Consider the following 54,526-nt stretch of genomic DNA (forward strand, 5'->3'; position numbering starts at 1 on the left):
CCCGGCCCGGAAGATCTCTGCAAGGTAGGCGGACTCATTGAGGCCAAGCCCCAAGATGGCTGCCACCGTGGCCGTAACCACGGTGCTGGTGTCAACGCTAAACATCTCCGGACCGAACGGGACGCCGGCACTGATCTTGGGGTAAAGGACAGCGATCAGGCCCCAAAAAATCAGCTGGGTGTAGACCGGGGTGCCGCGGAAGAACCAGACCCAGGTCCAGCTGGACCAGCGGAAAACAGGATTCTCTGACTGCCGCATGAAGGCCAGCAGCACGGCCAGGATAATGGCCAGGACCATGGAGGCGACCGTCAGGACCAGGGTCCAGACAACGCCCTGGACCACCTTGACATCCAGGATGTAAGCGCCGACGACGTCCCAGCGGAAGTTGGGATTAGTGACGAGACTCTGCAGGAAAAGAGCCAAAGCGCCAAGAATCACCACGGCGCTGATCCAGCGGCCGGGGTAACGGACCGGTACTGCTTTGTTCAGTTCCGGTGGGACGGGCGCCGGCGCGGGTGGGCGGACGGAGCGTCCGCTCTGGGTCAAAGTGCTCAACTGGCCACCACCGGGTTCACTTCTGACGCGGGCACGGCGCCTTTCGTGTTGTTCCACTTTTCCAGGATTTTGCCGTAGGTTCCGTCTTTGATGAGTTTGTTCATGACTTTGCCGACCAGTTCCGAAAGCCCGGGATCCGACTTCGCGATGGCGATGCCCTGCGGTGCAGAATCGTAGACGTCGCCCAGAACCTCCAGCTGGCCTCCGGTCTGCGACAGTGCGTAGCCGATCGCGGGGGAGTCCGCGGCCATGGCGTCAATGCTGCCGTTGACGAGGCGGGTGGTGACATCCGTCTGGGTCTTCAGGGTGATGATGTCGATCGCCGGTTTGCCGTCGGCTACGCACTTACTCGAACGTTCGGAGACATCCGGGGTCTCCTGGACAGTGCCCGTCTGAACCCCCACCTTCTTGCCGCAGATCTCTTCCAGGGAGAACTTCTTCGGGTTGCCCTTCTGGACCGCCCACAGCGATCCGGCGTTGAAATAGCTGACGAAGTTAACGGCATGGGCCCGCTCAGGGTTGATTGTGAAAGAGGAGATTCCCAGATCGTACTTGGGACCCAGGGCCGGCAGAATTCCGGTGAATTCGGCCGTTTCCACCTTGGTTTCGAGCCCGAGGGTGGCTCCGATCGCCTCGGCGATGTCGACGTCATGCCCCTGGGGCGTCTGGCCATCGGCTGCAAGGAACTCGGCGGGGGCGTAGGACGTGTCGGAGCCGACAGTCAGGACGCCTTTTGCCTTAAGCGCCGGGCTAACCAGCCCGGCCAAGGCTTCATCCTTTTGGATCGATGTGGCGTCCAAACCAGAAGGGCCCGGCTGGGCTGCGGTGGTGCTCTGCGAGGCATTGGTGCAAGCGGTCAGCGCCAGCACCGCGGTTGCGGCAACTACCGAGAGCCTCAACGTCATCGTTGAAGAAGTAGACATCAGAATTATTACCTTTGTGGAGGGAACCGCCAGAGATCCAGCGGGCACGGTAAACCGTCGACGGGTATACGCCAATGGGCAGGACAGGGGTGACAGCGCTCCGAAGTTGGTGGCCGGCTGCCGGACCGTCAGCAGCCGGGGATCACCATCCGCAGCGCGTCGTTGCGCCGAGGATGCTCGTGTGAACGGTTGTCCTTTCGACTCTACGGAGCAGCGATGTGCATCATCAATTGTCGAAAGACACAATTTTTGCTCTTAATCTGAGCATATTAATGACCCTGATGTTACATTATGTTGATGACTGCCCTTACTGACCTTGATCGCAGGCTCCTGTCCGCCCTCCGGGAGGACGGGAGGGCGTCCGTGGCCAGCCTGGCGCGACAGCTGGGGGTGGCGAGGGCGACGGTCAACAGCCGTCTGGATCGGCTCATTGCCACGGGAACCATCGTGGGCTTCAGTGTGAGGGTGAGGAACGAGCTGGATCCTCTTGCCATCCATGCCGTGGCCCTCATCGCAGTGGAAGGGCGGACGACTGACCGCGTCATCGGCCAGTTGCGGGGTTTCCCTGAAATCCGCGCACTCCACACCACCAACGGCGGATGGGACCTCGTCGCCGAAGTGCGCACCGAAAGCCTCATCGAGTTCGACAAGCTGCTGGGGAGGATCCGCGGCGTCGAAGGCATTGTGAACAGCGAAACGAGCCTGCTGCTGAGCTCCGTCCTGCGCTAGTCCTTAGTGCCTGCTGAAAACGAGAAAAGTTACACATTGCAAAATAGGGATCGTCAATGTGCAAACCTTTCGGACTGAGAGCGGGCAATTTATCCGTTGTTATTGCATATCGCCGCCCGATACCTTGTAGACAACAAGTGTTTACAAGCAAAAAAGGAGGCGCAATGACGCGCTTTGTAGATGTTCACAACATGGTTCGCTGGGCTGCCGCCAATGGTCCGGAAAACATCATCGCCGGGATGATCGAATACCTTGAAAGCGATTTCCGGCGCTGGGAGAGCTTCGACAAGTCGCCACGGGTTGCGAGCCACACCCCCTTCGGCGTCATCGAACTGATGCCCACGAGCGATCACGAAACCTACGGGTTCAAGTACGTCAACGGGCACCCCTCAAACCCGGCCCGGGGCTTCCAGACCGTCACCGCCTTCGGGGTCCTCGCCGACGTCCACAACGGCTACCCCACGTTCCTCACCGAGATGACCGTGCTGACCGCGCTGCGGACCGCCGCGACCTCCGCAATGGTGGCAAGGAAGCTTGCCCGCCCCGATTCCAGCGTCATGGCAATGATCGGGACTGGAAGCCAATCCGAATTCCAGGCCTTGGCCTTCAGAAGCGCCCTGGGCATCACCGCCCTGAAGATCTGGGACACGGACCCGGCTGCGCTGGAGAAATTCGTCCGCAACATGACCCCGCTCGGCTTTGACATCACAGTGGCCTCCTCGGCAGCCGGCACGGTGCAGGGCGCAGACATCATCACCACCTGCACCGCCGATAAAGCGAACGCGACAATCCTCACTGCGGACGTCATCGAACCCGGCGTTCACATCAATGCTATCGGCGGGGACTGCCCGGGAAAAACGGAGCTCGACGCCGCCGTCCTGGAACTCGGTGACGTCTTCGTCGAGTTCACCCCACAGACGCGGATTGAAGGCGAGATCCAGCAGATGCCGGCCGACTTCGCGGTTACCGAATTCTGGCAGGTCCTCCGGGGACAGGCTCCTGGGCGGGTCTCCGCCGAGCAGGTCACCATTTTCGACTCGGTCGGGTTCGCCATCGAGGACTTTTCCGCCCTGCGTTACATCCGTGATGCTGTCGTCGGCACGGAGTACTACGAGGAGATTGATCTGGTTGCCAACCCGGAGGACCCGAAGGACCTCTTTGGTCTCGTGGGCGCCCTCTCCCCGGTCGGGACCTGAACGGCTGTGTCCGCCCAGGCACCGTCCGCGGTCATCCTCGTCCGCCCACGCCGCTTCACGCCGAACCCTGCCACGGCCGCCGACAACACCTTCCAGGCCACACAAGCCTCGACGCGCCCGGAGCTACTGGCCGCAGCCGCCTACAAAGAAGTGACCGCCCTTGCCGAGGCACTCGAGGGAGCCGGCATCACCGTCCACATGTTCGACGACCATGAACACACACGTCCGGACAGCGTCTTTCCCAACAACTGGCTCTCCACCCACGCCGGAGGACACGTTGCCGTGTTCCCGATGTACGCCCCGAACCGCCGGCATGAGCGCCGAACCGACGTCCTGGAGCTGCTCAAGAATCGCTACCGCGTACAAGACGTGATCGACTACTCCGGACTGGAACAGGATCAGGTCTTCCTCGAAGGCACCGGCGCCATGGTCCTGGACCATGTCGACAAGGTAGCCTACGCGGCGCGATCCCACCGTGCCGATCCGGTTGCTCTGGAAAGGTTCTGCACAAACTTCGGCTATGAGCCAATGGTGTTCGACGCCGCTGATTCTTCAGGGGCCGCGGTCTACCACACGAACGTCATGATGTCCGTCGCCACCGAATTCGCCCTGGTGGGCTTGGACATGATCAAGTCCACCATCCGCCGCCGCGAGGTGGCGGAACGCCTGGCCACCAGAGGGCGGGACGTGATCACGCTGACGAACCACCAGGTCCATGAGTTCGCCGGAAACGCCATCGAACTGCAGGCGCCGGGCCAGCGGCTGCTTGCACTATCCCGCCGCGCCTTTGCCAGCCTGACAACCTCCCAGAAAGACCTCATCCAGCAGAGCTGCACCCTGCTCCCGGTCGACGTCCCCACCATCGAATTAGCAGGCGGTTCAGTCAGATGCATGATCGCCGGCATCCACCTCAGCCCCCGGCCCGCACCGGTGGCGGTATAACCAACTCCCTCCACTGGCCTGACCCCCGACCCTGGATGTAGGGATACGAATGGCTGGATCGAATCTCAACGAGGGATATCCCTAAGCCCACCCCCGTTAAGGGATCCTTTACCGGGCACTAGGCCGCTGCGGACAGATAAATCGCCGCAAGGTTACGAGTAGGCATCAAGAGGGCCACTGCTAGGCCAGAGTGCCGCATAAGCGGACGACCGCCTTAGCTAGGTCAGGGCGCACCTTTGAAGAGGTCTGCTGTCCGTTTCCGCGGCGGTCGAGTATCTCAGTTCGCCAAATTAGTTTTCGCAGTCACAGAAGTTATCGAAATTCTCGTTACAGTTTGTTGGCTGCCGGACATTAACAGGGCATGAGCTTGCAAACGATCGGGGAACGTGTGGATCTGGAGAGGGAAACCCGGTTCCTGGCCGCTCACGCGTCCGCCCACGACGGTATCTATCGCTATTTTCGGCGCCGGACGCAGGGGGCCGCTACTGCGGAGGACCTCTGCGCGGAGGTTTTCAGGATCGTGTGGGAGAAGTCCGGGCATGGTGATGACCTCTCGGCGGTTGTCCTTTTCGGCGTGGCCAAGAACGTTCTCCGAAACCATGACAGGTCAGTTTCCCGGTCTGCCGGACTCATCGGGGCTTTGCGTTTGGAGCGCAACCATGAAACATCTGCGGAAGAATCCACCGTCCTGGAGGCCATCGACCACTTGGCTCCGAAGGAGCGCGAGGTTCTACTGCTGACGTACTGGGACGGACTGACTTCCGTCGAAGTGTCCCAGCTCCTCAACACATCGGCGACTGCCGTGCGAATGCGCCTGCACCGGGCCCGCAAGGAACTTGGCCGCCTACTTCAGAAACACTCAATGCCAGAAGGAGCAACAGAATGAGTCACGACCAATCTGTCGCCGAGCTGCTCTCAGCCGCCGATCCTGCACTCACCGTAACCGAGGACGAACTGATCCGCAGCCGCCAGCGGTCCCTGTCCTTCGTAAACCCCGAGGTCACGTATCTGACCGTCGGGGGATCCGTCCACGACTTCCATCGCGCACCCGACAAGCGTCACTGGCGTCCTTTCGCCGCTGCCGGGCTTGTGGCCGCTGCAGTCGCGTCCTGCATAGTCATCGCCTCGGACTTAGTCGAGCATCCGGACGAGACGGCGGCAGCCCCGTCGACCACCGCAACCGCGCTGGCGACACCCTCCGGCCCGGGGAAGCCTTCCCTGACGGGCCCGACGGTAACCGATTCATTTGGGAACGTCGACTACTACACCACAGTCCCCGGTGACACGCCAGCGGAAGTCGCAGCATCCTTCCACCTCACCGATAACGAACTCGCCGAATTCAATGGGCTACATCCCGGGAGTGTGCTGGCACCCAACACGAAGCTTCGACTGATCCCCGCTCCAGGTCCCATCAAGGGAGCGGCGGGGACGGCTGCCGTCGACGGGAACGGCATCCCCACGAGTTACACGATCGAACCAGACGACACCCTTGCTGGGATCACCTACCGGTTCGGAATCACCCAGGAACAACTGGCCGAAGCAAACAAAGTCCCGTACGCGTACGAGAAGGGCAACACCTACTTCGTGCGCGCCGGAAACCACATCCCTCTGCAGAAGAACCCCGTCGACAGCAGATCGGGTACAGGAACAACCGTCAACAATTCATCCGGCCAGACCATCTTCTACACCACCGTCGACGGCGACTCATTCGACAGCATCGGTTACAAATTCCGATGCACCACCGAACAATTGCTGCAGTACAACACGTCCCTGGCTGCGGACCGGCCCATCCCCACAGGGACCAAAGTGAGACTGATACCCGGAGAACTGAAGATCTACGGCGCCCAAGGCACTTTCACGGCCGACGCAGACGGCATCCCCCAGACCTACACCACCGCACCCGGAGACACCGAACGCCAGATCTCACTCCGCTTCGGAATGCCCGATCTGGAATGGGCCAACCGCCCACTCACCGGCACAGACCGCGTCTGGTACACCTTTACAGACCTGCCCTCCGGAGAGCTGGCCCCGGGCCAGACCATCAGCCTGAACCTGACCAAACCCCTCCACCAATGAAGCCTCTGGCTGGTAGCGGCGTGTCCCAGTGAAGGTTCCTTCACAGGGATGATTTAAGGTGTCCCGGCGAGTGTCGCCCATACCAGTAGGATGCGCGGCCGGTCGGTGGTTCTGGGACCAAGACCGATTACGTCAATACCATTTCCACAATTAGTTGATAGGAGCGCTGACTTGGCCGGAATCCATGAGCCGAACGTGATCGATCTCGTCACACACGACCCCTCCCGTAACGAGTACAAACTCATCATGACCGAAGGCCGTCCATGGTCGCACGCACCCGAACAACTCACGCAGCTGAGGGAGAAGATCAACAACTACGCAATGTTCATCCTCGATGAGGGAATGCTGCGCGCATACCCAGAGTCGGCCGGGAATCCTCTGTGCATACAACTGGATTGCACGACCCCGCCCACTGCAGAGGCTCAGGAGCTCATTGATGTGGCTTCGGAGCGTCTCCTCGATTACGGCATCCGGTTTATCGTCAATCTCCTCGGTTGACAGCGGAGCCATGGAATGTGTCGCTGTTGCACGTCCTCCTCAGGCGGGTGGACTGAAGAGGGTCCTCCAAAGTCGTCCCGCAAGCCGGTCCCCCAACGCGACACCTTCGATCCGCTCCCCCGTCGCGAAAAATCCCATACAGATGCCGGGATCCTGGATTCGCGTATACCCCGCCCGCAAAACTGTCCCGCTTAGGTCGCTCAACCGCTACAGTTGCACTCATGACTGCGCACATCATCGGCTACGCCCGCGTTTCCACCAACGAACAGGACCTGACCGCGCAGCGCAACGGCCTCGCCGCCCTCGGCGTCCCCGCTGACCGGATCTACGTCGACCACGGACTGACCGGCAGAAACACGGAACGGCCCGGACTCCGCGAAGCCCTCGCCGCCGTCCGGGCCGGCGACACCCTCGTCGTCACCAAACTCGACCGGCTCGCACGCTCCCTGCCCGACGCGAGGGACATCATCGAAGACCTCACCAAACGAAACGTGAAGCTCAGCATCGGCGGATCCATCCATGACCCCACCGACCCTGTCGGACGACTCCTCTTCAACGTCCTGGCCATGGTCGCCGAATTCGAATCAGACCTCATCCGTGCCCGCACCCGCGAAGGCATGCAGGTCGCCAAAGCCAAAGGCCGGCTCCGCGGCAAGCAACCCAAGCTCAGCAAGAGCCAGGAAGCCCACCTCGTCTCCCTATATGAGGGAGGACAACACACCACCGCCGAAATCGCGGAACTGTTCAAAGTCGCTAGAAGTACGGTGTACCGCATCGTCCAGCGCACTACGACAACAGATCAGGGGTTCTCCCATGTCGAGTAAACGAGTGCGACCCAAGGCAAAGCCGGTCAAGGTCAAACTCCCCGACTGGATGATGGGCGGAGACCCTATTGAGGTCGGGCGTGTATGCGGCTGGACCGTAGAGGCCACCGACGAACCGGGCGTTTGGATGATGGGAAGCCAAGAGGGTGTGCACGGAACCAACGGCAACCTTCTCCGCATATACAAAATGGCCGATCGGACGAACGGTCATTCAGAGGGTGCCTACACTCGGATGCATCGACTAAAGCGACACGACGGCATAGGCGGTGAGGACCTCTGGAACATCGCCAGAGGCGCTCACAGCAAGGCTGGTGGAGCTCTTTCCCGAAGAGTCCGCCACGATGTTGATGAGCATGCGAATGCTCATCTCGGCCTCTCGAACAGCCGAAGAAGCTGCACTCATCACCCAAAGGGCCTTCACGGAATATCTTCTGCCCGTTGCCGACAACCCTTCCGTTTACCTGGTGGAAGTATCGGACACATTGGGCTATCGGTATACGGCAGCCCGGACGCTCCTGGCCACGAAAGATAACGTCAGCGCAGAATCGTTCAAAGTTGAGAATCTGATTTCGAGGTCATCAAAGGGCCTCTTCTCAGACACTTCTTTGGGCTTCTCTGCCTACTTCGCCTGCATGTGCGCAAGCCTCAGTCCAGCTGTCTGGGCATACCCTATAGGTCGGCCAGGAGGTGTGGTCCTGCTGCTGTTCGGCGACGCCATGGCAGGCCAGGAATCTTTGGCCCGGGACAAGATCCAGCTTCTCTCCCCGGATCGCAAGCCCGCCGAGGAGGATCTGATTCCGCCCACCAATCCGCGGGTCTACATCCGTGCAGCGCACTGGTGGGTTGAGCGGCTTAGCACTCTCTTTTCGATCATCACGGAGCCAGCAAATTACCTCGACGGTGAAGTGTTCAACCCTGCCGAGGCCACCGAGCGGTTGTTGAGCGTTGAGCAAATGTTCCGAGACTGCCAATCGATTCTCACATTGACACGCGATGACCATGCCAGAACCACGTTGACTTTCACTTTCCTGAAAAGACTCGAAGGACTCATTCCTAACTACCGATGGAAGACCGTAGTCGGCCTTAATTCCCTCGAGGCCATCGTCGAAAGACTTCGATCGACCCTACCGGCAGAGCTTCATGATGTATTTCTCAAACGAGCGGAGAGGGCCGTTCGGGCAGTCAAATCCCTGGAAGACGGTTTCTTCACTGCAGGCGATGACGGTGGGAGCCCCATCCTGCTGCCCGACAAAAACGGATCCCCGATCTCGACAGAACGAAGAAACGCCGCCACAGAGTGGCTTCAACTCGTCCGGAACAGCCTTCACGGCTTCGACCAGCCAAGCGAACGTGACAGGGCACTACTAGCTGCCCATGATGGCGACATCCCAGGCGATTTCGCGGACGTAGCCTGGCTACATATCCTCGACATCGTCGCCCATCCTGAAAAATTGGCCAAGTTCGAGCTGAGACGCAAAATGCATGAGAGCAAAGCTCGGCGCGCGCAACGCAATTAGGGATTAGGCTGTGGCGGGTTCTGATGGCCCTGGCATGACCTCTGGACCCACATCATGACTGGCCGGGACGCTCGCGACGGACCCTGCACAAAGGGTCGTTTTTTACCGACCCCATTCCGGTCAGAACCATGGGAAGGTTAGGGCTACTTCGGCCGTTGGAGGTCCTTATTAGTGTCGACCGCTCAACGAGCCCTCGCAGGTCTCGACGCTCTTCAGGAGAGAGCGTGTCTTTTAGCGTCGCAAAAAGTAGCAGGCACCTAACGTTTTTGGTTTGCAATCTTGCGCGAAGGAACTCCAGGTTTGCGACGTCCTTCGAATCAATTCTGTTCCCGGTCTTCACCTCTCCCAAAACCGCCAGCCACTCCCGATCCCCGAAGTAGGCAGCGATGTCCGCCTCAACCTTCCTTCCTTCCAAGGTGATCTCTAATCCGAGTACCAGTAGGGGAAGTTCCTCGATATGACGCAATTTCTGCAGCAGGGAGGTCGTCGCTAGTGCCGGCAAGAGAGCCTCGACTTGGTCAGGTCGGAGATGTGCTGCCAGACGGTAGCGCCACTCAGGTTGGGACAGGCTATGGGACAGTGCAAGGTTGTAGACCTGTCCGCAGAACTCACAATTCATAGTTGGACCTAGGCCGTCCACGGAGGCATGACTCTCCACCCGACAGTGGCTGCAATGGACTTTCAGCGTGGGGACGAAAAGGCCACTGTGGAATAGGTTGTTCACCGCCCGGATTGCGTAGTCCCGGGGAGATGTATGGTGATCCATCACAGAGTGGGGCCAGTTTCCCCTCGCGTTCTCAACGGTGTTCCGCAGATGAGGGAGTGATACTCCGGTCGGTCTTCCGGCCGCCAGTGTCACAGCTGCCCTCACTCCGGATTGATTGAATGTTCCGCTGTACGGACCTCCGAACTTTTCTGCGGCTCGGGCCTGGAATTTTCCGACGTCTGACTGCCTCACTTCTGCAGATTCGCTATCGAACAGCAGCCTGATTACGTCTTGGTTATATGCAAATGGAACGTGCAGGTCCTCATAAGTAACATCCAGACCGAAAACCATGCCTTCATATCCGGAGCGTACGTGGTCGACAGTCTGGTGCACCTGGCGATGCCTGAGGAGGGCCGAATGCCGGCGGTACGGCGGAATCTGTGCTGTAAACCGGGGATCCTGGCCACGGACCTCCCGCAGCTGCACTTCGGCCGCCACGATGCCGCGGCCGAATGAGCGGCCAGGTTTACTAACCAGCGGCAGCCGAGGAAGGTCGACGTCGATCCCGTGAGACGCAGGTCGAAAGTCCACTCGGACGGTTCGCTTGAACTCGGTCTGCAGTCCCTCAAAGACAAACGGTGACGCGAACTCTGGCGAAAGAGAGTGAACCACTCTGTGCGTGGAGTGGGCAGCATCTTCGATCGCCTTTGCTACCTCAGGTGATGCGTTATCACCTCCGAAGACATACAGTGCTTCTTGCCTAGTGTCGCTGCCTTCGGTTCCCACGTTGTAGCTGGGTAGTGGTTGAGAGAGCAAAAGGTCTATTAGCTCTGGCATCCCTTCCGAAGGAATGCCTATGACAGAGCCGCCCAGCGCCCGCATATTCCAGTAGCTGACGATGTCCTCGGGGCGGTCGGAACGTAGGATGCATATGCCGTCCCGAGTTCCGCGGCCGCCCATGCGATCAGTATTGATGTGAAGCATCGTGGCTGCTAGCACTCCGAGTTCGGCTGCACCTGGATGTGTGTTTGAAAGCAGATCCATGTGGGGCCGTGTCTCACAAGGACTACCAATCCTGTCCGGGAGGCCCCACATGGCGGCAAATGCTAAATCGTCAGGATCGTCGGCGGACCAACCCGGCAGGACAAGCTCGCTCGATGGGTCGAGAAGTTCCCGTAGCGGAAGCAGCCCCTTACGAAACGTGCCATCTTCTTCGCTGCCGAAGGGTCCCCATTGGGCACGTCCTTGCCAAGCCCATCCTGGCTTCCTCAGGAACTCGGCAAGGGGTCCTTCCGTGGTGTCGGCGTACAACGAGTCGACGCCGAACATTTCACCGAGCTTCTCCAGTTCGGTGATGGCGATGTTTTTATCGAAAATTGGCATGGAACGTCCGCCCCATACAGAGCTGAGGTTCATGATGGTTTCTCGGACCTCGGCCGGCGAGTGGGTATCGATCAGCAGGCCAACCCGCCAGGGTCGGACCGTGACCGTACCGCGGGCTTCCGCCATCTCAATCGTCATGCTGTGATCGTACTGACCCAGCCAGACACTCTGCTCAATTGAAGGCTGTGTCCATTTGGGGACAGGCGGAGCCCTCCGGACAGCGCTGGCGTATCCGACAGCCAGCAACCCTCCCACGTTCTCTCAATCCCGAACAATTCGCTGTTGTCAGGCTGCCTGTTGTTGGACGGCATTTCGAGCCAGCGGCGGCCCTTGTGGCGCCGGAAACTCCTGAAGTCCCGGGCGAGCCACCGCCTGTCTCACTAATCGATCGTATTTGAGATGCCAGTACTTGGCCCTCTTTGGTCAGATGGAACGCACCTACTCAACAGAACGATCAGCCGACGCCAACGCCGTGGCTACAGCGTATGGGCGTGGCGGCTGGCCGCCTCCCTAGTGGATCCTGACCGCTAGGGAGGCCCTACTCCGAGACAAAGGACCTCCATGGCACAGATAACAGCCAAGACGGCTTACCCCGTGCCACGCTGTATCGGCAGGCTGAGAGGACCTCTGCGGTCGACCCACTTGCGAATCCTGGGGGAATAGTGGATGCGGCTCCAGCATCCCGGGCTACAGCAGGGGATGAAGGGGACTGACTTTTTTTCCGGACTCGACGGCGGCTTGGGCGTCGATCGCCCGAATTCTTTCGTGCATGGCGAGTGCATAGCGGCGGAGGTGCTCATGCCGCTGAGACAGCACCGCCAATTCGCTGCGCAAGTCGCGGATGGTGGAGTCACGTTCCTGCAGATCGGACAGCAAATTTGCGGCCAAAACGGGGTCCGTGGTGTTCGAGGTCATGTCGGCCACAGCCGCGGGCAGGTCTTCGACAAGTGAAGTCAGAAAGTCTGCATAGTGTTTCTGCGAGCTGCCGTAGGAAAATCCTCCGACTTTGGACATGCCGAGTCGGCTTGGCGCCCCGCCCCGTTCACAGATAAGAATGGCTGCAATGAGCGCGCGGAGGGGCACCGGAAGGGCTTCCCCAGTCCTCAGCACGCTGGTGATGGCCAAAGCCATGTCACGGTTGTTCATGGTCTTCGCCGTGTTCGATTCCGTGCGCGGCGCGGCCGGGCAGATCGGCCAGGATGAGATTACGGAGTTCCCGGTCCTCCACGGCGGCAAATTCTTCGACGAGGCCCGGTACATCCGCCTCGATCTTCAGACGTGCCCTTTCGAACACGCCCGTAAAGTTCTTCCAGCCTCTGCGGCGTAGTTCGAGCCGGGCTCGCTGGACCCGGGTGGTGGCCGAGTTTCGGCACGCGAAAGGGTGGCAGAGCTTGAATTCGGCTTGCTCCGCGTTCCCGCACATGCCTCCGGGCCCAAAAACGCAGATCGTATGTTCGCCCACGAAGATGTTCGGGTTACGTTTGGCGATCTGCATCATTTGACGGTTGGTGACTGGCCCCGTGAGGAGTTCGTGCTCGTCGGCGATGACATTTTCCAGACGGGCCCAGCCGTTGCCCGCGACGTTCGATGGGTCTTGATCGGCGTCCCGGGCGACGTCGACCAAGGCCTGGCCGATCCCGAGGTGTCGCACCTCTTCCACAGATTCGGGATCGGCAATGTAGATGGAGCGGGGAAGGTGTCCCAGGTATCCCTCGGCGACGGTGCGGTTGGACCATTTTCCCTGTGCAGCAGCCAGCGCATCACCCCATGCCTGGCTGGCATACGCCTCGAGCCCGGTGATCCGCAATGTTCGATGCGCAAGCCATCTCGGCAGGGGCGGCAATGGCGCGATTAGACCCCGCCGGGCGAGATATGCTCCGCTGCCTTCAAACTTCTCCAGGTACCGCGCAGAGAGCCGGAGCGTGTCGCCACGCTGTTCTCCCGGCCCGCGCCCCAAGCCAGGGTGGAGCAGGATATTTTGTCCTGTCAGGGGATGTTTTCGGTGCTGGAGCCGCAGGGCCGCCTTCAGTCTGTGGATGATCGTGACGGCCCGGACGACATCGTCGCCAATCACCCAGGATGTTGGCGTCGGCTCGGTCCTGTTCTTAACCAGGTACCCCCGCATCTTGTTCACAGGTACATCAAGGTCGCCGCGGTCGTATGCTGCCTCAAAGAGACAGTCGTGAGGTATTGCGGCGAGCTCGCGTTCCCGCACCGTGGTCAGCATCGTGATGACCATCGCACAGCAGTACGCCAGCATGCCTGCCCAGTAGTCGAGCCCGAGACCGTAGCGTGTCGGAGCGAGGCCCTCGGTCCACGGATGCATGTTGCCGTCGGTCCCCGGAACTTCGGATATTGGCAAGTTGAAGCCGTCCTCTAACACGGAGACTCCCAGGTCCTGACGCAGTCTGTCGAATAGTTTCTTGATGTCTCCGGTGGGATTTTTCAGTTCCTCGGACGAGCAGCCTGCCAGCTTCACAAACGTTGCCCATGCCGGCGTAAGGTTCTTGCCGCGCAGACTGGTCACCCCGGGAAGTGGACGACCGGTCCTCTCCCACTCCAGCAGCACATGTCTGACTGTTTCCACTTGTTCCTCCCGGGGCCGGTCACGCAGGTCGGGCACTGAGGCGAGTTTCTCCAGTCTGGAGACAATGTCTTCGGTACAGTGGTCCATAATCCACAACGACATTCCCAGGAGGGGTCCACAGATGTCGGGCGCTGGGCGCTCCACGTTGAGGTCACGCTGCGGCACCGCGAACACGTCGTCCGGGGTCCGGCCTTCAAAGGGCCTACCGCCGAACATGTCCGGCATGCGGAGCAGGCCCCGGCAAGCCCACAAAGACTGGAGTGGTCGGACATAGCCGGCCAGCGTAACGGCTTGGGCTCTGGGGTTCTCGACTGCGATCGTGCGGGCAAAGGATGCCCAGTCTGCCGGGCCCAGACGCTCGCCGAAATCCCGGTCGATGATCGTTAGCGTGATTGCGAACGAGAGGACATATGCGACAAGACTGGGCAGTTTAAGCGGTTTATCAGCGGCAGCGGCGGCTGCCATGACGTTCGTGGTCAGAAGCCCCGACTTCCCGTTCTCGGCCAGCACGGGGTTGAGCCGCAGCAGTGTCCAGTCTTTGACGACGTTTCTCCAGCGCGGAGGAATCCCGGTGAAATCCAGACTGACGGACTGCTGGTTAACCAGCGGGTAGCCCTTGAAGTTCCACATGGTGTCGCTGTGGCGGATTGGATCCTTGACCCCGGCAGCGCTCGGAATCAGTTCGCGAAGGTCGACCGTATCGGCCAGGGTAGGAGCGTTACCCTTGACCCGAAGGGCCGTGATCTTGGCGTCGAAATCAGTCATTGCTGCGGCCCTCCAGGTAGATGCATGCGATTAACACCCGGCTGTTCGCAACTTCATCGGGCGGGACAGCGGAGACAAGGTGACGGGGAAACTGGTCGAGGGCCTTTTTTGCAAGGGAGTTGAGGACGGGAGCTTCGCCTGAAACCCATTCCTCTGGCTCGTATCGGCGGATGTCCTCGGTAAACTCCACCATGGCGAGAAGGCCGGGTATGATCTCCGGGATACGGTAGCCGTTGGGACACACGAAGCAGGCGACCGGCCCAAGTCCGCACGGCTTGTCGTTGTTTTTGGGAGATCTGCCGTTGCTTGCGCATGCGGCGACGCCGACGTCCATGACCGCTTCCGCACGGAGGAGGGGTTCGAGCTCTTCATGCTTGCTGGCACCGTCGGTCGCTTCTTCGATGGAGGGCTCCGCCTGCCCAATTGACGCGGTTTTCAAACGCCAGTAGTCGGTTACGCTGCCTTGCGTGTTCAGCAGTCCCGGGATGAGGATGACATCGGGAAGGGCATCGGCGAGGTACAGCCTGGCCGTCGCGGGCGTCTGACCGATAACAGGGTGTCCTCGGCGTTGCCCGCGGAGGACCGCGGCCTTCCTTAGCCGTTGGAAGGAAAGCCTCGGAAAAGGGATCCCTGGGAGATCCCACTGGTGGGCGTTCCTTAGCCACCATTTAGCGACGTCGTCCCGATTCATGACCCTTGGAGAGCCGGTCGCCACGAAAAGGAGACGGTTGAAGTCGAGGCTGTGGTTCCGGAACAAGCGGTCGACGCGAGTGGCAGCGGTGAGGAACTCCAGCAGGCCGCCGTAGCTGTAGAGGCCGCCTGCTGGTGCCGGTGTCCTTGGGATCTGTCGGTTGCGCGCCTTAACTCCAGTGACGAAGCTTGCGTCGTTTCCGGCCCGTTCGACGGAATCGCAGGTGTAGGACTGGATGATCGCCAGGTTGGGGCCCTCGTCGTCAACGAGGGCCAGCAGCACCATGGCCGCTGCCAAGTCGGCTTCCTTGACGGCGAATTGTGGCGGGCATCTTTCCTCCGTTGGATCCGGAATCAGGAGTGCGGCGTCGACGTGGAGCCAGTCGTCGGGAAGGCCTGCCAGTGCTGTGCGGACTGCCTCGCGATGCCGGACGTACCAGGCGCCGACGCGCCGCCGGGCCACGCTCTCTATCTTGTCTGCGACCTCAGGGGCGTAGCCTTGCACGTGGTGCTCGTCGACGGGGAGTGTCCGCCCATGCAAGTACCCACGGTACATCTCCCCGTCAGCGCGGACCTCGGGGAGTATGTCGGCGAGGAACGTCCGGAGATTCCGCTGTTCGGCTCCGTTAGAACCTGTACAGATAACGCCCACCCAGACAAGGGCCGGGATGAGCGAGGGATGGCTCAAGTCGAAGATGCTGTGCTCCGTGCCGAGCCAGACCAGAAATTTCCGACTCAAACCATAAACTCTTTTCAGCGTTTCAGCGGATGTCCAGGTTCCTCCTGCAATATGGAGCCGTCGCAGGAGCCCTTGGGTAAGTTGTCCGGCAGCCGCGGTCGTGCCGAGCGACTTGAACACAGTGGGGGTTTTGCTTCCGCGCGTCCGAATGGCGATCTGCCCCGACTCGTAAATTTCAGCGTCGGTGATGAAGTTGATGTGGACGCCGCGGTCGTCCGCTATGCGTCGACGGGGTACGTGGCGATCGTTGCGAGTGGCCATTAGTTCCTTCCCAGGAAATCGTCGACTCCGTAGCGTAGGATCATCATCCCTACCTGCTGGATGTACAGGGTTGTTGTGGCTTCATTTGCGTGGCCAAGGGCCATGCTTGCCATCTGCACGGCGCTCCGGATGTCGACACGGTGCGGCCTGCCGTGCATGTCCCGGCCGGCACTGGTGGGGACTCCGAGAATGAAGAGTGCTGCCAAATGGGTGGAGTACGTATGGCGAAGGTCATGCGTGTGAACGTGGGGGAAAGCACGCCCGTTGGCGAGGGCGTTTGTTTCGGCGATCCGGGACGCGTCACTGGTGATTTCCCTGGCTGTTACGTAGGACAGCGGCGCACCGTCGGTAGTCGAGAGGAACAGAAGGGCCGGTTCGCCGTCCTGGGTCAGAAGGCGCCGGCGTTCATCGGCTGTCATGGAATTAAAGGGCCGTTCAATACCTTTGGTGTCGACGATTCCGCGGAAGCCGGGGGTGGGGGGTTCCGCAACGTAAATCGGATCCTTTGGCTCCCAACCCTGCAGCAGCATGCGACGCGCGCCACGGTTATAGTCGTGGACCCGTTGCAGGTGGTGACGGAAGGCCGGCAGGCGGACTTCCCGGCCCCTCTTCATGATTGCGCCGGGAAGTCTCATTTCGATGAGATCCCCGGGCAGGCTCAGGTCCGGAAGTTCGTAGATCGTCAGATGTGTCAGGGTGTAGGCACGTGCACCGCAGGCCAAACCGAGACTGATAAAGGCTGCGTCCCGGCCCCCGGTCCGGTTGGTCGCTACAGTCCGGCCGTCTGGCCCCGCGCGCCAGGCCGCGGCCAGCAATTCCGCGACCAACGGGGGTTCTAAAGGCGTACCGTCGGCACTCTTGCGGGCGACATTTCGTCCTTCCCGCATTGAGAGCTTCGGCCCGTTGGGGGTATGGACGACGTCCAGGGTGAACGGCAGCTCTATTTCGTGGGTTTCGCGGAGCCACTCATGAAACCCCCTGATCACGTTTCGGTCGCCGTACCAGGTATTGCCGGAGACCCGGGTATCGTCGTCGACCGTACGGTACTTGACGTAGGCGACTATGTGAGCGTTGGTGGCACCGCGGAGTGAACAATTTCGGTCAAGAAGGAACGACGCATATACAGCGAGACTTTCCGCATACGATTTCGCGGTCGTGGTCCCGCCGGTTTTGGCGCAGACATAGGCGAGCCACGCTGTGGCGTCCTCTTCGACCAAGCCGTCAACGGTCAGGACCGGTGACGGAACCGGGCGGAGGTCATGGGGGCGCTCGCCCAGCACGTCTGCTAGGACGTCCGGGTCCCATGGGCCGCCGTATATGACCCTGACCCTCGAAGTCCGGGGTGCCACGCTAGCGGCTTCGGGGCGTATGCTCGCGACGTAGCGCTCCGCACCGGCTGCGACTCCGGCGGATTTTGCCGCGATGAACTGCGCGGGCAGGCGGGACGGCACCCCTGCTATTCAGTTCACAGGCCAGGCTCAGAGGCACGGCCATCTTTGTCATCCTTCCTCCCCCGGCCAGAGACTCCAGAGGGAACTGCGGAAGGGTGTGGTGACAAAATTAGGCTATCTGATGTGTCAAGCAATCGATGCGTCCGGCACTTCGCCGGGGGCTCAAGGCGTCGTTGCTCTAATAGTTGCCAGGTTGTCTTCGCCAAGTCCACCCCACTGACTGTCAGCCTGCGGACCTGTGGGCTCCTGTCGCAGAAAGCCTGCTGTAGGCGTCTGGTACCGTGCGTTCTGTTTCCGGTTTCGTTTGCCCGCCGCACGGCTGGAGCTTCGACGGTCCAAATGCCTGCCTGACTGACGAAGACGCGGCTCACGCAGCAACGGCCCGCCCCGCCAGAGACCCGGGCACCGGTGTCGGCGTTCTCCTCTGCGTCTCCACCCAACAAGCGGCAGCTCGTACGTCGATCCCGGGCCGGGCCCGCAGACATTGCTCCGCAGGCCCGGGCAGGGATACAGGAGACAGCCCGGCTCCGCACTTAAGCAGAGCCTGGGCCACCGGCGGCAGCCATGCAGGAGACAGCCAGTTGTTCCGCAATTTTAGCGCTTGAGCTGGGTCAGTTCCTGGAGGACCTCATCCGAGGTTGTGATGATGCGGGCGTTGGCCTGGAAACCGCGCTGCGCAACGATCAGGTTGGTGAATTCCTGGGACAGGTCCACATTCGACATTTCCAACGAGCCGCCGGTCAGGGTGCCGAGGCCGGGGTCGCCCGCAGCGCCGAGCTGCACGCCGCCGGAGTTGCCGGTTGCGACGTAGGAGGAGCCGCCGGCCTTCTCCAGGCCGGCCGGGTTGGTGAACTTGGCGAGGGCGATCTTGGCGAGGACCTGCTTGATGCCGTTGCTGAACGACCCGACCAGGGAGCCGTCGCTGCCCAGCGTGTAGGACTCGAGCTTGCCCACGGGGGCACCGTTCTGGCCGCTGACGGTCAGCGAGCTCATGGCGGCGTAGCCGGAAACCTTGGAGACATCGATGGTGATGCCGTTGACGGTGACGTTGCCGCCGGCGGTGGGCTTGCCGTTCGTGTAGGTCACAGACCCGGTGGCTGTGGTGCCGTTGTCGTCGGCCGCGATGTTCCAGGAGCTTCCGGCCTTGGTGAAGGTCATTGACACGCTGCGTTCGGTGCCGGCGGCGTCGTAAACCTTGACGAGGCGGTCCAACTTGGTGCCGTCGACGGCGTCGCTGGGCAGGTTTCCGTCCAGCGTCACCGTGTCGGTCTTCTTGGCCACCATGGTGTTGGGGTTCAGCGTAATGTCGCCCACGGGGCCACCCGCGTTGATCACACCGTTGGTGGCGGTCCAGCCCTGGAGGATGCCGCCGTCGGGGCTTACCAGCTGGTTGGCTGCGTCCGGGCTGAACGCGCCGGCGCGGGTGAAGAGCTGGCTGCCGCCCTTGCTGGTAACGAAGAAGCCATCCCCGGAGATCATCAGGTCGGTGGCCCGGCCGGTGCTCTGCGAAGAGCCCTGGGAGAAGTTGGTGGTGACACCGGCAACCCGGACGCCCAGGCCGATCTGCGCGGGGTTGCTGCCGCCGGTCGCGGCCTGCGGGCCGGTGGCGCCCTGCTGCAGCTGGGACAGGGTGTCCTGGAACTGGGTGGAGGAGGCCTTGAAGCCTGCGGTGTTGACGTTGGCGATGTTGTTGCCAGTAACGTCCAGCATGGTCTGGTGGGCGCGGAGGCCCGAGATTCCGGAGTACAGCGAGCGGAGCATGGGAACTGCCTTTCTACGGGTGAAGAACTGGTTAGGAAGCGGCCGGAGCGGTAAGCCCGGTGATGGAGTCGAGGGGAACGGAAAGGTCTCCGATCGTGACGGACGGAACCGATCCCGCATAGCTGACGGAACTGGCGACGCCGGTCCCGGTGGTGCCGTCCGCGAGGGTGTAGCCGACCGAGTGTCCGATCAGCTGGGCCGCCGCCGTCCGCATCTGGAGGGAGAAGCCCTCCTTGCTGCTGGTGGTCAGTTCGGTCATTTTTTCCATCATGGAGAGCTGGAGGGTCTGGCTCATCATCTGGTTGGTGTCCATGGGCGCGCTCGGGTTCTGGTTCTTGAGCTGCGTCACGAGCAGGGACATGAACACGTTGGCATCCATGGTCTGCGAGGGTGTCCGCACGGCAGAGGCCTGGGTGGCCTCCCCCGCCGCCGTTACCGGCTGGGATGCGATCGGCTGAATCGTCATAAGTCGCGTTCCTTCGTGTCAGACAAGAATGTCGAGGGTGGTCTGGGGGCCGTTCAGCAGCCTGGCGGTGCGGATGGCTTGATCATCGGCCAGCGCATCCCAGCGGTTTCCGGGCCGCGGCCCGTTCCGGTCGCCCGGGCCGGAGCCGGTGCCGCCGGGGTCCCGGCCAGCGGCGAACTGGCCGCCGGTCCCGTTCCGGTCCTGGCCCGTGCCGTGCTGGGTCCCGTGCTGTCCGAACCCGGGACCGTTGTGGTCGGAGAGGTCAAGGCTGGCCCCGAATCCGGCGCCCTGGAGTTCCCTGCGGAGTTCGGGCAGGATTCCGCGGACCGCTTCACGTCCCGCGTCGCCCGGGGCGAAGAGCTCAATCCGGACACCGGCGGCGTCGATCTGGGCCCGGACCGTCAGCGGACCGAGATCTTCCGGGCTGACCTTGAGGGTCATGATGTGCTGTCCTTGGGTTGCCCCCACGAGGGTGAAAAGCGGTTTGGCCAGCTGGGACTGGAGGGGCGCCGCGTAATGGGGTGCCTGCGGGGACGCGGACTGGAACGCCGGCTGCGCAGCGGCCTGGGCAGCGGGCTGGGGAACTGGCTGGGCCACGGTTGCCGTCGCCACAGTCGGCTGGACGGGGATTGCGGCCGCCGCCGGGGCGTCGCTTTCCGGATCGGACGCAGCCTGGGCGGCGTTGGGCACCGGTGCCGCGACTGGTTCCGTCAGGACGACGGCGGGGAAAGACACGGGTGCGGGTGCAGATGCGGGTGCGGGTGCAGGTGCAGGTGCGGGTGCAGGTGCGGGTGCAGGTGCAGGTGCGGGTGCAGGTGTGGCTCCAGTAGAGGAGCCGGTGCCAGCCTGGGCGGTGCCGGACGGGACGGTACTGGAGGGCCTGGTGCCGGGCGCGTGGGTCGGCGCCGTCGGCACTTGTCCGGGCGCGGACGGAGCGACGACGGCGATGCCTGACCCGTTGACCGCCCGCGCGGACACGGCCGCGGTGTTGGCCGCCGGCGACGCACTCTGATCGGAACCAAGTCCCGGCGCCGTCTGTGCCGCCGCTCCCCCGCCCGGTACCGCGGCGGCGGCCGAAGCTGTGGTGGCGGCCTGCACGGTGACTGCCGGGGTTTGCCCTGCCGGTGCAGCCTCGGGCGGTCCACCGAGCACCGGGACCGGACCGGTCGCGGGGGTGATCCCCGCGGCGCCGGTGGCAGTCGAGGCCAACGGCGAGGCCGCGACTGTTGCCAACGGCGCGGCAGCGACTGTAGCCGGTGCGGTGGCCACGGCGTTGACGGGGGCAGCCGCCGGGGCAGGAACCGGCCCGATGCCCGGCCGGCCGGCGCCGGCTTTGAGCCCGGCCAGCGGGACCGCACCCGCAGTCTGCGAGGCCGCAACTGCGCTCGGCTTACCGTCCGGCATCGTCCCAGCGGGGACGGCGTCCGCAGTCTGGCGCCGCGTTGCGGCCAATCCCGGGGTCGCGACGGCGGGGGTCGCGACGGCCGCGGCCTGCGCGGCGTCTGCCGGCACTTCGTCGGGAAGACCCGCCGGGGTCGCGGACGCCGTGGCTGCCGGCGCGGCAGTGCGGAAACCATCGATGCTGTTCGACGGCGGGGCAACGGCCTGCGTCGACTGTCCGGGCAGCGCACCCTGACCACCCTGACCACGTTGTGCAAAGGAGACAAACTGGGCCGGCGGGAATTCGGCCGTGCCGTACTGGGCTGGAACGTACGGGGCTGGAACGTACGGGGCCGGAACGTAAGGGGCCGGGCCGAACTGGGCCACGAGGCTGGCGCTGCCTGACGAAGCAGCGTCGGTCCCCGGCGCGGCCCCGGAAGCAGCGTCGGCCGGCGTCGCAGTGTTCGCAGCGGTGCCGCGCAGCGAAGCGGGGTCCGTGCCGCCGTCGGGCTGCGGCAGTTCGGCCGCCGTGTCATCGGCCGCCGGCACGGCCTTAGCGGCGCCCGGCTCTGCCCCGGTGCTGTTGCCCGCTGCGACCTGGACGTCGTTGAGGACCGAGTCGAAGGACGCGGCTGCTGTGTTTCCGTTTTCGGTGCCGGGCCGCGGGTCCGCGCCCTGCCGGGCCGCCCGGATGGGCGCTCCCAGCGCGGCCGGAAGCTCCGTCGATGCCGCCTTCATGATCCCGCCCCTGCGGGCACGATGCGCCGGATGGAGGTCAGGTTGGACTGCTGCTCCCAGGCATCGCGGATCTGGATGGTCTTGCCCGGCACGGGTGCGTCGATCGCCTTGCCGTTGCCCAGGTAGATGGAAATGTGGTTGCCACCGAAGCTCACCAGGAGGTCTCCGGGTTTCGCTTCGGCGAGGGACGCCACCGGGGTGCCCTGCCGCATCTGGTCGCTCACCACGCGGGGAAGCTCCACGCCGAGGTCCTTGAAGACCCGCTGGGTGAAGCCGGAGCAGTCCATGCCGGAGGCCGGATTGGTGCCGCCCCACACATAGGGAACACCGATGTACTTCTTCGCCACTGCCACCACGTCGTTGCCCGTCGCGGCCCCACCGGTGTGTACGGCTCCGGCTGCCTGGGCGCCGGTGAGCACGGCGGGCCCGGCCGCCGTTGTGCCGCCCAGACCAAGTGACGTACCCAGTGAGGTGCCCAGGCCCAGGCTGTCCGTCAGGGAGGCGGCATCCGTTGCGCCGTTGCCGCCCAGTGCCGCGGCAAGTGCCTGGGTGAATGTGGCGGAGTCGCCGGTGCCGGTCGCGGTCGCGAGCGAGGTCGCAGCTGCGGCCTTGGCAGCGGCTGCGCTGGTTTCCGCGGCCGCAGGCCGGCTCAATTCCGCGATCATCGACTGGATGCCCTGCATCCGGCCGATCGCCTCAGTCATGCTCATGGCTTCACCTGCTGCTCATCGCGGTGCCAGAGGGTCGAGGCGATCTCATCGAGGGCCGACTGTTCGGCGCGCAGGTCCGCGGAGTTGACCTCGGCGTCGTGCCGGGCTTGCAGTTTTTCCAGCCCCACGGACCTTGTGCGGGCAGCGATGAACTCGGCGCGGGCATTGGCTTCCTCGGCCTCGGCAAGGTGGGTGAGGTTTTGCAGGTCCGCGAGCATGCTGTGCGCGGATGACCGGGCGGCGGCGACGGCGCGCAGGGAGGCCGAGCTGGAGATGGGGTCATCCGTGGCGGCAAGTTCGCGGCGGGCGGCGGCTTCGCGGACCCGGACGGAGCTGGAACGTGAGCGGGCGCGCGCCAGCCCGGTTGCCGCCTGATCCTGCTGGAGCTGGCGGAGGCGCAGGAGGCCAGCCAGTGAGAATTCGCGGTTCATGCTGCTGCTCCCAGGATCGAAGTGAGGTGGCCGAGCCGTTGCCAGGACTCGGGGTGGGCCGTGGATTCGTCCATCGGCTGCTGGAGGAAACCGCTGACGTCCTGCTCGTGGTTCAGCGCAGCGTCCACCAGCGGGTTGGTCCCGGCCTGGTAGGCGCCGACATCGATCAGGTCCTGCGCTGCCTTGCGGGCTGCGAGGACCCGGCGGAGCGTGGCGGCGGCGTCGAGGTGTGGCCGGGAATTGACCTTGCTGGCCACCCGGGATACGGATCCGAGCACGTCCACGGACGGGAAGTGCCCGGTGACGGCGAGTTTGCGGTCCAGCACCACGTGGCCGTCCAGGATGGAGCGGGCGGCGTCGGCGATGGGCTCGTTATGGTCATCGCCGTCCACCAGCACGGTGTAGATGCCGGTAACGGAGCCGGTTTCGGCCGTGCCGGCGCGCTCCAGCAGCCGGGCCAGGATGGAAAAGGTCGACGGCGGGTAGCCGCGGGTGGCAGGGGGCTCGCCGGCCGAGAGGCCAATTTCGCGCTGCGCCATGGCCACCCGGGTCAGGGAGTCCATCATGAGAACCACATCCTGGCCCTGGTCGCGGAACGACTCGGCGATGCGGGTGGCGGTGAAGGCGGCGCGCATGCGCATGAGGGCGGGTTCGTCGGAGGTGGCGACGACCACCACGGAGCGCGCCAGGCCGGCGGCGCCGAGGTCGTCTTCGAGGAACTCGCGGACTTCGCGGCCGCGTTCGCCTACGAGGGCGATCACCGAGACTTCGGCATCGGTTCCGCGGGCGATCATCGAGAGCAGGGAGGATTTGCCGACTCCGGAGCCGGCAAACAGGCCCATGCGCTGGCCCTTGCCGAGCGTCGTCATGGTGTCCAGGACGCGCACGCCGGTCTGCAGCGCGGTGTCTATGCGGGCGCGTTTCATGGCGTTCGGTGCCTCGTTGTCGATCGGCACGCGCGGTCCGCTGAGCAGCGGACCCTTGCCATCGATCGGGCGCCCGAGGCCGTCAAGGACCCGGCCGAACAGGCCCGGCCCGGTGGGGACCAATACCGCGCTGCCTTTGGCGCGCACCGGGTCACCGGCAGCTACCCCGGCCAGCCGGCCCAGAGGCATGCAGCGCACGGAGCCGTCCAGCGCCGCGACGACTTCGGCGTCAAGGCCAGGGTTCTCGCCTACGGTCACGAGGTCACCAAGGGCGCAGTCCAGACCCGACACTTCCAGGCCCAGCCCGATGACCGAGGTGACGACGCCGACGCGTTGCGGGGCGGCCGCGGCCAGCGCGGCGGCATAGTCGGCGCCCATCGGCCGCCACTCGGCGATCATGCCTGGCCCCGGTAGGCGCCGGCATCGAATTCGGCCTGGCCGGAGTCTCCCGGCATGGCGCCTCCCAGCAGTGCATCTCCCAGCGGGCCCTCTGCCGACGCTGCCTCTCCCAGCAGCGCCGCGCGGGCACGCCCCAGGGCGGTGCGGAGGCTGGCGTCGAACCAGCCCTGCTGGTATTCGACCTTCGCGTCGCCGCGGCCCAGGGAGGGGTCCGCGATCAGAGGCAGCCCGGCGGGCAGTTCCTGGCCTTCCCGGCTGAGGACGTCGATGTCCGCCGGGTGCAGCCGGATTGCCAGTACCGTGGCGGAGTCATTCCCGGAGAGGGCGCGGGCCAGGGCGGCCCGGGCGGTTCGGGTGCCTTCGGCCAGTTCATAGCCGAGGATGGCCTCGGCCAGTTCCAGCGCCGTGCGGGCCAGGATTTCCTCGGCGTCCTGCAGCGCCTGGACGTTGCGGTGCGCAAAGTCTGTCCTGGCGACGGCGAGGGCGCGCACGGCGCGGTCCAGGTCCTGCTGTCCGGCGGCCAGGGAGGCAGCCTGCTCGGCGGCCATCCGGTCCCGCCAACGGCGCTGTTCTTTCGCTGCCGCGCGCACACCGGCGGCGTAGCCCGCGGCGTGGCCTTCGGTATAGCCGGCCTGTTCGGCGGCCGGGCCGTTGGCCCGCAGCGACGGGAAGACGACGCGCGCCGGGGCGTTGAGGCCCGCGCCGTTGTCAGTAGACATAGTCTTCTTCGTCCCCGCGCTGGATGGTGATCTGGCCTTCGGCCTCGAGCTCGCGGATCGACCGGACGACGGCGGCACGGGCCTCTTCGATCTGCGAGGCACGCAGGGGTCCCAGAGCGGCGATCTCGGATTCGAGGATTTCCAGGTTGCGTCCGGAGACGTTCGTGGTGATGGTTTCCAGGACCGGCTCGGAGGCGCCCTTCATCGCCATCGCCAGGACGGCCGCGTCGAGTCCGCGCAGCACCAGCTGCACGTCGCGGCGTTCCAGCTTCACGATGTCGTCGAACGTCACCATCTGGGCCCGGATCTCCACCGCGAGGTCGGGATCGAGCAGGTCCAGGCCGTCCAGCACGGACCGTTCCGTGCCGGCGTCGGTCCGGTTGATGATCTCCAGCAGCGGCTGGATGCCGCCCACCACCTTCGAGGCCTGCTGGGACACGGCTGCGCCGCCGCGGAGTTTGAGGGTGTCGGCGACGATCCCGATCGCCTCGGGCGCACCGGATCCCATGGTGGCGATGCTGAGCGCGACGTCGGCGCGCAGCGAGCCGGGCAGCCCGGACATCACGGCCGAGGCCTTGCGCGGGCTGAGGTGGGCGAGGACCAGGGCGATGGTCTGCGGCAGTTCGCCGTCGATCAGGGCCAGGATCTGCACGGGTTCGATGTCTTCGAGGAACTCGAAGGACTTGCCGGCCATATTGACAGTCAGGCGGTTGATGAGCCCGGCGGCCTTCTCCGAGCCGAAGGAGGCCTCCAGCAGGCCTTCGGCGAGTTCCCGCCCGCCGCGGGCCTGGCGCGTGGCTGTCTGCGCGGCCTGGTGGAAGTCCTTCATGATCTGCTCAGTGACGTCCGAGTCCACCTTCCGGAGCTTGACGATCTCCCCGGCAATCTCCTCCGCCTCGGTATCCGTGAACTGGGCCATGACCTTGGCGGCGTTCTCGGGGCTCATCTGCATCAGGACGACGGCGGCGCGCTGGGTTCCGGTCAGGGGCGTATCGGTTGTTTTCATGCCGGTTGCCTGTCATCCATGAGGCTGCGCAGGTAGTCAGCGGCCCGTTCCGGGTTGGCGGCGACCATGCTGTCGATTTCAAACCGGCGGCGCTCGGATTCCAGCTGTTCGGTGCTCGGGCCCGGAAGCGGGGGCAGGGCGGTGATCGGGATCGCCGACGTCGCCGGCGGAAGGGCCACCACAGGCGGGGCCACCGGCATGATCTCCAGGTCCAGGCGTTCGCCGAGGTCCACGGGCTCGCGCTTCTGGCGGCGCCGCAGGATGATCGTGACCACGAGGGCCAGGATCAGCAGGCCCAGCAGGATGCTGCCTGCGGTGACGAGGGTTCCGAAGAACGCGGCCTGCTTCTCGGCTTCGGCGTTGGCCTGGGCCTCGGCGAGCGCCCTGGCGGCGTCGTCGGCGGCTGCGGTGCTGAACGGCACAACCTCGACCGTGACAATATCGCCGCGCGCGGTGTCGGCCCCGGCTGCGGAGGTGACGAGGTTCTTCAGCGACGCCAGGTTCAGGCCGCCGGCGGCGGCCTGGCTGACGGCGACGGAAATGGTCTGCCGCTTGATGGCACCGGCCGGGATGGTCCGGTCCTCGGTGACCTTGTTGACCGCGTTGTTCTTGGTTTCGGTGGAGGAATCGAAGTTGCCGTTGCCGCTCGTGCCGCCGGGAACAGCGATGTTGTCCGGGCCGAGGACGCCCGCGGCGCCTCCCCCGGTTCCGGTGTATTTCTCGGTCTTCGACGACTCACTGAGCGGCAGGGCGCCCTTGGCATTGGAGAAGGTCTCGCTCTTCTGCTGCGCCGATTCGCCGGTCACGTCGGCGGCGACGGCGACGGTGGAGTTGCCCGGGCCCACCACGCGGTCCATGACGGCGCGGACGGCGTCGGAGGTGCGCTGCTGGTAGTCGCTGGCCTGCTTGGTGGACGATCCTGCGGTCCCGCCGCCGACGGTGGAGAGCACGTTGCCCTGCGAATCGACCACGGAGACGTTGGAGGGCTTGAGGTTTTCGATGGCGGCGGAGGTCAGGTGGACGATCGCCTGCACCTTGTCACCGGTCAGCGCGGCGCCGGCGTCGGTCTCGATGAACACCGACGCGGTGGTGTCCGGGGCCTTGGACACAAACACTGTTTTCTCGGGGATGGCGAGCCGGACGGCGGCGGTCTTCACGCCGTCCATGGCGGAGATGGTGCTGGCAAGTTCGCCCTCGAGGGCGCGCTTGTACGTGACGGACTGCTGGAATTCCGAGGACGTCACGCCCATCTTGTCCAGCAGGGAGTAGCCGGTGGCGGCGGCAGTCGGCAGGCCCGCGGCCGCTGCCTTGAGGCGTTCGTCGTAGACCTTGTCCTGCGGCACCAGGATGGTGGATCCGCCGTCGCTGAGCTCGTACGGAACGTTGTCCTTGCGGAGCTGTTCGACGATGCCGTTGGCGTCGGTGGTCTGCAGGCCGGAGAACAGCGGGGTCAGCACCGGGCGGGTAAGCCAGGCGGACAGGGCAACGATGCCCACCACCAGCAGGGCAGCGCCGATCACGGCGATGGTGCGCTGGCCGGCGGTGAAGCTCTTCAGGCCCGCGCCGAAGCGCTGGAAGAAAGCGGTAATCTGCGGAGGCATCAGGCCTGCATCCTCATGATCTCGTTGAACGCGTCAACGCCCTTGTTGCGCATGGTGGCCATGAGCTCCAGCGTCACCTGGGCCCGGGTCGCGGCAAGCGTGGCGTTGTGGATGTCATCCAGGTTGCCGGTCACGGCGGACACAGCCAGCTGGTTCGACGTCGACTGCAGCTGCTGGAGGTTATCCACCGCCCCGGTGAGGGAGGTGGCGAAGGCGGAGCCGTCGGTGCCGGCAACGGGGGACGCGGCTGGGTCCACGCCTGCGACGTAGCTTGTGGGAAGGACGCCCTGGACGGGGGCGATGGGGCCGACAGTCATTAGGAGCGTCCAATCTCGAGGGCGGCCATGTAGGTTTCGCGGGCGCGGTCCACTACCTGCGCGTTGGCCTGGTAGCCGCGCTGGGCGATGATGAGCGCGCCCATCTGTTCGGCCATGTCGATGTCCGGGTACTTCACGTTGCCGTTGGCGTCCGCCAGCGGGTGGTCCGGCTGGTAGACGATCCTGCCCTCGGCGTTGCCGAGCTGGGTGCTTTTGACGTACACGCCCGAGCCCTGCGAGCCTTCTGCGGCCTCGACGTACCGGGCCTGGAAGGCCGGGCCGGACGTGGCAGAGGCGTTGTTCATGTTGGCGAGGTTGTCCGAGACGGCATCGAGCCACTTGCGGTGGACAGTCAGGGCGGAGCCGGCGATGCCGATCATGTCGAAGGTCATCAGCTGGTCCTCAGGGCGGAGCGGACGGCGGTGAACTCGGTGTTGACGGCGCGGGCGGCGAACTGGAACCGCAGCACGGTGTCGATGTTGGACAGGGTCTCGGTGTCCAGGTTGACGTTGTTGCCGTTCAGTTGGGTGGGCTCCAGGGATTCCGCCGTGGTTGCCTGGACGCGGCCGTTCCCGGACTGCACCGACGCTGCGAGGGCGTCCTCGAAGCTGACGCGCTTCGCATGGTAATTCGGCGTGTTGACGTTCGCGATGTTGTTCGCGATGGTCCGCTGGCGCAGTGCCAGCCCGTCCATGGCGCTGGCCAGGGCGGCGGAAGTCACGGATTCGAGCACAGAGTCCTGCCTGGGAAAGGTGGGGGGTGGCCGATCCGTGGCCGGTAATCGAGCGATCCGTGCTCTTACAGTGGTTATCGGCACTGCTCAGCGCCGCGTTAGGTGAAATCAGGAGAGGATTTCAGATGTTTTGGAACCCGGGATTCCTAGCCGTTGACATCCAGGTACAGGGCTCCGGCGGACTCCCCCACGCCGGGCACTGACGATACCGCCTGCAGCTGCCGGGCGACTCCCAGCCGCGCCTCTTCCAGCCGAAGGGCAACGCGTTCCTGGGCGGCGGCCAGTGCGACGGCGCGACGCCGGGCGGTCGCCGGCAACGGCCCGGTCATCGACGGCGGAGACCAGCGCTTTTCCGGCCGGGGTTCCGCCGCCGATCCCGCGGGGGCGGCGAGCGGGCCCAGCGGATCCTTCAGGGTCCGCTCGGCGGCCTGCACCGCCATTTCAAGCACATCCAGGACGGCCATCCAGGCGGCCAGGGTGGTGTCTTCAGGGATCTTGCCGGGAAGGGACGAATCGGCGTCGTTGGGTCCGGCTCTCCCTGGGCCGATATCCGAGTAAGCCTGTTCAGCCAAAGCCGAGACTCCCGCCGCCTGTTCCGGGCCCGGTGTTCCAGGCCCCTGCTGCCGGGAAACCGGCTGGAGCTGCGGCGGGAAACGCCGCGGGGGTTGCGGGCACGGGTACCGCGGCGGCGGCCTCGTGCCAGGTCTGCCGCAGGGGCTCCAGGAGTTCGATCGCTTCCCGGGTCAGCGCCGCGTCCCGCTGGATGTTCGCGTTGGTCAGTGCCGTGGAGACGTAGTTGTAGACCCCCAGCAGCCCGTTGGCTCCGTCCCACGCGTCGACCTTCAGCGAGGAGGACAGCTCGGACACGATGGCCTGGGCGTGCAGCAGGTTTTCCGACGCGGCGGTCCAGTCGGCAGCGTGCTGCGCCGTTTCCGCCCGGCCCAGGTCCAGCAGGAGACGGTCGTAGAGCATGGTGAGGAGGCGTGCCGGCGGAGCCGACAGGACCGAGTCCGCGAGGTACTGGTTCCGCTGGCCGGCATTGCCGTAGCCGCCGCCGAAGGAGGTCAGAGTCATGATGAAGAGCTTCCTGAAGAGAGTCCTGCGAGTTGGGAGGACAGCCAGGACGACTGCGCTTTCATGCCGCTGAGAGCGACCTCCAGCGCGGAGTAGGTCCGCTGCAGCGTGGTCCGGCGCATTTCCAGGCGGTCGTCCCAATCGGCGATCTGGTCGGTGTAGTCCTTCGCGGTGGACTGCTGTCCCTTGATCTTGGTGCTGAGCAGCCCAGTGGAGGGATCGGAGGCCTGCTTGGCGGCGTCCGCCACGCGGCCCGCGATGGTGGCCACGGCCGCCATTGTCCCGGCCGGGTCCTTCGCCAGGGCGTCGCCGAATTTGGTGGCGTCGAATTCCATCGTCCCGGTCTTGGTGACGCTGATGCCAAGCTCGGACGGCGATTTTCCGTTCAGGGGCTGGGACGCAGCGGCCAGGATCGCGGCGTTGACGGTACGGACGGTACTGTCCCCGGTGAACACGCCGCCTGAAGTCACCGGGTTGCCGGAGGCGTCGGTGCTGCTGACCACGGCGCTCTTGGTCGCGATCTGCGCCAGGACTCCGTTGACGGAGTTGATCAGGTCAGAGGCGGCCTTGCTGATCTGGGCGTTGTCACGGGCAACGGTGACGCGTGTGGGAGCGGCAGAGACCTCGGAGACGGTGATCGAGACTCCGTTCAGGACATCCGCGAAGGTGTTGGTGGCGGAGTTGAGCGTCGCTTCCGCAGCTGTTCCCGCCCACAGCTTGATCTGCGCATCCTGCGCAGGCTGCACTTCTGTCAGTCCAGCGGTGCCGTCCGGATCGGCGATGCTGAACCCGCCCGCGACGCCGGTCTTGGACGAGGCAAATTGCAGCCTGTATTCACCGCCGCCCACGGAAACTTTCGATGCGACAATGCCGGCGCCGGAGAGGTTCACGGCGGAAACGACGTCGTCCAGGGAGGACGTGAGCGGAGTGACGGTGACGGCCTGGCCGCCTTCACCGGTGACCGTCATGGTGGTGTACGGCCACGCGGCGAGGTTCTTGCTAACGGAGACCTGGGTCTGGGCCAGCTGGGAGACGGTGAAATCAACCGCCCCGGGTTTCGCCCCGGTACTGACCGTGGTGGAGACCTTGGTGGAGCTGCTCGAGGCCGAATACAGTTCCATGCTCATGGGGTCGGAGAGCTTGCCGGCCTTCGTTGCGAGGTCCGCGACGGCGGTATTGAGTCCCTGCAGGGCCGAGATGCCGGTTTGGACAGTCGCGGCCTTGTTCTTGATGAGGCTTTGCGGGATGGCTTCCACGGCCATCAGGGAGTTGATCAGGGCAGTGGTGTCCAAACCGCTGGAAAGTCCGTCGATAGAAAGTCCCATGCCTACAACTCCTTAGAACAATGGCCGGCTGAATCAGTAATGGCTGGTGGTACTGCGCAGCGCCCGGGGAGAAGAATTCTCTCCCCGGGCGCCACGTGCGGCTGAACTACTTAGCGGAAGTCACCGGAGTGATCGCTTCCCGCCGTGGTTTAGCGCAGGAGCTGCAGAACACCCTGGTTGGACTGGTTTGCCTGGGCCAGCATTGCGGTGCCGGCCTGGGACAGGATGTTGTTGCGGGTGAACTTGACCATTTCCTCAGCCATATCCGTGTCGCGGATACGGGAGTTGGAAGCCGTCAGGTTTTCCTTGGCAACGTTGATCGTCTGCACAGCCGACTCGAGGCGGTTCTGGGTAGCACCCAGGTCTGCTCGGGCCGTGGAGACCGCGATGATCTGCTGGTCGATCAACTTGATGGAAGCCTGGGCCTTGGTGGCACTGGTGAAGTCGAGGCCCGTACCGACGGAAGCCGTCTCGGCTCCAGCGGCGAGGCCGGTACCTGCGGTGCCGTTGTCGGCGTCGAGCAGCGTTCCGCCGTCTTTGGCCTGAACGACGATGCCGGTGCCGGCGCCATTGGCATCCTTTTCAACGGAAACGGTGAACTTGGCGGAGAAGTCGGCGTCACCGCGCAGTGCATCGGCGTAACCCTCGACACTCGTGAACGAGCTGCCCAAGTCAGCGGTCGTAACTGTCGTAACGACGCCGTCCTTCGTTGACGTGAAGGTTGCTGCGCCTGCAAGGGCAGTCGCATCCGCGATGTCGAAGGTGCTGCCCCCGCTTGCCAACGCGCCAAGGTTCAGCGTGGTAGCAATCGCCTTGACATTCGCACCAGACAGGTCAACGGCGATCTGGCTATCAGCGTCGCCGTTGGCACCGACCTGGATGCTCAGCTTCGTGTTGTCACCGTTGAGCAGCTTGGTGCCGTTGAAGTCGGTCCCGCCAGAGATACGGCCAAGTTCGTTCACGAGGCTGGTGGCTTCAGTCTTGATAGCCGCGCGGGATTCGTTGTTATTCGTGTCGTTAGCGGCCTGGACACCCAGGTCGCGCAGACGCTGCAGGATGGAGTGAGCCTGGTTCAGGCCGCCTTCAGCGGTCTGGACAAGGCCGATGCCGTCCTGGGCGTTGCGGGAAGCAACCGTGAGGCCGCCGATCTGGGACTTCAGGCCTTCGGAGATTGCCAGGCCGGCCGCGTCGTCACCGGCGCGGTTGATGCGCAGGCCGCTGGAAAGCTTCTCCAGCGACTTGGACAGGTCGGTCTGTGTGTTGCTGAGGCTGCGGTAAGCGTTGTTCGCAGCCATGTTGGTGTTGATCTGCATTCCCATGATGTTTCCTCCATGATTGGGACGATGTGCGATGGCCCATCCGTGGGCCTTCAGAAGTAGTTATCGCCATTTGGCCAGCACACGTAAGGAAGATTCCAAAAAGAGTTTTCAGTTCAACGCCCCGCCTGGCCCCGCCTGTTATCAGCCATATTGCCGCTAACGAATCCTGCGCCCCTGCCGATAGTTTCTACGAACCCTGCTGGAGGCTTAATCGTCCGCACGATGAAACCGAAGCCCCGGCACCACCGCACCAGTCATTTGCACCATTCACACATGAGGGAGCCGTCCGGACCATGGCCATCCACGAACTTTCAGCCCTGCTGTGGCGGGAGCGTGAACTCCTGGACGTTCTCACCTTCAAGCTGGAGGAAGAGCAACTGCTGCTTACCGCCGGCAAATCGCGCTGGCTTCCCCACGGCACCAAGGAAGTCGAGCAGGTGCTGGAACACCTCTCCAAGGCGAGCCTCGCCCGCACCATCGAAGCCGCCGTCGTGGCCGAAACCTGGGGGCTGCCCACTGACGCGTCCCTGGGTGAACTCGCCGCTGCCGCGCCGGAAGGCGCCTGGTCCGAAATCCTCACGGCTCATCTGACGGCGTTAACCCACCAGACGACACTGATCAAGGAACTGCGCGACTCGAACGAGCAGTACCTGCGCTCCGCGGTCCGTTCCACCCAGGAATCCCTCGCGGATCTGGGGCCCACCGCTGCGGCCGGCACCTATGACGCCCAGGGCAAGACCGGGGAAACTGCAGCCTCGCGTATTTTCGACAAGCAATTCTAAGGAAGCGACCATGAGTACCTTCGGCGCCCTGAACACCGCCTACCGTGGCTTGACCGCCGCCCAGCAGGGCATGAACGTGGCCGGGCAGAACATTGCCAACGCCGCCACCGAGGGTTACACCCGGCAGCGCGTCCAGCAGTCTTCGATCGCGGCTCCCGCGCAGGGCCTGTTCGGCTCGGGCCGTCCCGAGGCCGGGAACGGCGTCTCCGTGGACGGCATCGCACGCCTGGGCAGCAGCTTCCTTGACGGAAGCGTCCGCTCGACGGCGGCCCAGTCCGGCTACGCCAGCGCCCGGTCCTCGGCACTCCAAGGGATAGAAGGCATCCTTCAGGAACCCGGCGAAAACGGCATCTCCACCGCGCTCCAGGGCTTCTGGTCGGCCTGGCAAGGCGCCGCCAACCAGCCCGACGACTCCGCCGCCAAGGGACTGGTCCTGCAGGCCGGCAACGAGCTCGCCACCAAGGTCTCCTCGTCCTACCGCTCCCTTGAGGGCCAGTGGAGCAGCGTCCGCGGCCAGGCCCAAGGCGCCGTGGACGCCGTCAATGCCGCCGCCACGCAGGTGGCCGCCTTCAACACCAGCATCCGCTCCACCCTCGCCGCGGGAGGATCGGCCAACGAGCTGATCGATGCGCGGGCCAAGCTCACCGAGACCATCTCCCGGCTGACTGGCGGCACGGTCAGGGAACAGGCCGACGGCACTGTGGATGTCCACGTCGGCGGAAACGCCCTCGTGATGGGCAGCTCCGTCCGGGCACTCGCCCTCTCCGGAAGCCAGACTGCGGACAAACTCGGCACAGCCGTGCAGCTTGAGTGGGCGGACCGGCCGGGTGCGGCAATCGCCGTCGCCGACGGGGAAATCGCCGGCGCGTTGTCCGTCCTGGCCCCTGCCGCGAACGGCGGCGCCATCGACTCGGCCGCACAGTCCCTGAACAAGTTCGCCGGCGACCTGCGGGACGCGGTCAATGCCCTTCACTTCGGCGGACGGACCTCTGACGGCACCTCGTCCGGCAACTTCTTCGACCCGCCGGCCGCGGGCCCCGCCGCCCTCGCTCTCGCCGTTGTGCCCAAGGCCGCCGCGGAGATCGCGGTCGGCGTGGCGGGTGCGGGGAACCTGGACGGCAGCCTCGCCGACAAAATCTCACAGCTTGGCACTGGGCCGGGGTCTCCGGACAGCGCCTGGGCAAACATCGTCACCGGGATCGGGGTGCAGTCACGCGGTGCCCAGCAGCATGAAGCGTTGAGCTCGGCAGCGGAGATCTCCGCCCAGTCCAACCGCGCCTCGCAGGCGTCTGTCAGCCTGGACGAAGAAAACGTCAGCCTGCTCACCAACCAGCACGCTTACCAGGCCGCGGCCCGTGTCATGACGGCTGTGGACGAAGCCCTGGACGTCCTGATCAACCGCACCGGACTGGTAGGAAGGTAGACATGCTGAACCGGGTAACCAATCTGACCATGACCGCGGCCGCCCAGCGGACCCTGCAGGCCCAGCAGTCCAAGCTGGCCCAGCTGCAGGAAAAGGCCACCACGCTGGACAAGATCTCACGCCCGTCCGATGATCCTGCCGCCACGGCGCAGGCTCTCGATACGCGCGCGCGGCTCGCCGCCAACGCACAGTACGGCAGGAACATCGACGACGGCGCCAGCTGGCTCAACGCGGCCGACTCCGCCCTCAGCCAGGCCACCAACGTCATGAACCGCATCCTCGACCTCACGGTCCAGGCCGGCAACGGCGCGCTCAACCAGGCGGGCAAGGACGCGATCGCCGTCGAGCTCGAAGGGCTGAACAAGGATCTGCTCTCAACCGCCAACAGCAAGCACCTTGGCCGGAACATTTTTGCTGGAAGTTCGGACGCGGCGACAGCCTTCAGCCCGGCCATCCCGGCTGACCCGAGCATCCCCGGAGACACCGGAACTCCCCCGGTTTTCAACGGCGTCACGGGTGGTTCAGTGGAACGGCGCATCAGTGCCGACAGAACCGTCCGGGTCGACGCGGACGGCGCCGCGATCTTCGGCAGCGGCTCCGGCTCCGTCTTCGACGCCGTCACCAAGACCATCGAATCCCTGCGCAAAGGCGAGGATGCCACCGTGAACCTCACCAACCTGCAGGCGTCTTTCAAGAACATCGTCAGCGGGCGTGCTGAAATAGGAACACGGCAGGTGCAGCTGGAACGCGCCGGCAACGTCAACACCGAACTGGAGGCCACCTTGGATGCACAGAAGATGGGCATTGAAAAGGCAGATCTCGGCAGCGTCATCATGGACCTGAAGCTTCAGGAAACCAACTACCAGGTGGCCCTCGCGGCGACGGCCCGGGTGCTTCAGCCCACCCTGATGGACTTCCTGCGGTGAGCACCCCGGTCATGGACACTCCGGTCGCCAGCCTGCCCCTCACATTCACCACACCCATGCCTGGCTTCGAGGAGCTGCACGATTTCGCGCTGCGGAGCGTCGAGGGCGCGGCCGGACTGTACGCCCTGGAGGCAAGTTCCAGTCCGGTGCGGCTATTCCTGGCCGATGCGGCCGTGTTTGCACCGAGCTACGCTCCGCCGGTCCCGGCAGCTTCGTTGGAGGCCCTGGAACTCGACGAGCAGGCGGCCCCCCAGGTACTGGTCGTGGTCAACCACTCCCCCGGCTCCACGACCGTCAACCTCATGGCCCCGATCGTTCTGAACCGCGCCACGGGACGCTGCACCCAGCTGGTGCTCGACGGCCGGGACTACCCGCTCCGGGCCGAACTCAACTCCCTCTAGCCGACCCGCCCGGCAAGGCGCGCACTGCGTTGCGCCTGACCAGCCCTGCCTTGCGCCTCACCAGCCTGCCCTGCGCTTCACCAGAAATGCGCCACGTCCACCACGAGGCGGGATCCGGAGTCCGGACCTGGCAGTGCCAGGACCCGGAACGGCAGCCGGGCGCGGACCCCCAGGCCCATGGTCGAATAGCCCTCGAAGCTGCCCGCCCACGCCACCTGCCGGAAGGTCTGGTAGCCGGCCAGGTCAGCCAGTTCATTCTTGTTCGGCGGGTTGTAGGTGGGATTGCCGGCGTCGTCATATGCGGGCGCATTGACCGTAAGCTGAATGAAGGCCTGGCCCCGCAGCGGAACCGGCAGGCCGGACCCGTCCTGCACCACCGCGGGTACGTAGCGGACGGTGTAGCCGGCCACGGGGCCGTTGAGGTCAATGACCAGCCGGTCAAAGCAGTAGTGCTGACCGGTCCGAACGTTCACCACCTTGGCCTGGCTCATGGCCGGATCCGTTTTGACCAGCGACCCCCAGGCCTGTCCGCAGTACGGGTCTGCGGCAGCAGGCGCCGGCGCAAGAATCCCGAGACCTGCGGCCATCAGCACAGCCGCGAGCAACGCGTTGACCTTCAACTGGATCTTCTTCAACTGGGTCTTCTTCAAGCCCGCCACCCCCTGGTGCTGCCTGACCCTTGGGCTGGCGGAACAGTCAGCGCAGGTCAGACGCTTTCAGCGTAGGCGGGCCAAGGCCGGCGGGCGAGGTCCTCCGCAGTTTCGGCGCCCAACCGTTAGCGTGGCCCGCTGCTGGTCACGGACGGATTGCACGGACACCTCTCGTGAAGATCGTTCACGAACAGATAACACTGTCAGCCGCAGGCGTGGCCGGGAACGGCGAAGCGCCGGCACCCTCGCGGGTCCGGCGCTTCGTACGGCCTGGCTGTTGCCGGAAGGTTTTAGCCTTCGCAGTCGCGGCAGTACTTCATGCCGTTCTTCTCAAGGGCCACCTGGGACCTGTGACGGACCAGGAAGCAGGAGGAGCAGGTAAATTCATCGGACTGCTCCGGAACAACAATGACCGTCAGCTCTTCGCCGGACAGATCCGCACCGGGAAGATCAATGCCTTCAGCGGTGTCGTTCTCATCGACGTCGATCACAGCGGTCTGCGCGCCGCCGCCGCGGGACGCCTGAAGGGCCTCCAGCGACTCAGCGGGAGATTCTTCTTCTGTCTTGCGTGGGGCGTCGTAATCGGTAGCCATATCGGGGTTCACTTTCGTTGCTGCGCAGCGCCATTTCAGGCACCTCAGTGAAGCAGTTTAGGACATTATGCAGGGAGTTGAGCAATAGTGTGGCCTATCAGACAGAATGAGTCGGACGGGCCCTGGAAACCCGGGCAGCGGCCCCCGGACGGGAGCCCTCCGCGCGGCGGCCGGGCAGTTCAGGTGCGGCATTTCAGTCGACCGGCCAGACCACCAGCGTCTGCCACTTCGCTGGATCGGGTTCGACGCCGGGGTCGGTGAGGTAGTACTCCCACATCGCTCCCCCCGGGCTCGCGCCGTCCTGCCGCATCCGCGCCATGATCGCGCCGTAAGTACGCTGCAGTGATTCGTAGGGACCGGTGTGCATCGCCTCGTAGGCCGGGCCTGCCGGGAGGGTGCCGGCCACAACCGCCGTGTCCGCGCCACTGGGGTTCGTGAAAGGCGCGGCGAGGGGGAACCCCGCTTCCACGTCGACGACGTCCGTCGGCGTGCCGCGGTACAGCGCAAACGGGGGCCCGGCCAACTGGACATGCTGCTCCTGCACCGCACCCATGACGGCGGCGAAGGCACGGCCGAAAAAATCCCGCAACGCATTCATCGGAACTGTCTCATGCACCACCGCCGTGGGCTGTTCTTTGAGCTGGGCGGCCCTAATGTCCGGGGCCGGCCCCGGGTTCGTTTGAGTCATACCCCAGACTCTGCCGGGACTAATCCACGGTCTAGGGCCTTACGGCCCGCGCCCCGAGGGGAGGTCCGCGCCGTAGTCCAGTAGCGGTCCGGCTGCCGGCACGGGGAGGGCGCGGGTTTCGCCCCGAATAAATAAATGAACTTTATTCATATTAGGTCTTGCCCCACGAGGCTATCGCCCTCAAACTAAATGAACCACGTTCATTAATGTGACGCCCGTCTCACTGGAGTAGCCATGATCGAAATCACGTCCCTCGACACCCCGCCCTCCCTGGCCCGCACCACGCCGTCCAGCCCCGCATCGTCCAGCACCGCGCCGTCCAGCACAACACAGTCCAGCCGGCCGGCGCTGCGGATCGGCGTCGTGCAGCACCGCTGGCATCCGGACGCCGCGGCCCTGCACGCCGAACTGGACGAAGGCATCGGGCGCGCCGCCAGGCTGGGAGCCGCCGTCGTCTTCCTCCCCGAGCTCACGCTGTCCCGCTACCCCGCGGACACTCTTCCCGAAAATGACGCCGCCCGCGGCGGGACCAGCCGCCCGCGGCCCTCGGACATCGCCGAGGACCTGTTCACCGGCCCCACGTTCCGGTTCGCGGCGGACGCGGCCCGGAGGCACGGCATCTGCGTCCACGCTTCGCTGTACCAGAAGGCGGAGAACCCGGACGGCACAGACGACGGCCTGGGCCTGAACACCGCCATCCTGGTGTCCCCCGGGGGCGAACTCCTGGCCCGCACCCACAAGCTCCACATTCCCGTCACGGCCGGCTACTACGAGGACAAATTCTTCCGCCAGGGTCCGGACGGCGACGATGCCTACGAGGTCCACTCCCCCGCCGAACTCGGCGGCGCACGGTTGGGCATGCCCACCTGCTGGGACGAGTGGTTCCCGGAGCTGGCGCGGATCTACTCCCTCGGCGGCGCGGAACTCCTGGTCTACCCCACAGCCATCGGCTCCGAGCCGGACCACCCGGACTTCGACACCCAGCCGTTGTGGCAGCAGGTCATCGTGGGCAACGGCATCGCCAACGGGCTGTTCATGGTGGTCCCCAACCGGTGCGGCAGCGAAGGCACACTGAACTTCTACGGTTCCTCCTTCATCTCCGATCCCTACGGCCGGATCCTCGCCCAGGCGCCGCGGGACGAATCCGCGGTGCTCGTCGCGGACCTCGACCTCGACCAGCGCCGGGACTGGCTCACGCTCTTCCCATTCCTGGCGACCCGGCGCCCGGACACGTACGGGCGGCTGACCGAACCGGTACGCCCCGACGCCCCGCTCGGCGCCGACACCAGCAAGGCCACCGCATGAGCGCGTGGCGGATGCCGTCCGAAACGGCGCCCCAGGACCGTGTCTGGATGGCGTTCCCCACCGGCGGCTACACCCTGGGCGAAACAGCGGCAGAAGCCCACGCCGCCCGCTCCGTCTGGGCCGCCGTCGCGAACGCCGTCGTGGAATTCGAACCGGTCACCATGCTGGTGGCGCCGGCGGATGTGCGGACCGCTGCGGACTACCTCCACCCGGATATCGAGGTGGTCCCCGCCGCGCTGAACGACGCCTGGATGCGGGACATCGGCCCCACGTTCGTCCTCGACGACCGCGGCCGGCTCGGCGCCGTCGACTGGGTCTTCAACGGCTGGGGCGGCCAGGACTGGGCCGCCTGGGACAAGGACGCGCTCGTGGCGTCGGCCGTTGCGGCCCGCTCGGGGGCCAGCCATCTCGTCTCGCCGCTGGTGAACGAAGGCGGCGGCATCCACGTCGACGGCGAAGGCACGGTCCTCGTCACCGAGACGGTCCAGCTCGATCCGGGCCGCAATCCCGGGCTCAGCAGGGCCGACGTTGAGGCCGAGCTGGGCCGGACCCTGGGCGTGAGCCACGTCGTCTGGCTTCCCCGCGGCCTGACCCGGGATTCGGAACGGTTCGGCACGCGCGGCCACGTCGACATCGTCGCGGCCATCCCGTCCCCGGGCACCGTGCTGGTCCATTCCCAGCAGAACCCGGCACACCCCGACTTCGAAGTCTGCCGGGACATCATCAGCCACCTCGCCACCACCCGGGACGCGGCCGGCCGCGAATGGAACATCATCGAGGTCCCCGCCCCGGAAACCCTGACGGATGAGGAGGGCTTCGTCGACTACAGCTACATCAACCACCTGGTGGTCAACGGCGGCGTCATCGCCTGCACCTTCAACGACCCGATGGACGAAAAAGCCTTGCGCATCCTTAGCGACGCCTACCCCGGCCGCAGGGTAGTCGGCATCGACGCCCGCGAGCTTTTCGCCCGCGGCGGCGGCATCCACTGCATCACCCAACAGCAACCGTCCACCCCCCAGAAAAAAGGTCAGCAATGAGTCAGACTATCGGCCGCGAAGACGGCACCATCACGCACGACGTCGTCGATCCGGCCGGTTCCAAGCACGGCATCTCCGGCAAGGGCCTTAAAGGCGGCCAGCTGGGCCTGCTCGCCGTCGTCGTCCTCGGCATCTCCTCCGTGGCACCCGCCTACAGCCTGACCAGTTCGCTGGGACCCGCCGTCGGCGCCGTGGGCCTGCAGCTGCCGGCGATCTTCATCGTCGCGTTCATCCCGATGATCCTGGTGGCGTTCGCCTACCGGGAGCTCAACGCGGATTCACCGGACAGCGGCACCACCTTCACGTGGGCCACGAAGGCGTTCGGCCCGTTCGTCGGGTGGATGGGCGGCTGGGGTCTGCTGGCCGCCAACATCATTGTCCTGTCCAACCTGGCCGGCGTCGCGGTGGACTTCTTCTACCTCTTCCTGGCCCAGGTGTTCAACAACCCGGACCTCGCGGACCTGACCTCCAACACGGCCATAAACATCGTGACGTGCCTGGTGTTCGTGGCACTGGCCGTCTGGGTCAGCTACCGCGGGCTGCATGCCACCAAGCTGGTGCAGTACACCATGGTCGGATTCCAGGTCCTCGTCCTGGGCATCTTCGTCGTCATGGCACTCACCCACGCCGCCTCGGGCGAGTCGGGCACCGCGATCGCCTTCAGCTGGGACTGGTTCAACCCGATGAAGATCGGCAGCTTCGAGCAGTTCGCCGCCGGCATGTCGCTGGCCGTCTTCGTCTACTGGGGCTGGGACGTCTGCCTCACCGTGAACGAGGAAACCAAGGGCGGCAAGGGTACCGCCGGCCGGGCAGGAACCACGACGGCGGTCGCCGTCCTGGCCCTTTACCTCGTCGCGATCGTGGCCACCATGATGGTCGCCGGCACCGGAACCGACGGCATCGGCCTGAACAACCCGGACAACCAGTCGAATATCTTTGCGGCACTGGCTTCGCCCGTCATGGGTCCGCTGGCCATCCTGATGTCCCTGGCCGTGCTCTCCGGCACCGCGTCGTCCCTGCAGTCCACCATGGCCTCCCCCGCCCGCAGCCTGCTGGCGATGGGCCACTACGGGGCGCTGCCGCCGCGCTTCGCATCCGTCAGCAAGCGGTTCGGGTCCCCCGGTTTCGCCACGGTGATTGCCGGTGTGATCTCCGGCGGCTTCTATGCCGTCATGAAGGTGGTCAGCGAGAACGTCCTCAATGACACCATCATGGCCCTGGGCCTGATGATCTGCTTCTACTACGCCCTCACGGCCTTCGCCTGCACCTGGTATTTCCGGCACAGCCTGTTCTCCAGCGTCCGCAACTTCTTCATGCGGCTGCTGTTCCCGGTCCTGGGCGGCCTGGTCCTCACCGTGGTCTTCTTCCAGACGGCCGTGGACAGCTGGGCACCGGAATTCGGCAGCGGCTCGGAGGTCTTCGGCGTGGGCCTGGTGTTCATTCTGGGGATCGGCATCCTCGCCCTCGGCGTCGTGATCATGCTGGTCGCCGCGAAACTGCACCCGGGCTTCTTCCGGGGCGAGACCATCCGGAAGGACACCCCCGCCCTGGTGGTTCCGGAGTAGCCTCCCAGCAAGGACCCGCTGGCCCGGATGAGCTCTGGGCCGGCGGGTTTTTGCGTGCCTCCGTCGCCCGCAACGCTGCCATTGCATGTTGAGGAACACCTCCCCGTGCTAGATTCACGCTGTCTGCATCTCCGCAGGCTCTAGCGCAGCCTGTTCCGGGCGCGGCAACTTGGGGGAAATTTTTATGCTGCTATTCAACCGCGTCCGGGCTCTATCAATTCCGTTGTTCCTGGTTGGGGTCATGATGCTCTCCCTGGCGCAGCTTGCCCCCGCATCCGCTGCGCCGGCTCCGGCGACGGCGGTACTTGCAACGTCCGCCGCGCCGCTGAAGACAGCCCCGGTGCCGACGATCACGGGCACAACAAAGGTCGGCTACACCCTGACCGCGGTCCCGGGCACCTGGGGTCCGGCACCCGTCACCCTGCAGTATCAGTGGAAGGCCAACGGTGTCGTCGTCATCGGCGCGACTGCCGCCACCTACAAACTGACCGCGGCGCAGGCCGGCAAGGCCCTCACCGTCACCGGAACCAAGACCGGCTACACCACCGCCTCCAAAACCTCGGCCCCCACCGCAGCCATCGCCGCCGGCTCGCTCGGACCGGCCCCTGTGCCGACAATCACCGGCATGACAAAAGTCGGCTACACCCTGACCGCGGTCCCGGGCACGTGGGGTCCCGCGCCCGTCACCCTGAAGTATCAGTGGAAGGCGAACGGCGTCGTCATCGTCGGCGCCAACGCCGCTACCTACAAACCCGCCGCAGCGCAGGCCGGCAAGGCCCTCACCGTCACAGTCACCGCAACGAAGACCGGCTACACCACCGCCGCCAAGACGTCGGCCGGCACAGCAGCAATCACGCCCGCGGGACCCGGCGTCGACGTGTCCTGGCCGCAGTGCGGCAAACCCCTGCCCAAGGGCCAGAGCTTCGCGATCATCGGTGTGAACAACGGCCTGGCGAACAACACCAACCCGTGCCTGGCCACCCAGCTGTCCTGGGCCGCCACGTCCACCGGCGGGACCGGCCAGCCCCTCGTGGCCCTGTACGTAAACACCGGAAACCCTGGGACCGCCGGCTCCTGGTGGCCCACCAGCAACACCTACGCCGGGAAGACCGTGGCCAACCCGTACGGCCAGTGCACCAAGGGCTCGGTCGGCTCGGCGTGTTCCTTCATGTACGGGTACGCAAAGGCCTACGACGACGCCACCATCCGCGGGGTCAAGAACCCGGCCTCCTACACCTGGTGGCTGGACGTCGAGACCGAAAACTCCTGGTCAACGAACAAGGCCGCCAACAGAGCCGATCTGGAGGGCATGGCCGCCTACTTTGCCAGCATCGGCGCCAAAACAGGGCTCTACTCGACCGGCTACCAATGGGCACAAATCGTCGGCGCGGTGCCCTCGACAAGCAACCTTTACGCCCAGCGAAGCTGGCTCGCCGGCGGGAGCTCCCTCCAAAGCGCCAGCACCATGTGTTCGGCGGCACCGCTGACGGGCGGCGGGAAAGTCACCATGGCCCAGTACATCTCGGGCGGCCTCGACTACAACAAGTCCTGCATCTGAGTTCCAGGCGCCGGCCAGCCGCGCCCTAACGTTTATGCCGGGCAGCGCGCACGGCACGACGTTCAGCAGTGCCGGGTCTGACGCTGTCGCCTGTTGTGTTCTGGGATCATCATTGTTCGCCGTGTCGCACAGCTGAGTAGTCCGGGTTCAGTAGTCCGGATAGAGCTCCGCGGACGCTGTAACTGGATTGAGGGGCTCGGCAATCAATGCCGGGTCACCGAGTGCCGCTTCCGCGAGCGCTTCGCACGTCGAGAAGCGGACATCTCCTCGTTCCAGCGCCGTTTCGATAACGGTCCGCAGCGCCTCCAGCCGTCCTGCCCGTCCGGTGAGGAACGGGTGGCAAGTGAGCATGAACAGAGCACCATGACGTCGCATCGCGTCGATCTCATGAATCCACATGTCCGCCACGACAAGTGGCGACTGGATGATTTCACCGATCTTGGGTTCCGGAAGGAAGGCATACTGCTCCCAGTCATCCAGACTCCAATGTGGGGGCAGCTCCGCAACTGTGCCTGCCGGGGTTTCAATGAGATAGGGGACGTCCGCGTCCATCAGGCTGGAATCGTATTTCAGCCCGTATTCAGCCACCAACGACGGCGTCTGCCACGAGGGCTCCCACAGTGCGGCGCGATGCCCCTTTGGAGAAATGCCGAAACGCCCAAGCGCGGCAAGCGCCAGATCGAAGTCGGCGCGTTCGTCGTCGAAACTCATGTTCACCGCGGTGCGGTGAGTGTGTGAGTGGTGTGCGATCTCATGACCCGACTCCAGGACCTGTTCAACCATGCGGGGATATCGCTCCGCGGTTACCCCTGGAATGAAGAATGTCGCCGGCTGCTGCACATCCTTCAACATCTGGAGAATCCGGGGAACACCCACCTTAGGTCCGAACGCCTGGTGAGTCATCGCCATCGCATTGTCGGCGTAGCGCCGGCCGGCGGCCAGGACGGGGGACTCGGCGTCGACGTCGAACGTCAACGCGGCGACGCAGGCCGCCCCCTGCCTCCAGCCGCTTCTATCGAATGTCATGTTCGTTCCTATTAGAAGAAATGCAGAAGAAGGGGTCAGAAGTCATGGGTGGAGAGCCAGTCGGCGTAGTCGCCGAGGGCCCGCTGCAGCGGCCAGGCCGATTCGTAGCCGAGATCCGCGGCTGCGGAAGCGATGCTGAAGTGGCCCTGCAAATCCAGGGTTGGATCCGTCCCGGGCCCGATCTCCACGGTGGCGTCCGGGAATGCGATGCGGACTTCTTTGACGACGTCGCTAAGTGTCCAGTACTCGGTGCCGGAGATGTTGTAGGCCAGGGGCCTGGCCGAGGCCGTTTCTGGTGCCTGGACTGCCGCCAGGATGGCAAGAGCGACGTCGCGGACGTAGACAAGGTTGTAGCGGTGGTCGGCTCCGTGGTCCTGTGAGAATGAACCGTCGCGGACTACGCCGCGCATAATGTCCCGCATGACTTCATCCATGCGGTTTCCGGGTCCGTAAACCTGGCCGATGCGCAGGGAAATGACGTCGATTCCATACCTGTCGCCGTAGACCTGTCCGAGCCATTCCCCGGTAACCTTCGTCACGGCGTAAGGCGTCATCGGATTTACTGGCTCCGATTCGAGAACCACCGGCGCTGAGGTCTTTCCGTACACGCACTCCGACGAGAAGTTGATGATCCGTTTGACGCCGTGGAGTCGTGCCGCCTCGAAAACCGCCACCGTTCCCTCGACGTTGGCGGCAAAGGTTGCCAGGGGAAAGCTCAGGGAATAGGTCGGGTGGGATATGGCGGCGGTATGGACGATGGTGTCGACGTCGTGCGCCTTGAATACTTCGAGGAGACGAGGGATATCGAACAGTTCGCCCTGGACGGAAACGACGTCGGGGCGTGGAGCCTCGATGAAGTCCCGGTTGTAGCTGACCGTTTGATGGCCGGCGTCGGCGAGTTCGTTGACGATGTGGCGTCCGGTGAATCCGGCACCACCTGTGACCAGAACAGAGCTCATGTGATGTTGCCTTTTTTGTAGGTGCGTTGGATGTGGGATTCAATGTCCAAGGGGGAACGTCGTGGTCCGGCCACCGTCGACAACAAGGTTTGTTCCCGTGACATACGAGGATTCAGGACCCAACAGCCACAGCGCAGCAGCTGCAATCTCCTCCGGCAGGGCGAATCGGCCAAGCGGCACGGACGCTTCGTCCCTGGCGCGTTCTTCTTCGTTCGCGAACTCGGCCGCAAGCATCGGAGTATCAGTCGTCCCTGGCGACAGTGCGTTGACCCGGACGCCGGCAGGTGCGAGTTCGGCGGCCAGTGACCGCATCATCGACAGGACGCCGCCCTTGGTCGCGGTGTATGCGGTGTAGCCTGCTTGGCCGACGAGTGCCAGCTCACTGGCAGTGCAGACCAGCGATCCACCGCCGTTGGCCGAGAGCGTTCGCGCCGCTGCCCTGGCGAAGTGGAAAGTGCCGGTCAAGTTCACCCGGATCAGTCCCTGCCACAGCTCGTCGGACGTTTCGGCGATGGGCGCAACACTGGAGATTCCTGCAGCGTTGAAGGCTCCGCTCAGTGGTCCGAGTTCAGCTTCCGCCCGGGCGAAGGCGCTATCGACCTGTTGGGACTCAGATACGTCGGCTTCGAGGAAGATCACAGCGCCCGAGAGTTGGCCTTTTGCGTCTTCAAGCAGACGGTCCGGGAGACCGACAGCTGCAACCTTTGCCCCTTGCGCCAGAAGGGCCCGGGTGGTCGCGAGACCGATGCCGGAGCTGGCTCCGGTGACAAGGTAGGCCCTGTCCTGAAAATGGCTCATGTCTTCTCTTCCCCGTTGGATGTGGAAAGGCGGGCAGCATGCCCCCGGTCACGATTCGGGGGCATACGCCGGATTTACCGATTAAACTTTGATGGCTGATTTAGCCAACGAGCGCACGAGTGTGGTCGTTGAGGAACATGCCGCGGGGGTCGAACTCCCGGCGTATCTGGATGAAGGTGTCAAGCTCCGGGTAGAGACGCTCCAATCGGCTCCTCGTCATGAAATGGATCTTTCCCCAGTGCGCGCGGGGCTCGAATTCCTGCAGCACCGCATCCGCATCCCGGAAGAAGGGCCAGTAGTCGGTCCCGGGTTCGGTGGTCAGGGTGATGACGGTGGTGTCGCGTCCTTGGAACTGGGACATATAGCCTTCGTCGGCTTTCACCCAGCGGACCTCAACGGGGTACTTCTGGTCGGAATGCTTGGTGCGGATCAGGTCCTGGACGGCTTGGACGGCCGCCAGACCGTGTTCGCTGGGAACGAAGTACTCGAGTTCATGGAACGGTGTGGTGAATCCGCCCGGGTAGATGCGGTACGACCGGTCCAGCCGGGCACCTTCCGTGCGGGAAATTTCGCGCTCGTCCTGGACCTGGGCGATGTTGTACCGCTTGGTGTAGCTGCGGTTTGCCATGCTCTGGCCCGGCGAACCGGGCAGGTCCAGGAGCTCACAGGAATCGTCGTCCGGGCACCAGAGGAACGAGTAGTGCCGGTTCCCGTCGATGTCGGCCTGCCAGGTTGCCGCGGTCTCCGCCCAGGTGGGGTACGTGATCTGCTCCTGCAGGTAATAGCGGTCCTCGACCGCCATTTCGACCTCCAGGAAGATTCCGAGCGTCCCCAAGGCGACCTGGGCGGCCCTGAGTTCGCGGAGTTGCCCTTCGCCGATTTCGACGATTTCGCCGTAACCGTTGATCAGCCGGACCCAGCGCAGTGCTGATGAGAAGCTGCCCAGATTCCTTCCGGAGCCATGGGTGCTGGTCGCCAGTGCCCCGGCGATCTGCTGCTTGTCAATGTCGCCCTGGTTGCCCAGTGCCAGCCCCTGCTCCCACAGCGGATCGCCAAAGGCGTTGATTGTGGTGCCGGCCAGGGCCCGTGCGCGGCGCCGTATGAGGTCGGTTCCGGTGATTGCCGAGAGTGCGGACATGTCCATCAGGACGCCGCCCGTCTGAACCAGCGGAGAGGACGAATGCCCTGAGCCGACCGCGCGTACGGGCAAACCTTCCCGGATGGCGAACCGGACGGCGTCGAGCGCCTCCTGTTCATTCCGCGGCCGGACGGTGAAGGCTGGCGTCGCGCTCTGGTTTCCGCCCCAATTGGTCCACGTTACGTCTGTTCCGAAAGGAGCGGACGGCGTCGCGGCACGGGCGGACGACGCGGCGTGGTGATGATTCGTGGTGGTCATTGCTGCGCTCCGATGCTGGTCTTAAGGCTCATGCGCCGTGGTTGATCATGACGTGCTTGGTCCGGGAGTAATCGTCCAAGGCATACAGCGAGAGGTCGCGGCCATAGCCGGATCCCTTGAATCCGCCCCACGGAACCTCGCAGGCCAACACCAGGTGTGAATTGACCCAGACGGTGCCGAAATCGAGCTGCTTCGGAACCCTGAGCGAGAGGCTCGAATCCCGGGTCCATACCGAGGCGGAAAGCCCGTAAGGACTCTCGTTGGCCCGGATGATGGCCTCTTCAGTGGAGCTGAAGGACTCGACGGTGACGACTGGGCCAAAGATTTCGTGGGTAGCAATATGCGCCCCGGCCGGGACGTTGCTGATTACGGTGGGTTCAATGAAGTAGCCGGGGCCTTCCAAGGCCGAGCCGCCGATGGCCACCTGCAGGCCAGCAGCTTCTGCCTCGGCAAGGGCTTCCTTCACGCGTTCGAAGTGCGGGCGCGAAATCATGGGACCGATTTCCACGTCTTCCCCTGCGCCCGGAGCGCCGACGACGAGCGTGCTGACTTCGCGTACCAGGTGTTCGGTGAACTCCTCGGCCACGGACTCGTGCACGAGCACACGGCAAGCGGCGCCGCAGTCCTGGCCGGCATTCCAGAAGCCGGCGTTTCGCACGCCGGCGGCGGCGGCGCGGAGGTCGGCGTCGGGGAAGACAACAACCGGGGCCTTGCCGCCGAGCTCCAGATGGACGCGCTTGACAGACCTGGCCGCGGTCTCCGCGACTGCCTGTCCGCTGACGACGCTCCCCGTCAGCGCAATGAGCGCCACATCAGGGTGTTCGGAGAGTCGCTGCCCGACGGTTCGGCCCTTTCCCGTCACGACGTTGAGGATGCCATCGGGGATGCGCCCGGCGACAAGTTCTGCCAGCTTCAGCGTAGAGAGCGGCGTCTGTTCCGAGGGTTTGAGGACGATGCTGTTTCCGGCGGCGAGGATGGGCGCGATCTTCCAGGCAGCCATCAGCAGCGGGTAGTTCCAAGGGGTGATGACGCCGACGACGCCGACGGGTTCCCTGAGGATGACCGAGGTGTGTCCGGTGGCGTAGTCTCCGCCCGCCATGGAGGTCAGTGTGCGGGAAGCTCCGGCCATGAACCGGAAGGTGTCGATGGTGCTGGAGACATCGTCCTCCGCGACGGTTCGCGGTTTGCCGGTGTTGGCGGACTCGATGATTTCGAAGGCTTCACGGTTGGCTTCAATGATGTTGGCGATCAGGGAGAGCACCTCGGAGCGTTCCTTCGGTGTCGTGGTGCCCCAGGACTTCTGGGCCGCCACGGCTGCTTCAACCGCAGCGTCCACATCCGCGGCCGTGCCGGCCCGAACCGATGCGATGACCTGTTCCGTGGTGGGGTCGACGACGTCGATCAGCCGGGTCGCGGAACCGGAGACAAACGTTCCGCCGATGAAGTGCCCCGCCGGAGGCAAAACGGGTGGCAGGAGTCCGGCGCTGCTTTGCTCCGTTGCAGAGCGTCGGACTGTGAACCGCTCGAGGTCAGTGAGTGTCATGATATTTCGCCTTTGTTTTCTGCGCCGATCGCGGCGCCGGGAGTTTGGTGTAGGGGGTGTGGGCGGTATGTGCGCGGTGTGCCGGAGCGGGCGTTACGCCCGCGGCGCCTCAATCAGGTCACTTGCGAATGCGGGCGACTGAAAGGGGGCGGCTTCCGGCGTTTTCCGGAACAGGCGTGCCGCGAAGTAGTACAGGGGTGCAACAACCACCAGGCCGACAATCCACGAGAGGTCCACGCCGTTCATCGCTGCGGCAGCGGGGCCCGTGAACATCGCTGTCGCCGAGAACGGAACCTGGATCAGTGCGCCGGCAACATAGGCTCCGATCGCCACCCAGTTGAACCTTCCGTACACTCCACCGTCGCGCTTGAAGAAGTCTTCAACCCGGTAGTCGCCGTGCCGCAGGAGGTAGTAATCGACCAGGTTGATGGCCGTCCAGGGAACCAGGACGTACATCAGGAAGGAGAGGAAGTTCGTGTAGAAGAAGATGAAATTGTCACGGGCGAACAGCGCGATCATAAGGGCGAGGGTGAAGAGGAGGATTGACGCAATGGTCCGGGTCTTGGCGTGGGGCAACCAGGCCGGCCTGAACGTCTGCCCAATGGTGAGGGTGCATAGGACCCCGCAGTAGAGGTTCATGGCGTTCGACGCCGCAACGCCGAGGCAGAAGATTCCGATGATCACCATGGTCCATGGCCCGAGCAGGGCTCCCAGGCTACCTACTATTTCGACGCTGCTGCCATCGTTGATCAGTGCCAGTGCGAGCGTTCCCACCAGGGCACCCAGGACCATCGGGAAGAGAGTTCCCAAGACGCAGCCCGAGTAGGACGCCCAGAACGCCGGGGCCGAGCCGGTGCCCTGAGGCATGTAGCGGGAGTAGTCCGAGACGTAGGGAGCGTAGGCGAGCTGCCAGAGGGCGGAGACGGAGATAGTGGCCATGAAGCCGACCCAGTTGAAGTTTCCCTGGTCCAGGAAGCTGGCCGGCAATCCGTGGACGGCCAGGATCCAGACGAAGGCCAGCACCAGCGCCAGACCGGCCACGACGCTCAAGATGCGTGCATAGGCGTGGATGAGCCGGTAGCCGAAGATGGTGGCCACGACGCTCACGACGCCAATGACAATGATGCCTGCATCGACACTGATGCCCGGGGTGACTGCGGCCAGCGCTTGGCCGCCAAAGACGAGGTTCGCCGCAAAGAACCCGACGTACATGACCACCACGATGACCACGATCAGCAGTGCCCCGTACGAACCGAACTGCCCGCGGGTCTGAATCATCTGCGCCACGCCCAGCTGCGGGCCCTGGGCCGAATGCAGTGCCATGAAGATGCCACCGACAACGTTCCCAATGATGATTCCGACGATTGCCGGCACAAAGCTGAGCCCGAACACCGTCGTCGCGAGTCCCCCGGTCACGATGGTCATGATCATGATGTTGGAACCGAACCAGATGGTGAAGAGGTCCCGGGCCTTGCCATGGCGTTCGTGGGCCGGGATGGGTTGAATGGTCTTGTCCTCGAGCCGGGGTACTTCGGCTGTGACGGCGTGGGTGGGTCGAGCGTTCATGATGCGTTCCGGGAGTTCATGGGAACCTCTTTGTTCTGTCCCGGCACTTCGTCGAGCACGGGATCTGATGTATCAATCATTCGTGACTTTTGTCACAGTGGTAATCCGGCGATTGAATAGTTGCCGTAGACCTATTCATACATATGTATAAATCAGGTGCGATAGCCCAGGAGTTGTGGTCAGACAGTGGCCGCTTGCAGCTCCTCAGTGAGGTTGGCGGCCTTGCTGCGGTTCACCATCAGGGCGAGGAGGTCGAAGACCAGCGTCGCCGCGGCGACTGTGGTGATGTCTGCATGGTCGTAGGCCGGAGCGACCTCGACGACGTCGGCGCCCACAATGTTGATGCCGTTCAATCCGCGGAGCAGCGCGAGGAGTTCGCGGGAGTGGAGCCCGCCCATTTCCGGAGTGCCGGTGCCCGGGGCGTAGGCCGGGTCCAGGACGTCGATGTCGATGGAGACATAGACCGGGGTGTCACCCAGCCGCTCCTTGACGCGCTGGATCGCGGCCGGCACCCCGATGACGTCCAGGTCCGAGCAGCGGATGATCTGGAAGCCGAACTCGTGGTCGCGAAGGAAATCGTTGCGGTCATAAACCGGGCCGCGGATGCCAACGTGCATCGACTTGTCCTCGACCAGAAGGCCTTCCTCGAAGGCCCGGCGGAAGATGGTTCCGTGCGTGACCGGCTGATCGAAATAGGTGTCCCAGGTATCAAGGTGTGCGTCGAAGTGGAGCAGGGCCACGGGGCCGTGGACCTTATTCAGGGCCCGCAGCATCGGGAGCGCGATGGTGTGGTCGCCGCCAATGGAGATGAGCCTCTTGCCGGAGCCGGCGTCGCCAAGGAGCGGGAGGGCCTGCTCCTCGATCTCGCGGACTGCGCGGGCGATGTCGTAGGGGGTACAGGCGATGTCGCCGGCGTCCACAACCTGGGCTTCGTATACGGGCTCAACGTCGAGCTCCGGGTGGTAGCCGGGGCGCAGGAGCCGCGACGCTTCACGGACAGCGGCCGGACCGAAGCGGGCGCCGGGGCGGTAGGACGTACCGCCGTCGAACGGGACACCGACGATCGCAATGTCGTAGTCCGGGACCCGGTCAATCTGAGGAAGCCGGGCAAAGGTGCCCAGGCCCGCGTAGCGGGGAACTTTTGTTGCGTCGACAGGGCCGATTGGCTTGTGCATGGTCATGACTGGGGTCCTCCGGTTGCTGTGGTTTCAGTCGGCCTGGCAATTTCTTCCTGCGCCGGTCGAGGTCTATGCCTTAACTATTAGTGATCGGCGTCACGCGGTACATCCGCCGATTGACTACAAACAGCCGAGAGGCTTATACATATGTATAAGCGGCCCGGGGACGGCCTCCGGACTCATGAACAGGAACCGCGCATGGCGATCACCGTGGCCGAACTGCTAGCCGAACCCCAGCTGGGACTGAGCCTTCTGGCGGGCTCCGCCGGCCTGGACAACCGGGTCACCTGGGCCCATACCTCCGACCTGCCACGCCTGTGGGAATGGGTCACCGGCGGCGAGCTCATGATGACTAACGGGCTCTCCATTCCGGCCGATCCCGAGGGGCAGGTTGAGCTAGCCGAGGCACTGGTCAACGCAGGTGCCAGTGCACTGGCGATCGGCGAGCAGATGCATGCCCCTGAACTCTGTCCCGAGTTCCTCGAAGCCTGTGACCGCTTGCCGTTGCCGGTCATCAGCATCCCCTACCCGCTTCCGTTCATCGCCATCGCACGTTCGGTCGCTGAGTCTTCGTTGCTCGAAGAGTCCCGCAGGCTGCGCCAAACGGCCCGTATTTATGACCTGCTGCGGCTGGCGGGACCATCTGAGGACAACTGGCTGGGACTGATCCTGGGTATCGAAGCCGAACTCGATGCCCGCCTCTTCGTCATTGATCGACGGTGCCTGCACGCCTGGCATCCCGGAGGCCAGCCGCTGCCACCAGGCCTCAAACGGCAACTTGAACCGCTGACCAGCAAGTCACCGGTGGCCAGCAAGAAGTTCCAGTGGCATCGGTTGGGGGAAGGCCACCTTCTGATGATGGATATTCCGACCCACGCCAACGCGCTTCTGGTGGTGCTGCCGAAATCCGAACCGCTCCCGGACGCGGTAGTGCTGCTCCACGCAGCCACAGTCCTGGGACTCGAGCTGTCGCGGACGGTGCTGTCTCTCGAGAACCAGCGCCGGCTGGGTGCGGAGTTCCTTTTGCAGGCTTTTGACGGGCGCCTGGGCATAGCCGATATTGAAAGCCGACTGCCTGAGTTCGGGATTTCGTCACGGGAATTCCTCATCATCTCTATGTCCAGCGACGACGGTGAGCGCCTGGCAGGGATCCACGTTGATCTCTGGCGACACGGCTACCCGACGGCGTGCCAGCGCAGATTCGACACAATCCATTTGGCTGTCGCAGCAGACTGCACCGATGATCTGCTGCGACACACGGTCCCCTTGGACGTCATGATCGGGATCAGCCGGCCTTCCGCGGCCGCTGGTGTGCAGAGAGCTCTTCAGGAATCGATGTGGGCACTTGGGACGGCGTCAAGCACCGGCGAGCGGTTGGTCCGCTATGCCGAGGGACCCTCGTGGCTCGGGCTCACCAGCTTCGAGGAAGGCCACGCCCTGGTCCAGCGGCTCCTCGGACCCATTTTCGAGTACGAACAGCGGGAAAACGGGGACCTCATCGTCACGCTCAAGACGTTCCTCGACACGCAACGGTCCTGGCAGAAAACGGCAGCCGCCCTGTTCGCGCATCGGCAGACCATCATCTATCGCATCCGAAAGATCAGCGAGCTGACGGGCCTCGATATGACCGAAACCTCCACTCTGGCGCAACTGTGGTTTGCCCTGCAGATCCATGAAGCCATGGACCTCCACGACAATCCGCGGCGCCTGCCGTCGGCTGAGGTCAGCACTCCACGACGTTGACGGCGAGGCCGCCCATCGCGGTTTCCTTGTATTTCGAGCTCATGTCCTTGCCGGTTTCGCGCATGGTCACAATGACTTCGTCCAGGGAGACCCGGTGCGTGCCGTCGCCCCACAGCGCCATCTTGGCGGCGTTGATGGCCTTGGCGGCGGCGATCGCATTGCGTTCGATGCACGGGACCTGCACGAGCCCGCCGATCGGATCGCAGGTCAGGCCCAGGTTGTGCTCCATCGCGATTTCCGCGGCGTTCTCCACCTGCTGGGGCGTGCCGCCCATGACTTCGGCCAGGCCGGCGGCCGCCATCGACGACGCCGAGCCCACCTCGCCCTGGCAGCCGACTTCCGCCCCGGAAATCGAGGCCTGCTCCTTGTACAGCACCCCGATCGCGCCCGCGGTCAGCAGGAACTTAACCACGACGTCGTCGCGGTCGGCCTGGGTGGCCTTGTCCATGCCGGGGGCGAAGTGCAGCGCGTAATAGAGCACGGCCGGGATGATGCCGGCGGCGCCGTTCGTGGGGGCGGTGACGACGCGGCCGCCGGAGGCGTTTTCCTCGTTCACGGCCAGTGCGATCAGGTTGACCCATTCCTGCCAGTACTTCGGGTCCCGGAAGTCGGGGTCCTGATCCAGGGTTTCCTTCATCA

General features: G+C 64.4%; 52 protein-coding genes. 17 read left to right on the forward strand and 35 right to left on the reverse strand.

Annotated features, from left to right (window positions below):
- Together B5X90_RS19275 and B5X90_RS19280 are read right to left on the reverse strand one after the other, a co-directional pair.
- Window positions 1-555 (reverse strand): ABC transporter permease subunit (locus tag B5X90_RS19275; RefSeq protein WP_372702902.1); only part of this gene is annotated, 555 nt, incomplete at its 3' end.
- Window positions 552-1,478, reverse strand: coding sequence for an ABC transporter substrate-binding protein (locus B5X90_RS19280; RefSeq protein ID WP_079555524.1), 927 nt, complete (start codon window positions 1,476-1,478; stop codon window positions 552-554). The genes B5X90_RS19280 and B5X90_RS19275, both read right to left, overlap by 4 nt.
- Before the next feature lie 297 nt (window positions 1,479-1,775).
- Between B5X90_RS19280 and B5X90_RS19285 the strand changes: the two genes are divergently transcribed.
- The 7 genes from B5X90_RS19285 to B5X90_RS19315 all read left to right on the forward strand — a co-directional run bounded on the left by B5X90_RS19285 (window position 1,776) and on the right by B5X90_RS19315 (window position 7,743).
- The gene (locus tag B5X90_RS19285; protein WP_079555571.1) at window positions 1,776-2,207 is read left to right on the forward strand and encodes an Lrp/AsnC family transcriptional regulator; all 432 of its coding nucleotides are present in this window, start codon (window positions 1,776-1,778) and stop codon (window positions 2,205-2,207) included.
- 164 nt (window positions 2,208-2,371) lie between these two features.
- Entirely contained in the window at window positions 2,372-3,403 is a 1,032-nt protein-coding gene (locus B5X90_RS19290; RefSeq protein WP_079555525.1) for an ornithine cyclodeaminase, read from the forward strand.
- A 6-nt stretch (window positions 3,404-3,409) separates the two neighbouring features.
- Window positions 3,410-4,345: a citrulline utilization hydrolase CtlX gene (gene ctlX / locus B5X90_RS19295; RefSeq protein WP_079555526.1), complete on the forward strand. Its 936-nt coding sequence runs from the start codon at window positions 3,410-3,412 to the stop codon at window positions 4,343-4,345.
- 361 nt (window positions 4,346-4,706) lie between these two features.
- Complete coding sequence (locus B5X90_RS19300; protein ID WP_079555527.1) at window positions 4,707-5,231, forward strand: RNA polymerase sigma factor; 525 nt, start codon at window positions 4,707-4,709, stop codon at window positions 5,229-5,231.
- Window positions 5,228-6,421: a LysM peptidoglycan-binding domain-containing protein gene (locus B5X90_RS19305; protein WP_079555528.1), complete on the forward strand. Its 1,194-nt coding sequence runs from the start codon at window positions 5,228-5,230 to the stop codon at window positions 6,419-6,421. The genes B5X90_RS19300 and B5X90_RS19305 overlap by 4 nt, the downstream gene beginning before the upstream one ends.
- Before the next feature lie 171 nt (window positions 6,422-6,592).
- Window positions 6,593-6,919 carry a DUF6572 domain-containing protein gene (locus tag B5X90_RS19310; RefSeq protein ID WP_079555529.1) on the forward strand — a complete coding sequence of 109 codons (327 nt, stop codon included), beginning with the start codon at window positions 6,593-6,595 and terminating at the stop codon, window positions 6,917-6,919.
- Window positions 6,920-7,140: 221 nt separating this feature from the next.
- On the forward strand, window positions 7,141-7,743 hold the full coding sequence (locus B5X90_RS19315) for a recombinase family protein (RefSeq protein ID WP_079555530.1): 603 nt from the start codon (window positions 7,141-7,143) through the stop codon (window positions 7,741-7,743).
- A 241-nt stretch (window positions 7,744-7,984) separates the two neighbouring features.
- On the opposite strand, the gene B5X90_RS21745 is transcribed toward B5X90_RS19315, so the two are convergent.
- On the reverse strand, window positions 7,985-8,110 hold the full coding sequence (locus tag B5X90_RS21745; RefSeq protein WP_256860342.1) for a hypothetical protein: 126 nt from the start codon (window positions 8,108-8,110) through the stop codon (window positions 7,985-7,987).
- On the opposite strand from B5X90_RS21745, the gene B5X90_RS19320 reads away from it, so the two are divergent.
- Window positions 8,103-9,260 carry a hypothetical protein gene (locus tag B5X90_RS19320; RefSeq protein WP_143264826.1) on the forward strand — a complete coding sequence of 386 codons (1,158 nt, stop codon included), beginning with the start codon at window positions 8,103-8,105 and terminating at the stop codon, window positions 9,258-9,260. The genes B5X90_RS21745 and B5X90_RS19320 overlap by 8 nt on opposite strands.
- A gap of 52 nt (window positions 9,261-9,312) precedes the next feature.
- On the opposite strand, the gene B5X90_RS21075 is transcribed toward B5X90_RS19320, so the two are convergent.
- The 21 genes from B5X90_RS21075 to B5X90_RS19435 form a co-directional block, all read right to left on the reverse strand.
- Window positions 9,313-11,487 carry a hypothetical protein gene (locus B5X90_RS21075; RefSeq protein ID WP_143264827.1) on the reverse strand — a complete coding sequence of 725 codons (2,175 nt, stop codon included), beginning with the start codon at window positions 11,485-11,487 and terminating at the stop codon, window positions 9,313-9,315.
- Window positions 11,488-12,036: 549 nt separating this feature from the next.
- Window positions 12,037-12,495: a hypothetical protein gene (locus B5X90_RS19335; protein ID WP_143264828.1), complete on the reverse strand. Its 459-nt coding sequence runs from the start codon at window positions 12,493-12,495 to the stop codon at window positions 12,037-12,039.
- Complete coding sequence (locus B5X90_RS19340; RefSeq protein ID WP_079555535.1) at window positions 12,482-14,701, reverse strand: hypothetical protein; 2,220 nt, start codon at window positions 14,699-14,701, stop codon at window positions 12,482-12,484. Before B5X90_RS19340 ends, B5X90_RS19335 begins: the two co-directional genes overlap by 14 nt.
- On the reverse strand, window positions 14,694-16,391 hold the full coding sequence (locus B5X90_RS19345) for a hypothetical protein (protein ID WP_079555536.1): 1,698 nt from the start codon (window positions 16,389-16,391) through the stop codon (window positions 14,694-14,696). Before B5X90_RS19345 ends, B5X90_RS19340 begins: the two co-directional genes overlap by 8 nt.
- Window positions 16,391-17,608: a tyrosine-type recombinase/integrase gene (locus B5X90_RS19350; protein WP_143264829.1), complete on the reverse strand. Its 1,218-nt coding sequence runs from the start codon at window positions 17,606-17,608 to the stop codon at window positions 16,391-16,393. The genes B5X90_RS19345 and B5X90_RS19350 overlap by 1 nt, the downstream gene beginning before the upstream one ends.
- Window positions 17,609-18,436: 828 nt before the next feature.
- Complete coding sequence (locus tag B5X90_RS19355) at window positions 18,437-19,603, reverse strand: flagellar hook protein FlgE (protein WP_079555538.1); 1,167 nt, start codon at window positions 19,601-19,603, stop codon at window positions 18,437-18,439.
- A gap of 31 nt (window positions 19,604-19,634) precedes the next feature.
- Window positions 19,635-20,069, reverse strand: a complete 435-nt coding sequence (locus tag B5X90_RS19360) for a flagellar hook assembly protein FlgD (protein ID WP_079555539.1) — start codon at window positions 20,067-20,069, stop codon at window positions 19,635-19,637.
- An 18-nt stretch (window positions 20,070-20,087) separates the two neighbouring features.
- Window positions 20,088-22,187, reverse strand: a complete 2,100-nt coding sequence (locus B5X90_RS21325; protein ID WP_179129230.1) for a flagellar hook-length control protein FliK — start codon at window positions 22,185-22,187, stop codon at window positions 20,088-20,090.
- A complete protein-coding gene (locus B5X90_RS19375) occupies window positions 22,184-22,897 on the reverse strand; it encodes a C40 family peptidase (RefSeq protein WP_079555542.1) in 714 nt (237 codons plus the stop codon). Before B5X90_RS19375 ends, B5X90_RS21325 begins: the two co-directional genes overlap by 4 nt.
- On the reverse strand, window positions 22,894-23,328 hold the full coding sequence (locus tag B5X90_RS19380) for a flagellar FliJ family protein (RefSeq protein WP_079555543.1): 435 nt from the start codon (window positions 23,326-23,328) through the stop codon (window positions 22,894-22,896). Before B5X90_RS19380 ends, B5X90_RS19375 begins: the two co-directional genes overlap by 4 nt.
- Complete coding sequence (locus B5X90_RS19385; protein WP_079555544.1) at window positions 23,325-24,653, reverse strand: FliI/YscN family ATPase; 1,329 nt, start codon at window positions 24,651-24,653, stop codon at window positions 23,325-23,327. The genes B5X90_RS19380 and B5X90_RS19385 overlap by 4 nt, the downstream gene beginning before the upstream one ends.
- The gene (locus tag B5X90_RS19390; RefSeq protein WP_079555545.1) at window positions 24,650-25,372 is read right to left on the reverse strand and encodes a FliH/SctL family protein; all 723 of its coding nucleotides are present in this window, start codon (window positions 25,370-25,372) and stop codon (window positions 24,650-24,652) included. The genes B5X90_RS19385 and B5X90_RS19390 overlap by 4 nt, the downstream gene beginning before the upstream one ends.
- Window positions 25,362-26,378 carry a flagellar motor switch protein FliG gene (fliG, locus tag B5X90_RS19395; RefSeq protein ID WP_079555546.1) on the reverse strand — a complete coding sequence of 339 codons (1,017 nt, stop codon included), beginning with the start codon at window positions 26,376-26,378 and terminating at the stop codon, window positions 25,362-25,364. Before fliG ends, B5X90_RS19390 begins: the two co-directional genes overlap by 11 nt.
- Complete coding sequence (gene fliF, locus B5X90_RS19400; protein ID WP_079555547.1) at window positions 26,375-27,979, reverse strand: flagellar basal-body MS-ring/collar protein FliF; 1,605 nt, start codon at window positions 27,977-27,979, stop codon at window positions 26,375-26,377. Before fliF ends, fliG begins: the two co-directional genes overlap by 4 nt.
- The gene (gene fliE / locus B5X90_RS19405) at window positions 27,979-28,296 is read right to left on the reverse strand and encodes a flagellar hook-basal body complex protein FliE (RefSeq protein ID WP_079555548.1); all 318 of its coding nucleotides are present in this window, start codon (window positions 28,294-28,296) and stop codon (window positions 27,979-27,981) included. Before fliE ends, fliF begins: the two co-directional genes overlap by 1 nt.
- Entirely contained in the window at window positions 28,296-28,688 is a 393-nt protein-coding gene (locus B5X90_RS19410; protein WP_079555549.1) for a flagellar basal body rod protein FlgC, read from the reverse strand. Before B5X90_RS19410 ends, fliE begins: the two co-directional genes overlap by 1 nt.
- Entirely contained in the window at window positions 28,688-29,029 is a 342-nt protein-coding gene (gene flgB, locus B5X90_RS19415) for a flagellar basal body rod protein FlgB (RefSeq protein WP_028277071.1), read from the reverse strand. The genes B5X90_RS19410 and flgB overlap by 1 nt, the downstream gene beginning before the upstream one ends.
- A gap of 146 nt (window positions 29,030-29,175) precedes the next feature.
- A complete protein-coding gene (locus B5X90_RS19420; protein WP_079555550.1) occupies window positions 29,176-29,601 on the reverse strand; it encodes a hypothetical protein in 426 nt (141 codons plus the stop codon).
- Window positions 29,594-30,103 carry a flagellar export chaperone FliS gene (gene fliS, locus B5X90_RS19425; protein ID WP_079555551.1) on the reverse strand — a complete coding sequence of 170 codons (510 nt, stop codon included), beginning with the start codon at window positions 30,101-30,103 and terminating at the stop codon, window positions 29,594-29,596. Before fliS ends, B5X90_RS19420 begins: the two co-directional genes overlap by 8 nt.
- Entirely contained in the window at window positions 30,100-31,428 is a 1,329-nt protein-coding gene (gene fliD / locus B5X90_RS19430; RefSeq protein WP_079555552.1) for a flagellar filament capping protein FliD, read from the reverse strand. The genes fliS and fliD overlap by 4 nt, the downstream gene beginning before the upstream one ends.
- 149 nt (window positions 31,429-31,577) lie before the next feature.
- A complete protein-coding gene (locus tag B5X90_RS19435; RefSeq protein ID WP_079555553.1) occupies window positions 31,578-32,747 on the reverse strand; it encodes a flagellin N-terminal helical domain-containing protein in 1,170 nt (389 codons plus the stop codon).
- A gap of 293 nt (window positions 32,748-33,040) precedes the next feature.
- On the opposite strand from B5X90_RS19435, the gene B5X90_RS19440 reads away from it, so the two are divergent.
- The 4 genes from B5X90_RS19440 to fliW are packed head-to-tail and all read left to right on the forward strand — an operon-like array spanning window position 33,041 to window position 36,279.
- Window positions 33,041-33,529: a flagellar protein FlgN gene (locus tag B5X90_RS19440; RefSeq protein ID WP_079555554.1), complete on the forward strand. Its 489-nt coding sequence runs from the start codon at window positions 33,041-33,043 to the stop codon at window positions 33,527-33,529.
- 10 nt (window positions 33,530-33,539) lie between these two features.
- A complete protein-coding gene (gene flgK / locus B5X90_RS19445) occupies window positions 33,540-34,952 on the forward strand; it encodes a flagellar hook-associated protein FlgK (RefSeq protein WP_079555555.1) in 1,413 nt (470 codons plus the stop codon).
- A 2-nt stretch (window positions 34,953-34,954) separates the two neighbouring features.
- Window positions 34,955-35,878, forward strand: coding sequence for a flagellar hook-associated protein FlgL (flgL, locus tag B5X90_RS19450; protein ID WP_079555556.1), 924 nt, complete (start codon window positions 34,955-34,957; stop codon window positions 35,876-35,878).
- Window positions 35,875-36,279, forward strand: a complete 405-nt coding sequence (gene fliW, locus B5X90_RS19455) for a flagellar assembly protein FliW (RefSeq protein WP_079555557.1) — start codon at window positions 35,875-35,877, stop codon at window positions 36,277-36,279. Before flgL ends, fliW begins: the two co-directional genes overlap by 4 nt.
- Window positions 36,280-36,356: 77 nt before the next feature.
- On the opposite strand, the gene B5X90_RS19460 is transcribed toward fliW, so the two are convergent.
- The 3 genes from B5X90_RS19460 to B5X90_RS19470 form a co-directional block, all read right to left on the reverse strand.
- Window positions 36,357-36,929, reverse strand: coding sequence for an AMIN-like domain-containing (lipo)protein (locus B5X90_RS19460; RefSeq protein WP_079555572.1), 573 nt, complete (start codon window positions 36,927-36,929; stop codon window positions 36,357-36,359).
- 290 nt (window positions 36,930-37,219) lie between these two features.
- Window positions 37,220-37,522: a DUF4193 domain-containing protein gene (locus B5X90_RS19465; RefSeq protein WP_018775830.1), complete on the reverse strand. Its 303-nt coding sequence runs from the start codon at window positions 37,520-37,522 to the stop codon at window positions 37,220-37,222.
- 193 nt (window positions 37,523-37,715) lie between these two features.
- Entirely contained in the window at window positions 37,716-38,210 is a 495-nt protein-coding gene (locus tag B5X90_RS19470; RefSeq protein ID WP_179129232.1) for a GyrI-like domain-containing protein, read from the reverse strand.
- 234 nt (window positions 38,211-38,444) lie between these two features.
- Between B5X90_RS19470 and B5X90_RS19475 the strand changes: the two genes are divergently transcribed.
- The 4 genes from B5X90_RS19475 to B5X90_RS21805 all read left to right on the forward strand — a co-directional run bounded on the left by B5X90_RS19475 (window position 38,445) and on the right by B5X90_RS21805 (window position 43,678).
- Entirely contained in the window at window positions 38,445-39,515 is a 1,071-nt protein-coding gene (locus B5X90_RS19475; protein ID WP_079555558.1) for a nitrilase-related carbon-nitrogen hydrolase, read from the forward strand.
- Window positions 39,512-40,555 carry an agmatine deiminase family protein gene (locus B5X90_RS19480; protein ID WP_079555559.1) on the forward strand — a complete coding sequence of 348 codons (1,044 nt, stop codon included), beginning with the start codon at window positions 39,512-39,514 and terminating at the stop codon, window positions 40,553-40,555. Before B5X90_RS19475 ends, B5X90_RS19480 begins: the two co-directional genes overlap by 4 nt.
- Window positions 40,552-42,120, forward strand: coding sequence for an APC family permease (locus B5X90_RS19485; RefSeq protein ID WP_079555560.1), 1,569 nt, complete (start codon window positions 40,552-40,554; stop codon window positions 42,118-42,120). The genes B5X90_RS19480 and B5X90_RS19485 overlap by 4 nt, the downstream gene beginning before the upstream one ends.
- 184 nt (window positions 42,121-42,304) lie before the next feature.
- Complete coding sequence (locus B5X90_RS21805; RefSeq protein ID WP_179129234.1) at window positions 42,305-43,678, forward strand: hypothetical protein; 1,374 nt, start codon at window positions 42,305-42,307, stop codon at window positions 43,676-43,678.
- Between the two features lie 147 nt (window positions 43,679-43,825).
- Here B5X90_RS21805 and B5X90_RS19495 read toward each other — a convergent pair whose 3' ends face one another.
- From B5X90_RS19495 to speB, 7 genes are all read right to left on the reverse strand, one after another.
- Window positions 43,826-44,704, reverse strand: coding sequence for a polysaccharide deacetylase family protein (locus tag B5X90_RS19495; RefSeq protein WP_079555562.1), 879 nt, complete (start codon window positions 44,702-44,704; stop codon window positions 43,826-43,828).
- A 35-nt stretch (window positions 44,705-44,739) separates the two neighbouring features.
- Entirely contained in the window at window positions 44,740-45,663 is a 924-nt protein-coding gene (locus B5X90_RS19500) for an NAD-dependent epimerase/dehydratase family protein (protein WP_079555563.1), read from the reverse strand.
- Between the two features lie 39 nt (window positions 45,664-45,702).
- The gene (locus tag B5X90_RS19505) at window positions 45,703-46,461 is read right to left on the reverse strand and encodes an SDR family NAD(P)-dependent oxidoreductase (protein WP_079555564.1); all 759 of its coding nucleotides are present in this window, start codon (window positions 46,459-46,461) and stop codon (window positions 45,703-45,705) included.
- Between the two features lie 100 nt (window positions 46,462-46,561).
- Entirely contained in the window at window positions 46,562-47,857 is a 1,296-nt protein-coding gene (locus B5X90_RS19510) for a D-arabinono-1,4-lactone oxidase (protein WP_079555565.1), read from the reverse strand.
- Between the two features lie 28 nt (window positions 47,858-47,885).
- The gene (locus tag B5X90_RS19515; RefSeq protein ID WP_179129236.1) at window positions 47,886-49,400 is read right to left on the reverse strand and encodes an aminobutyraldehyde dehydrogenase; all 1,515 of its coding nucleotides are present in this window, start codon (window positions 49,398-49,400) and stop codon (window positions 47,886-47,888) included.
- Window positions 49,401-49,493: 93 nt separating this feature from the next.
- Window positions 49,494-50,966 carry a purine-cytosine permease family protein gene (locus B5X90_RS19520; protein ID WP_079555567.1) on the reverse strand — a complete coding sequence of 491 codons (1,473 nt, stop codon included), beginning with the start codon at window positions 50,964-50,966 and terminating at the stop codon, window positions 49,494-49,496.
- Window positions 50,967-51,145: 179 nt separating this feature from the next.
- Entirely contained in the window at window positions 51,146-52,147 is a 1,002-nt protein-coding gene (gene speB, locus B5X90_RS19525; protein WP_079555568.1) for an agmatinase, read from the reverse strand.
- A gap of 195 nt (window positions 52,148-52,342) precedes the next feature.
- On the opposite strand from speB, the gene B5X90_RS19530 reads away from it, so the two are divergent.
- Window positions 52,343-53,887, forward strand: coding sequence for a PucR family transcriptional regulator (locus B5X90_RS19530; RefSeq protein ID WP_079555569.1), 1,545 nt, complete (start codon window positions 52,343-52,345; stop codon window positions 53,885-53,887).
- Here B5X90_RS19530 and B5X90_RS19535 read toward each other — a convergent pair.
- Window positions 53,868-54,526, reverse strand: a 659-nt coding sequence (locus B5X90_RS19535) for an L-serine ammonia-lyase (RefSeq protein ID WP_079555570.1), incomplete at its 5' end; no start/stop codon positions are given. The genes B5X90_RS19530 and B5X90_RS19535 overlap by 20 nt on opposite strands.

The sequence above is a fragment of the Arthrobacter sp. 49Tsu3.1M3 genome, assembly GCF_900168135.1.
Classification (GTDB): domain Bacteria; phylum Actinomycetota; class Actinomycetes; order Actinomycetales; family Micrococcaceae; genus Arthrobacter.

What these genes read in the sequence shown, in the direction of transcription:
- B5X90_RS19280 (WP_079555524.1), bottom strand. Translation starts at nt 1,478, where the DNA reads ATGTCTACTTCTTCAACGATGACGTTGAGGCTCTCGGTAGTTGCCGCA.
- B5X90_RS19285 (WP_079555571.1), top strand. Translation starts at nt 1,776, where the DNA reads ATGACTGCCCTTACTGACCTTGATCGCAGGCTCCTGTCCGCCCTCCGG.
- B5X90_RS19290 (WP_079555525.1), top strand. Translation starts at nt 2,372, where the DNA reads ATGACGCGCTTTGTAGATGTTCACAACATGGTTCGCTGGGCTGCCGCC.
- B5X90_RS19300 (WP_079555527.1), top strand. Translation starts at nt 4,707, where the DNA reads ATGAGCTTGCAAACGATCGGGGAACGTGTGGATCTGGAGAGGGAAACC.
- B5X90_RS19305 (WP_079555528.1), top strand. Translation starts at nt 5,228, where the DNA reads ATGAGTCACGACCAATCTGTCGCCGAGCTGCTCTCAGCCGCCGATCCT.
- B5X90_RS19315 (WP_079555530.1), top strand. Translation starts at nt 7,141, where the DNA reads ATGACTGCGCACATCATCGGCTACGCCCGCGTTTCCACCAACGAACAG.
- B5X90_RS19320 (WP_143264826.1), top strand. Translation starts at nt 8,103, where the DNA reads ATGCTCATCTCGGCCTCTCGAACAGCCGAAGAAGCTGCACTCATCACC.
- B5X90_RS21745 (WP_256860342.1), bottom strand. Translation starts at nt 8,110, where the DNA reads ATGAGCATTCGCATGCTCATCAACATCGTGGCGGACTCTTCGGGAAAG.
- B5X90_RS21075 (WP_143264827.1), bottom strand. Translation starts at nt 11,487, where the DNA reads ATGACGATTGAGATGGCGGAAGCCCGCGGTACGGTCACGGTCCGACCC.
- B5X90_RS19335 (WP_143264828.1), bottom strand. Translation starts at nt 12,495, where the DNA reads ATGAACAACCGTGACATGGCTTTGGCCATCACCAGCGTGCTGAGGACT.
- B5X90_RS19340 (WP_079555535.1), bottom strand. Translation starts at nt 14,701, where the DNA reads ATGACTGATTTCGACGCCAAGATCACGGCCCTTCGGGTCAAGGGTAAC.
- B5X90_RS19345 (WP_079555536.1), bottom strand. Translation starts at nt 16,391, where the DNA reads ATGGCCACTCGCAACGATCGCCACGTACCCCGTCGACGCATAGCGGAC.
- B5X90_RS19355 (WP_079555538.1), bottom strand. Translation starts at nt 19,603, where the DNA reads ATGCTCCGCTCGCTGTACTCCGGAATCTCGGGCCTCCGCGCCCACCAG.
- B5X90_RS19360 (WP_079555539.1), bottom strand. Translation starts at nt 20,069, where the DNA reads ATGACGATTCAGCCGATCGCATCCCAGCCGGTAACGGCGGCGGGGGAG.
- B5X90_RS21325 (WP_179129230.1), bottom strand. Translation starts at nt 22,187, where the DNA reads ATGAAGGCGGCATCGACGGAGCTTCCGGCCGCGCTGGGAGCGCCCATC.
- B5X90_RS19375 (WP_079555542.1), bottom strand. Translation starts at nt 22,897, where the DNA reads ATGAGCATGACTGAGGCGATCGGCCGGATGCAGGGCATCCAGTCGATG.
- B5X90_RS19380 (WP_079555543.1), bottom strand. Translation starts at nt 23,328, where the DNA reads ATGAACCGCGAATTCTCACTGGCTGGCCTCCTGCGCCTCCGCCAGCTC.
- B5X90_RS19385 (WP_079555544.1), bottom strand. Translation starts at nt 24,653, where the DNA reads ATGATCGCCGAGTGGCGGCCGATGGGCGCCGACTATGCCGCCGCGCTG.
- B5X90_RS19390 (WP_079555545.1), bottom strand. Translation starts at nt 25,372, where the DNA reads ATGTCTACTGACAACGGCGCGGGCCTCAACGCCCCGGCGCGCGTCGTC.
- fliG (WP_079555546.1), bottom strand. Translation starts at nt 26,378, where the DNA reads ATGAAAACAACCGATACGCCCCTGACCGGAACCCAGCGCGCCGCCGTC.
- fliF (WP_079555547.1), bottom strand. Translation starts at nt 27,979, where the DNA reads ATGCCTCCGCAGATTACCGCTTTCTTCCAGCGCTTCGGCGCGGGCCTG.
- fliE (WP_079555548.1), bottom strand. Translation starts at nt 28,296, where the DNA reads ATGACTGTCGGCCCCATCGCCCCCGTCCAGGGCGTCCTTCCCACAAGC.
- B5X90_RS19410 (WP_079555549.1), bottom strand. Translation starts at nt 28,688, where the DNA reads ATGACCTTCGACATGATCGGCATCGCCGGCTCCGCCCTGACTGTCCAC.
- fliS (WP_079555551.1), bottom strand. Translation starts at nt 30,103, where the DNA reads ATGACTCTGACCTCCTTCGGCGGCGGCTACGGCAATGCCGGCCAGCGG.
- fliD (WP_079555552.1), bottom strand. Translation starts at nt 31,428, where the DNA reads ATGGGACTTTCTATCGACGGACTTTCCAGCGGTTTGGACACCACTGCC.
- B5X90_RS19435 (WP_079555553.1), bottom strand. Translation starts at nt 32,747, where the DNA reads ATGGGAATGCAGATCAACACCAACATGGCTGCGAACAACGCTTACCGC.
- B5X90_RS19440 (WP_079555554.1), top strand. Translation starts at nt 33,041, where the DNA reads ATGGCCATCCACGAACTTTCAGCCCTGCTGTGGCGGGAGCGTGAACTC.
- flgK (WP_079555555.1), top strand. Translation starts at nt 33,540, where the DNA reads ATGAGTACCTTCGGCGCCCTGAACACCGCCTACCGTGGCTTGACCGCC.
- flgL (WP_079555556.1), top strand. Translation starts at nt 34,955, where the DNA reads ATGCTGAACCGGGTAACCAATCTGACCATGACCGCGGCCGCCCAGCGG.
- B5X90_RS19465 (WP_018775830.1), bottom strand. Translation starts at nt 37,522, where the DNA reads ATGGCTACCGATTACGACGCCCCACGCAAGACAGAAGAAGAATCTCCC.
- B5X90_RS19470 (WP_179129232.1), bottom strand. Translation starts at nt 38,210, where the DNA reads ATGACTCAAACGAACCCGGGGCCGGCCCCGGACATTAGGGCCGCCCAG.
- B5X90_RS19475 (WP_079555558.1), top strand. Translation starts at nt 38,445, where the DNA reads ATGATCGAAATCACGTCCCTCGACACCCCGCCCTCCCTGGCCCGCACC.
- B5X90_RS19480 (WP_079555559.1), top strand. Translation starts at nt 39,512, where the DNA reads ATGAGCGCGTGGCGGATGCCGTCCGAAACGGCGCCCCAGGACCGTGTC.
- B5X90_RS19485 (WP_079555560.1), top strand. Translation starts at nt 40,552, where the DNA reads ATGAGTCAGACTATCGGCCGCGAAGACGGCACCATCACGCACGACGTC.
- B5X90_RS21805 (WP_179129234.1), top strand. Translation starts at nt 42,305, where the DNA reads ATGCTGCTATTCAACCGCGTCCGGGCTCTATCAATTCCGTTGTTCCTG.
- B5X90_RS19495 (WP_079555562.1), bottom strand. Translation starts at nt 44,704, where the DNA reads ATGACATTCGATAGAAGCGGCTGGAGGCAGGGGGCGGCCTGCGTCGCC.
- B5X90_RS19500 (WP_079555563.1), bottom strand. Translation starts at nt 45,663, where the DNA reads ATGAGCTCTGTTCTGGTCACAGGTGGTGCCGGATTCACCGGACGCCAC.
- B5X90_RS19505 (WP_079555564.1), bottom strand. Translation starts at nt 46,461, where the DNA reads ATGAGCCATTTTCAGGACAGGGCCTACCTTGTCACCGGAGCCAGCTCC.
- B5X90_RS19510 (WP_079555565.1), bottom strand. Translation starts at nt 47,857, where the DNA reads ATGACCACCACGAATCATCACCACGCCGCGTCGTCCGCCCGTGCCGCG.
- B5X90_RS19515 (WP_179129236.1), bottom strand. Translation starts at nt 49,400, where the DNA reads ATGACACTCACTGACCTCGAGCGGTTCACAGTCCGACGCTCTGCAACG.
- B5X90_RS19520 (WP_079555567.1), bottom strand. Translation starts at nt 50,966, where the DNA reads ATGAACGCTCGACCCACCCACGCCGTCACAGCCGAAGTACCCCGGCTC.
- speB (WP_079555568.1), bottom strand. Translation starts at nt 52,147, where the DNA reads ATGACCATGCACAAGCCAATCGGCCCTGTCGACGCAACAAAAGTTCCC.
- B5X90_RS19530 (WP_079555569.1), top strand. Translation starts at nt 52,343, where the DNA reads ATGGCGATCACCGTGGCCGAACTGCTAGCCGAACCCCAGCTGGGACTG.